General features: G+C 71.4%; 50 protein-coding genes, 5 pseudogenes and 1 riboswitch (1 of these 56 running past the window's edge). Of the genes and pseudogenes, 26 read left to right on the top strand and 29 right to left on the bottom strand.

From position 1 onward, the window contains the following. From LQ326_RS02815 to LQ326_RS02795, 5 genes are all read right to left on the bottom strand, one after another. A protein-coding gene (locus LQ326_RS02815; protein ID WP_234532001.1) for an FAD binding domain-containing protein crosses the window boundary here: on the bottom strand, window positions 1–401 show its beginning. 595 nt of this gene lie to the left of the window's left edge; the window shows 401 of its 996 coding nt (coding positions 1–401); its start codon is at window positions 399–401; its stop codon lies beyond the left edge, outside the window. Continuing rightward, a complete protein-coding gene (locus tag LQ326_RS02810; RefSeq protein WP_234532816.1) occupies window positions 398–928 on the bottom strand; it encodes a (2Fe-2S)-binding protein in 531 nt (176 codons plus the stop codon). Before LQ326_RS02810 ends, LQ326_RS02815 begins: the two co-directional genes overlap by 4 nt. A 145-nt stretch (window positions 929–1073) precedes the next feature. Further along, window positions 1074–3263, bottom strand: a complete 2190-nt coding sequence (locus LQ326_RS02805) for an RICIN domain-containing protein (protein ID WP_234531998.1) — start codon at window positions 3261–3263, stop codon at window positions 1074–1076. A 28-nt stretch (window positions 3264–3291) separates the two neighbouring features. After that, entirely contained in the window at window positions 3292–4653 is a 1362-nt protein-coding gene (locus tag LQ326_RS02800) for a chitinase (protein WP_234531997.1), read from the bottom strand. A gap of 307 nt (window positions 4654–4960) precedes the next feature. Continuing rightward, window positions 4961–6826 (bottom strand): ABC transporter ATP-binding protein, encoded by a 1866-nt coding sequence (locus LQ326_RS02795; protein WP_234532814.1) that lies wholly within the window; start codon window positions 6824–6826, stop codon window positions 4961–4963. Window positions 6827–6991: 165 nt separating this feature from the next. Here LQ326_RS02795 and LQ326_RS02790 point away from each other — a divergent pair, with 165 nt between their 5' ends. Together LQ326_RS02790 and LQ326_RS02785 are read left to right on the top strand one after the other, a co-directional pair. Continuing rightward, on the top strand, window positions 6992–7975 hold the full coding sequence (locus tag LQ326_RS02790) for a lysylphosphatidylglycerol synthase transmembrane domain-containing protein (RefSeq protein ID WP_234531996.1): 984 nt from the start codon (window positions 6992–6994) through the stop codon (window positions 7973–7975). A 31-nt stretch (window positions 7976–8006) separates the two neighbouring features. Continuing rightward, on the top strand, window positions 8007–8771 hold the full coding sequence (locus LQ326_RS02785) for a crotonase/enoyl-CoA hydratase family protein (protein ID WP_234531995.1): 765 nt from the start codon (window positions 8007–8009) through the stop codon (window positions 8769–8771). 352 nt (window positions 8772–9123) lie between these two features. On the opposite strand, the gene LQ326_RS02780 is transcribed toward LQ326_RS02785, so the two are convergent. Further along, entirely contained in the window at window positions 9124–10575 is a 1452-nt protein-coding gene (locus tag LQ326_RS02780; RefSeq protein WP_234531994.1) for an FGGY family carbohydrate kinase, read from the bottom strand. A gap of 139 nt (window positions 10576–10714) precedes the next feature. On the opposite strand from LQ326_RS02780, the gene LQ326_RS02775 reads away from it, so the two are divergent. Continuing rightward, window positions 10715–11806, top strand: a complete 1092-nt coding sequence (locus LQ326_RS02775) for a mechanosensitive ion channel family protein (protein WP_234531992.1) — start codon at window positions 10715–10717, stop codon at window positions 11804–11806. 481 nt (window positions 11807–12287) lie between these two features. Next, window positions 12288–13601 (top strand): hypothetical protein, encoded by a 1314-nt coding sequence (locus tag LQ326_RS02770; protein WP_234531990.1) that lies wholly within the window; start codon window positions 12288–12290, stop codon window positions 13599–13601. 5 nt (window positions 13602–13606) lie between these two features. Here the strand turns inward: LQ326_RS02770 and LQ326_RS02765 are convergent, their stop codons facing one another. Beyond that, window positions 13607–14623: a LysR family transcriptional regulator gene (locus tag LQ326_RS02765; protein ID WP_234531989.1), complete on the bottom strand. Its 1017-nt coding sequence runs from the start codon at window positions 14621–14623 to the stop codon at window positions 13607–13609. 125 nt (window positions 14624–14748) lie between these two features. Between LQ326_RS02765 and LQ326_RS02760 the strand changes: the two genes are divergently transcribed. The 4 genes from LQ326_RS02760 (at window position 14749) to LQ326_RS02745 (ending at window position 20167) form a co-directional block, all read left to right on the top strand. Further along, a complete protein-coding gene (locus tag LQ326_RS02760) occupies window positions 14749–16092 on the top strand; it encodes an acyclic terpene utilization AtuA family protein (RefSeq protein WP_234531988.1) in 1344 nt (447 codons plus the stop codon). Then, on the top strand, window positions 16089–16454 hold the full coding sequence (locus tag LQ326_RS02755) for an AtuA-related protein (protein ID WP_234531987.1): 366 nt from the start codon (window positions 16089–16091) through the stop codon (window positions 16452–16454). Before LQ326_RS02760 ends, LQ326_RS02755 begins: the two co-directional genes overlap by 4 nt. Before the next feature lie 68 nt (window positions 16455–16522). Beyond that, window positions 16523–17350, top strand: a complete 828-nt coding sequence (locus LQ326_RS02750; RefSeq protein WP_234531986.1) for a CE1 family esterase — start codon at window positions 16523–16525, stop codon at window positions 17348–17350. Between the two features lie 600 nt (window positions 17351–17950). After that, window positions 17951–20167, top strand: a complete 2217-nt coding sequence (locus LQ326_RS02745) for an NADP-dependent isocitrate dehydrogenase (RefSeq protein ID WP_234531985.1) — start codon at window positions 17951–17953, stop codon at window positions 20165–20167. 183 nt (window positions 20168–20350) lie between these two features. Here the strand turns inward: LQ326_RS02745 and LQ326_RS02740 are convergent, their stop codons facing one another. Continuing rightward, a complete protein-coding gene (locus LQ326_RS02740) occupies window positions 20351–20875 on the bottom strand; it encodes a hypothetical protein (protein ID WP_234531984.1) in 525 nt (174 codons plus the stop codon). 355 nt (window positions 20876–21230) lie between these two features. Between LQ326_RS02740 and LQ326_RS02735 the strand changes: the two genes are divergently transcribed. After that, a complete protein-coding gene (locus LQ326_RS02735) occupies window positions 21231–22022 on the top strand; it encodes an N-formylglutamate amidohydrolase (protein WP_234531983.1) in 792 nt (263 codons plus the stop codon). Window positions 22023–22275: 253 nt separating this feature from the next. After that, window positions 22276–22468: pseudogene (locus LQ326_RS02730) on the top strand (cytochrome P450); the annotation flags it as partial. Between the two features lie 31 nt (window positions 22469–22499). Here LQ326_RS02730 and LQ326_RS02725 read toward each other — a convergent pair. From LQ326_RS02725 to LQ326_RS02715, 3 genes are read right to left on the bottom strand one after another with little or no spacing between them, the layout of a single operon-like run. Beyond that, on the bottom strand, window positions 22500–22997 hold the full coding sequence (locus LQ326_RS02725; protein ID WP_234531982.1) for a hypothetical protein: 498 nt from the start codon (window positions 22995–22997) through the stop codon (window positions 22500–22502). Further along, on the bottom strand, window positions 22994–23593 hold the full coding sequence (locus LQ326_RS02720) for an RNA polymerase sigma factor (RefSeq protein WP_372496709.1): 600 nt from the start codon (window positions 23591–23593) through the stop codon (window positions 22994–22996). Before LQ326_RS02720 ends, LQ326_RS02725 begins: the two co-directional genes overlap by 4 nt. Window positions 23594–23628: 35 nt before the next feature. Next, window positions 23629–25071, bottom strand: coding sequence for a S8/S53 family peptidase (locus LQ326_RS02715; protein WP_234531981.1), 1443 nt, complete (start codon window positions 25069–25071; stop codon window positions 23629–23631). Window positions 25072–25182: 111 nt separating this feature from the next. On the opposite strand from LQ326_RS02715, the gene LQ326_RS02710 reads away from it, so the two are divergent. Further along, window positions 25183–27786, top strand: a complete 2604-nt coding sequence (locus LQ326_RS02710) for a CHAT domain-containing protein (RefSeq protein ID WP_234531979.1) — start codon at window positions 25183–25185, stop codon at window positions 27784–27786. Window positions 27787–27906: 120 nt separating this feature from the next. On the opposite strand, the gene LQ326_RS02705 is transcribed toward LQ326_RS02710, so the two are convergent. Continuing rightward, window positions 27907–29643, bottom strand: coding sequence for a LuxR family transcriptional regulator AbsR2 (locus tag LQ326_RS02705; protein ID WP_234531977.1), 1737 nt, complete (start codon window positions 29641–29643; stop codon window positions 27907–27909). A 94-nt stretch (window positions 29644–29737) separates the two neighbouring features. On the opposite strand from LQ326_RS02705, the gene absR1 reads away from it, so the two are divergent. After that, window positions 29738–30817 carry a beta-glucuronidase AbsR1 gene (gene absR1 / locus LQ326_RS02700; protein WP_234531975.1) on the top strand — a complete coding sequence of 360 codons (1080 nt, stop codon included), beginning with the start codon at window positions 29738–29740 and terminating at the stop codon, window positions 30815–30817. 182 nt (window positions 30818–30999) lie between these two features. Here the strand turns inward: absR1 and LQ326_RS02695 are convergent, their stop codons facing one another. From LQ326_RS02695 to LQ326_RS47745, 9 genes are all read right to left on the bottom strand, one after another. Beyond that, the gene (locus LQ326_RS02695) at window positions 31000–32409 is read right to left on the bottom strand and encodes an NtaA/DmoA family FMN-dependent monooxygenase (RefSeq protein WP_234531973.1); all 1410 of its coding nucleotides are present in this window, start codon (window positions 32407–32409) and stop codon (window positions 31000–31002) included. A 21-nt stretch (window positions 32410–32430) separates the two neighbouring features. After that, on the bottom strand, window positions 32431–33639 hold the full coding sequence (locus tag LQ326_RS02690) for an LLM class flavin-dependent oxidoreductase (RefSeq protein WP_234531970.1): 1209 nt from the start codon (window positions 33637–33639) through the stop codon (window positions 32431–32433). 66 nt (window positions 33640–33705) lie between these two features. Then, window positions 33706–33801: a putative leader peptide gene (locus LQ326_RS48555; RefSeq protein WP_362746091.1), complete on the bottom strand. Its 96-nt coding sequence runs from the start codon at window positions 33799–33801 to the stop codon at window positions 33706–33708. Between the two features lie 52 nt (window positions 33802–33853). Next, window positions 33854–34201: a hypothetical protein gene (locus tag LQ326_RS48215; RefSeq protein ID WP_308401846.1), complete on the bottom strand. Its 348-nt coding sequence runs from the start codon at window positions 34199–34201 to the stop codon at window positions 33854–33856. 48 nt (window positions 34202–34249) lie between these two features. Beyond that, window positions 34250–35275 carry an ABC transporter substrate-binding protein gene (locus LQ326_RS02680; protein WP_234531969.1) on the bottom strand — a complete coding sequence of 342 codons (1026 nt, stop codon included), beginning with the start codon at window positions 35273–35275 and terminating at the stop codon, window positions 34250–34252. 90 nt (window positions 35276–35365) lie between these two features. Next, entirely contained in the window at window positions 35366–36154 is a 789-nt protein-coding gene (locus LQ326_RS02675) for an amino acid ABC transporter ATP-binding protein (protein WP_234531967.1), read from the bottom strand. Further along, complete coding sequence (locus LQ326_RS02670) at window positions 36151–37131, bottom strand: amino acid ABC transporter permease (protein ID WP_234531966.1); 981 nt, start codon at window positions 37129–37131, stop codon at window positions 36151–36153. The genes LQ326_RS02675 and LQ326_RS02670 overlap by 4 nt, the downstream gene beginning before the upstream one ends. Before the next feature lie 383 nt (window positions 37132–37514). Further along, window positions 37515–37638: riboswitch (SAM riboswitch) on the bottom strand. A 77-nt stretch (window positions 37639–37715) separates the two neighbouring features. Continuing rightward, the gene (locus tag LQ326_RS02665) at window positions 37716–38588 is read right to left on the bottom strand and encodes a glutathione S-transferase C-terminal domain-containing protein (protein ID WP_234531961.1); all 873 of its coding nucleotides are present in this window, start codon (window positions 38586–38588) and stop codon (window positions 37716–37718) included. Window positions 38589–38712: 124 nt separating this feature from the next. Next, window positions 38713–38844, bottom strand: coding sequence for a hypothetical protein (locus LQ326_RS47745; protein ID WP_268206593.1), 132 nt, complete (start codon window positions 38842–38844; stop codon window positions 38713–38715). Between the two features lie 159 nt (window positions 38845–39003). Between LQ326_RS47745 and LQ326_RS02660 the strand changes: the two genes are divergently transcribed. The 6 genes and pseudogenes from LQ326_RS02660 to LQ326_RS02635 all read left to right on the top strand — a co-directional run. Continuing rightward, the gene (locus tag LQ326_RS02660; protein ID WP_234531956.1) at window positions 39004–39255 is read left to right on the top strand and encodes a hypothetical protein; all 252 of its coding nucleotides are present in this window, start codon (window positions 39004–39006) and stop codon (window positions 39253–39255) included. Window positions 39256–39350: 95 nt separating this feature from the next. Next, window positions 39351–40160: a hypothetical protein gene (locus LQ326_RS02655; RefSeq protein WP_234531955.1), complete on the top strand. Its 810-nt coding sequence runs from the start codon at window positions 39351–39353 to the stop codon at window positions 40158–40160. 902 nt (window positions 40161–41062) lie between these two features. Then, window positions 41063–43045, top strand: coding sequence for an alpha-L-fucosidase (locus LQ326_RS02650; RefSeq protein ID WP_234531954.1), 1983 nt, complete (start codon window positions 41063–41065; stop codon window positions 43043–43045). Between the two features lie 186 nt (window positions 43046–43231). Further along, window positions 43232–44188, top strand: a pseudogene (locus tag LQ326_RS02645) (arabinofuranosidase catalytic domain-containing protein); the annotation flags it as partial. 65 nt (window positions 44189–44253) lie between these two features. Continuing rightward, on the top strand, window positions 44254–45144 hold the full coding sequence (locus LQ326_RS02640; RefSeq protein ID WP_234531953.1) for a CE1 family esterase: 891 nt from the start codon (window positions 44254–44256) through the stop codon (window positions 45142–45144). A 55-nt stretch (window positions 45145–45199) separates the two neighbouring features. Next, window positions 45200–46264 (top strand): annotated as a pseudogene (locus LQ326_RS02635) (arabinofuranosidase catalytic domain-containing protein); the annotation flags it as partial. 170 nt (window positions 46265–46434) lie between these two features. Here LQ326_RS02635 and LQ326_RS02630 read toward each other — a convergent pair. Continuing rightward, window positions 46435–46593, bottom strand: coding sequence for a hypothetical protein (locus LQ326_RS02630; RefSeq protein ID WP_234531950.1), 159 nt, complete (start codon window positions 46591–46593; stop codon window positions 46435–46437). Window positions 46594–46882: 289 nt separating this feature from the next. Between LQ326_RS02630 and LQ326_RS02625 the strand changes: the two genes are divergently transcribed. After that, complete coding sequence (locus tag LQ326_RS02625) at window positions 46883–47608, top strand: glutaminyl-peptide cyclotransferase (RefSeq protein ID WP_234531947.1); 726 nt, start codon at window positions 46883–46885, stop codon at window positions 47606–47608. A gap of 593 nt (window positions 47609–48201) precedes the next feature. Here the strand turns inward: LQ326_RS02625 and LQ326_RS02620 are convergent. From LQ326_RS02620 to LQ326_RS02605, 4 genes are all read right to left on the bottom strand, one after another. Further along, window positions 48202–48828 (bottom strand): phosphatase PAP2 family protein, encoded by a 627-nt coding sequence (locus LQ326_RS02620; RefSeq protein WP_234531946.1) that lies wholly within the window; start codon window positions 48826–48828, stop codon window positions 48202–48204. A 106-nt stretch (window positions 48829–48934) separates the two neighbouring features. After that, window positions 48935–49282 carry a hypothetical protein gene (locus tag LQ326_RS02615; RefSeq protein WP_234531945.1) on the bottom strand — a complete coding sequence of 116 codons (348 nt, stop codon included), beginning with the start codon at window positions 49280–49282 and terminating at the stop codon, window positions 48935–48937. A 214-nt stretch (window positions 49283–49496) separates the two neighbouring features. Continuing rightward, complete coding sequence (locus tag LQ326_RS02610) at window positions 49497–49823, bottom strand: metal-sensitive transcriptional regulator (protein ID WP_234531944.1); 327 nt, start codon at window positions 49821–49823, stop codon at window positions 49497–49499. After that, complete coding sequence (locus LQ326_RS02605) at window positions 49820–52627, bottom strand: heavy metal translocating P-type ATPase (RefSeq protein WP_234531943.1); 2808 nt, start codon at window positions 52625–52627, stop codon at window positions 49820–49822. The genes LQ326_RS02610 and LQ326_RS02605 overlap by 4 nt, the downstream gene beginning before the upstream one ends. 209 nt (window positions 52628–52836) lie before the next feature. Between LQ326_RS02605 and LQ326_RS02600 the strand changes: the two genes are divergently transcribed. The 6 genes from LQ326_RS02600 (at window position 52837) to LQ326_RS02575 (ending at window position 55420) form a co-directional block, all read left to right on the top strand. Continuing rightward, window positions 52837–53112, top strand: a complete 276-nt coding sequence (locus LQ326_RS02600; protein WP_234531941.1) for an SHOCT domain-containing protein — start codon at window positions 52837–52839, stop codon at window positions 53110–53112. 51 nt (window positions 53113–53163) lie between these two features. Beyond that, window positions 53164–53445, top strand: a complete 282-nt coding sequence (locus tag LQ326_RS02595) for a DUF2933 domain-containing protein (RefSeq protein WP_234531940.1) — start codon at window positions 53164–53166, stop codon at window positions 53443–53445. Between the two features lie 31 nt (window positions 53446–53476). After that, window positions 53477–53755 (top strand): hypothetical protein, encoded by a 279-nt coding sequence (locus LQ326_RS02590; protein WP_234531939.1) that lies wholly within the window; start codon window positions 53477–53479, stop codon window positions 53753–53755. Continuing rightward, the gene (locus LQ326_RS02585) at window positions 53748–54434 is read left to right on the top strand and encodes a methyltransferase family protein (RefSeq protein ID WP_234531938.1); all 687 of its coding nucleotides are present in this window, start codon (window positions 53748–53750) and stop codon (window positions 54432–54434) included. Before LQ326_RS02590 ends, LQ326_RS02585 begins: the two co-directional genes overlap by 8 nt. Before the next feature lie 6 nt (window positions 54435–54440). Continuing rightward, complete coding sequence (locus tag LQ326_RS02580) at window positions 54441–54722, top strand: hypothetical protein (RefSeq protein WP_234531937.1); 282 nt, start codon at window positions 54441–54443, stop codon at window positions 54720–54722. Window positions 54723–54892: 170 nt separating this feature from the next. Further along, window positions 54893–55420 carry a DUF6448 family protein gene (locus LQ326_RS02575; protein WP_234531936.1) on the top strand — a complete coding sequence of 176 codons (528 nt, stop codon included), beginning with the start codon at window positions 54893–54895 and terminating at the stop codon, window positions 55418–55420. Window positions 55421–55520: 100 nt separating this feature from the next. Here LQ326_RS02575 and pspAA read toward each other — a convergent pair whose 3' ends face one another. Together pspAA and LQ326_RS02565 are read right to left on the bottom strand one after the other, a co-directional pair. After that, on the bottom strand, window positions 55521–55799 hold the full coding sequence (gene pspAA / locus LQ326_RS02570; protein ID WP_234531935.1) for a PspA-associated protein PspAA: 279 nt from the start codon (window positions 55797–55799) through the stop codon (window positions 55521–55523). After that, a complete protein-coding gene (locus LQ326_RS02565) occupies window positions 55796–55969 on the bottom strand; it encodes a hypothetical protein (protein WP_234531934.1) in 174 nt (57 codons plus the stop codon). The genes pspAA and LQ326_RS02565 overlap by 4 nt, the downstream gene beginning before the upstream one ends. A gap of 76 nt (window positions 55970–56045) precedes the next feature. Here LQ326_RS02565 and LQ326_RS02560 point away from each other — a divergent pair. Next, window positions 56046–56597, top strand: a pseudogene (locus LQ326_RS02560) (helix-turn-helix domain-containing protein); the annotation flags it as partial. On the opposite strand, the pseudogene LQ326_RS02555 reads toward LQ326_RS02560, so the two are convergent. After that, window positions 56579–56738: pseudogene (locus LQ326_RS02555) on the bottom strand (IS30 family transposase); the annotation flags it as partial. The pseudogenes LQ326_RS02560 and LQ326_RS02555 overlap by 19 nt on opposite strands.

The following is a 56738-nucleotide window of genomic DNA, read 5'->3' as shown; positions in this document are numbered from 1 at the left end:
GGCTCGCGTTTGTTGCAGGGCTTGCCGGGGTCCTGGAAGTAGCCGCAGCGGGTGCGCTGGAGGAGGTTGCCGCCGGTCGTCGCGACGTTGCGGAGCTGACCGGAGGCGCCGGCGAGCAGGGCCTGGGACAGCACGGGGTAGCGGTCGCGGACCAGGGGGTGGGCGGCGAGGTCGCTGTTGCGGACGGTGGCGCCGACACGCAGGCCGCCGTCGGGCAGCTTTTCCAGCCGGTCCAGCGGCAGCCGGCTGACGTCGATCAGCGCGGTGGGCCGTTCGACGCCGAGCTTCATGAGATCGACGAGGTTGGTGCCGCCGGCCAGGTAGCGGGCGCCGGGGCGGGCGGCGAAGGCCTCGACGGCCTCCTCGGGGGTACGGGCGCGGACGTAGTCGAAGGACCTCACGGGATCACGTCCTCGACCGCCTCGACGATACGGGGGTAGGCCCCGCACCGGCACAGGTTGCCGCTCAGCCGCTCGCGGATCTCGGTCCGGTCCAGCGCGACGGGCCGGCCCGCGGGGGCGGCGGGGTCGGTGACCTGGGAGGGATGTCCGGCGGCGGCCTCGGCGAGCGCGCCGACGGCGGAGCAGATCTGGCCGGGGGTGCAGTAGCCGCACTGGAAGGCGTCCCGGTCGAGGAAGGCCCGTTGCAGCGGGTGGGGGCCCTCGCCGTCCGCGGACAGGCCCTCGATCGTGGTGATCTCGCTGCCGTCGAGGGCGACGGCCAGCAGCAGACAGCTGTTCACCCGGCGGCCGTCGGCCAGCACGGTGCAGGCACCGCACTGGCCGTGGTCGCAGCCCTTCTTGGCGCCGGTCAGGCCGAGGTCCTCGCGGAGCACGTCGAGGAGGACCCGCCGGTGGTCGAGGAGCAGGGTGTGCGGTTTGCCGTTGACCCGGAGGGTGGTTTCGGAGCGCTGGATCTCGCTGCCCATGGCGTGCCTGACTTCCGGACGGGCCGTGCTGCCGTTCAGTCCGGGTATCCAGCTCACGCCGTCCCACACGTGCGGTGGGCGCGGACGGCCGCGGGTGACCCGGCGTGTCCGCCGGGTCACCCGCGCCGAGGCCGGGGCCTGTCTGTCACGGGTACGAGGCGAGGTCCGCCACGTTGGTGGACGAGTTCGAGGGTCCTCCGCTGTTGTTGATGACGTGCGTGATGGTGCCGGTGCCGCCCAGGGAGACCGTCACCATGCTGGTGAACCTGACGCCCGAGGTGGCCGGTGCCTCGATGGCGTGATCGGCGACGACGCTCGGATTGCCGCTGAAGTAGCAGTAGCTGCCGAGACCGTACGCCTGGTGGCTGGTGACCGAGTCGGCGACCTTGTAGGCCGCGTAGCCCTTGGTCGAGCCGTTCGTCCAGGACGACTGGTTCGGCGGGTCGTACGGCATCTCGTTCTGGTAGAAGTACGTCCGGCCGCCGTTGCCGTTCCAGATGGTCTGGTACTTCTGGAAGTGCTCGACGAACAGGCCGTACATGGTGACGTCGTCGCCGCCCACGACCAGTCCGGTGTCGGCAGTGTTGGTGGTCCAGCCGACTCCGCTGCCGTGGTCGGCGCGCCAGATCCACATGTGGTCGCCGATGACGTTGTCGCTGTTGACGACCAGGCTCGTGGTGGCCTTGCCGACGCCCGCGCCGCCGACGCGGAAGTACACGTCGTGCAGCGAGGTGGGGTCGCTCGCGTGCGCGGCGGAGGAACCGCTCGGGCCGACCTCCACCAGGGTGGCGGAGTTGGTGGTGCCGGCGTCGAAGAGCAGGCCCGCGATGTTGACGCCGTCGACGTCGGCGACCTTCATCGCGGTGATGCCGTTGTCCGGGACGAAGGTGGCGAGGCCGAGGCCGAGGACGACGGTGTCGGCGCGGTTGATCTGCAGGGTCTGGTCGAGGTGGTAGACACCCGGGGTGACCAGGAGGTTCTTGCCCGCCGTCAGGGCCGCGTTGATCTGCGAGGCGGTGGCGCCCGGCTTCACCACGTAGAAGCTGTCCAGGGAGAGCGAGGTGCCCGACGGCGTGCCCGAACTCCAACTGGTGCCGGTGGAGTTGGAGCGTGTCGACGGCACGAAGACCTGGTAGGCGCCGGCGCTGTCGACGTACAGGAAGGGCTTCTCCCGGACGACCGGGCTCTGGGCGACCGTGGTGTCGGGCGGGTTGGGGAAGCTGGTGCCCGGGACGCCCTGGCTGCCGACGAAGACCATGTTCCAGTTGGCACCGGTCCAGCTGCCGAGCTGCGAGTTGCGGGTCAGCCACTGCTGCTGGCTGCCGGAGTTGACCTGGCCGTCGATCTTGCTGTCGGCGATCAGGCCGCCGCTGGACCAGCCGCCGTCGTCCAGGGCGAGGTTGCCGCGCAGGTGCATCCGGCGGTAGGCGGAGGCCTGCGAGACCGCCCAGCGGTCCGAGCCGCCGGTCGGGGTGACGGAGAGGTTCTCCGCGCCCCGCCAGAAGTTCTGGGTGGCGTTGCCCTGGAACCAGTCGGCCTCGGCGTGCACCGCGCCGTTGATGTTGACCGCGTCCGGGGTCAGGCCGAGGCCCAGCACCTGGGTGTAGAAGCCGACGTTGACGTCCGCGCTGTAGGTGCCCGGCTTGAACATCACGGCGTAGCGCTGGGAGCCGAACTGGTTCGTCTCCTGCTGCTGGAAGATCGAGTCGAGGCGGCTCTGGATGGCCGACGCCGACATCGACGGGTCGAAGACGACCACGTTCGGTCCGAGGTCGGGGTCGCCGGACGACGGCGGCGTGACGGAGGCGACCTGGAAACGCTGGGCCGCGGTGCCGTTGCAGGTGTACTGGACCAGCTGCACGCTGTCCGCGGTCGAGGCGGCCGGGTCGTCGAGGCACTTGCCGCTGTTGCGGTTGACGAAGTGGTAGGCGCCGCCGCCCTCGTCGACCGGCAGCCACTGCTGGTTGGCCCCGCCGCCGTACGCCCACAGCTGGGCCGGGGCGTTGTCGGCGGTGGAGACGTCGGTGACGTCGACCACCTGGTCGGTGTTGTTGGCGTTGTTGATCCGGACGTAGCCGTCGCTGGTGGCGGTGAGACTCCACTGCTGGGCGGTGGTGTTGTTGCAGGTGTACTGCTGGACGGCGGTGCCGTTCGCGGTGGCGGCGGACCTGGCGTCCAGGCACTTGCCGCTGGCGGCGTCGGTGAGGGTGGCGAAGCCGGTGGGCAGCGCGGTGGTGGCCGCGTGCGCGGACGGGGCGGCGGTCAGCAGGGAGGCCCCGAGAACGGCCAGCACTGCGGCGGTCGTCGGTCTGCGGCGCCGGGGAAGGCGAAGCACTGGATCTCCTAGTCCGAGGTGTCGGGGGTCAGCCGGTGTATCCGGCGAAGACGCGCGTGTAGTCCCAGTCGGACTGGCTCACGCCGGAGCAGCTGTCGGCGGAGCCGCCGGTGCAGGGCCGGTCCCGGTTGGCGGACCAGAAGGTGAGCCGGGCCAGGTGGTGCTGCTGGGCGTAGGCGAGAATGGTGCGGAAGTCGGCCACCGTGACGGTCTCGTTGTCGTCGGTGACGCCGTTCATGGACGAGATGCCCATGTCCCGGTAGGCGGTGTCGTCGCTGTAGCCGTACGCGGACTTCAGCGCGTTCTTGAGGCCCTCGGCCGCCTGCACCGTCAGGTTCCCCATGTTCTGGCCCGCGCCGCCGAAGTCGAACGGCATGATCGCCCAGGCGTCGACGCTCAGCCCGGAGGACGCGGCCCGGTTGATCAGGCTGGTGTCGGGGCCGCTCTGCCCGGTGCCGATGGTGATGTACACCTTCAGGCCGGAGTTGGCGGCCTTCACCGCCTTCAGCGCGTCCACGACCCGCTGCTGCACGGTCCCGTTGCTGTAGGCGTCGGCCTCCAGGTCGATGTCGATGGCCTTGAGGCCGCCGTAGGCGTTGATCACCTTCTGGTAGGCCGCCGCCAGCTCGCTCGCGCTGGAGCAGGAGCTCTCCAGTTTGTTGCCGCTGTAGCCGCCGAAGGACGGGATCACGTCACCGCCGCCCGCACGCACGGTGTTGATCGTCTGCTGGTCGACGCCGCCGGTCAGTGCCCGGCTGCCGTCCCACTGCGGGTTGCAGTAGCCGTTGCTGAGCACGAAGGCGAGCGTGTAGTACTTCACGCCGGTCGCGCCGGTGATCGTGGCCGGGCTCGGCGGGTCGCCCCAGCCGTTGTAGAGGTAGGGTGCCACGGCCATCGGTGAGGACGGGGTGGTGCCGCCGTCGGCCGCGGGCGCGGTCCACTTCTGGTTGGCGCCGCCGCCGCAGCTCCAGATCTGGATCCGGGTGCCGTTGGCGGAGTTGTTGTCGGTGACGTCCATGCACTTGTCCGCCTGGGGATTGACGATGTCGTGCGCGGACGACACGGTCCACTGCTGGTTGGCGCCGCCGGTACACGTCCACAATTGCAGCTTGGCGCCGTCGGCGGCCGAATTGCCGGTCACGTCAAGGCACTTGCCGAGGGCTCGGATGGTGCCGTCGCTGCCGACCGTCCACTGCTGGGCGGCGGTGCCGTTGCAGTCGTAGAGCTGGACGGCCGTGCCGTCGGCGGAGTTGGCGCCGGCGACGTCGAGGCACTTGCCGGCGAGGCCGGTGATGGTGCCGGTGGCGGCCTGTGCGGGGAAGGCGGTGAGCAGGCCTGCGGCGAGCGTCAGCGCGGCCAGGGAGACAGCCGTAGGGAGAGGTCTGGCCATTGTGGGGGTGGCCTTTCACGCGGGGGGATGCGACACGGATGCGGTCGACTCCCGTGCGGTCACCGGGCGTCGAGCACATCCGTGAGGCTTTGTTTAAGGCGTGAAACTAAAGGTCCGGACCAGTCGCGTCAAGAGGTCGCGCGCCAAAGAGGCGCGGGCCGCGTCGATGTGCGGCCGCCGCCGCGCGCGTGCCACCCGCCACATCGGACCCACCGACGGAAACGGCCCGCGGCCCCCGGGCGAGGGCCGCGCGGCTCACACCGGCGGCTCCTCGGCGAGTCTCACCCCGGCGGCACCTGGGCCGGTCTCACACCGACGGCACCTCGGCGAACTGCGTCCGGTACAGCTCCGCGTACCGCCCCTCCGCCGCCAGCAGCGTCTCGTGGGTGCCGCGCTCCACGATCCGCCCCGCCTCGACCACCAGGATCTGGTCGGCGGCCCGGATCGTGGACAACCGGTGGGCGATGACGACGGCCGTACGCCCCTCCAGCGCCTCGGTCAGGGCCTCCTGGACGGCCGCCTCCGAGGTGTTGTCGAGATGGGCGGTGGCCTCGTCGAGGATCACCACGCGCTGGCGGGCCAGCAACAGCCGGGCGATGGTCATCCGCTGCCGTTCGCCGCCGGAGAACCGGTAGCCGCGTTCGCCGACCACCGTGTCCAGGCCGTCGGGCAGCGACCGTACGACCTCGTCCAGCCGGGCCCGGCCGAGGGCGTCCCACAGCTCCTCGTCGGTGGCCGCGGGCCGGGCGAGCAGCAGGTTGGCGCGGACGGTGTCGTGGAAGAGATGGCCGTCCTGGGTGACCATGCCGAGGGTGGCACGCACGGAGCCCGCGGTCAGGTCGCGGACGTCGACGCCGCCGATGCGGACGGCGCCCTCGTCGACGTCGTACAGGCGCGGCAGCAACTGGGCGATGGTGGATTTGCCGGCCCCGGAGGAGCCGACGAGGGCGACGGTCTGGCCGGGTTCCGCGCGGAAGGAGATGCCGTGCAGGACCTCGCTGCCGGCGCGGGTGTCGAGAACCGCGACCTCTTCGAGCGAGGCGAGGGAGACCTGATCGGCGGCCGGGTAGGCGAAGCGGACGTCCTCGAACTCGACGGCCACCGGGCCCTCGGGGACCTCGCGGGCGTCCGGCTTCTCCTCGATCAGGGGCTTGAGGTCGAGCACTTCGAAGACCCGCTCGAAGCTGACCAGCGCGCTCATCACCTCGACGCGGGCCCCGGCGAGCGCGGTGAGCGGGGCGTAGAGGCGGGTCAGCAGCAGGGCGAGGGAGACCACGGCGCCCGGCTCCAGGGTGCCGCGCAGCGCGAACCAGCCGCCGAGGCCGTACACCAGGGCGAGCGCGAGCGAGGAGACCAGGGTCAGCGCGGTCATGAACACCGACTGGGTGGTGGCGGTGCGCACGCCGATGTCGCGGACCCGGGCGGCCCGGGCGGTGAACTCGGCGGACTCCTCCTCCGGTCGGCCGAAGAGTTTGATCAGGGTGGCGCCGGGAGCGGAGAACCGCTCGGTCATGCGGGTGCCCATGTCCGCGTTGAGGGCGGCCGCCTCACGCTGCATACGGGCCATCCGGCCGCCCATCCGGCGGGCGGGCACCACGAACAGTGGCAGCAGCACCAGCGCGAGCAGGGTGATCTGCCAGGACAGGGTGAGCATCACCACGAGCGTGAGCACCAGCGTGACCAGGTTGCTGACCACGCCGGAGAGGGTGCCGGCGAAGGCCCGCTGGGCGCCGATCACGTCGTTGTTGAGACGACTGACCAGCGCTCCCGTACGAGTACGTGTGAAGAACGCGACAGGCATGCGCTGCACATGATCGAACACAGCCGTGCGCAGGTCGAGGATGAGTCCCTCCCCGAGCGTCGACGAGAGCCGCCGCCCGAGCACCCCGAGCGCCGCCTCCACGACCGCGACCAGCGCGATCAGCAGCGACAGCCGTACGACCGCGCCGGTGTCGTGCCCCGACACGATCGCGTCGACGACATGGCCGGCGAGCACCGGGGTGGCGACGGCGAGCAGGGCGGTCACCACCCCGAGCAGGACGAAACGTACTATCCCGGCCCGGTGTGGGCGGGCGAAGGCGGCGATGCGGCGCAGTGTGGCCCGTTCGAACGGGCGCCGCTCCTGCTGGGCGGTCATCACGCTGTGCAGCTGCATCCAGGCGGTGGTCTCCATACTCATGCGGAAGAACGTACGACCTCAAGCCTCGTTGAGGTCAATGCCGGTCCGCCGTCCCCTCGCACGAAGGACCCCACGCGCCCTCACCCGCTTCGCGGCCGTCATCCGGTTTTTCCTCTTCCGCCATCCGCCGTTGGGGCGGCCCGGAGAACCTCTCCCGGTGTGACAGCGGCAAGAATCCCCGACTTCCGTGAGAGCCGTCTCCCCGGGCTCGTCCGCCGCATCCCGGTGCGGCACCTCCTCACCCTGATCCCGCTCGTGCTGGTCGCGGTCATCGCGGTGCGGCACTGGCCGGTCCTGGTCGAGGGCTTCGGCCACCTGCGCGACGCCTCCTGGCCCTGGCTGCTGGCGGCCGGCGGCGCCACCTGCCTGACCTGGGTGGCCGCCGCCTTCACCCGGCAGGGCGCCGTCGTCCAGCCGCTGCCCCGCTGGCGGCTGCTGGCCACCCAGCTCGCGGCGGGCTCTGCCAACCATCTGCTGCCCACGGGTCTCGGCTCGGGCGCGGTCAACCTCCGGTTCATGACCGTGTGCGGGGTGCCGCTCGCCACCTCCTCGGCCGCGCTGGCCCTGTATCTGCTCGCCGAGTCGATCGCCCGGGTGGGCCTGATGACCGTGTTCTTCGTCGCCTTCCCGGACGCGCTGCGGCTCGACGGCCTGCTCCCGGACGGGGACGTGGGTCCGGTCCTGGCCGTCGCCGGCACGCTGGTGGCGGTGGTACTGGCCGCGCTCTTCCTGGTACGGCGAGTGCGCGAGCCGGTGCTCCGCTTCGTGCGCGCCGCGCTGGGCGAGGCCCGCTCGGTGCACACGCGTCCGTCCCGGGCGCTCGCGCTGTGGGGCGGCTCGCTCGCCTTCCCCGCCCTCCAGGCGGCCGGTCTGGTGGCGGTGGGACAGGCGCTCGGCCTCGGCGTGCCGCCCGCGCACATGGCGCTGGCGTACCTGGCGGCCACGGTCGCCGTCGCCCTGATCCCCACGCCGGGCGGCCTGGGCTCGGTGGAGGCGGCGCTGATCGTGGCGCTGGTGGCGGCCGGGGGCCCGGTGGCGGTGGCCACGGCCGTGGTCCTGGCGTACCGGATCATCACCGTGTGGGTGCCGTTGCTGCCGGGAGCGCTGACACTGGGAGCGCTGGTACGGCTCAAGGTCATCTGACGCCGGGTGACCTTCCGACGGAGGGAAACACATGCCGGTCCGCCTGGAACGCAAGGGACCTGTCACCACGGTCGTCCTGTCCCGGCCCGAGGCGCGCAACGCGGTGGACGGGCCGACCGCGGCCGAACTGGTCGCCGCCTTCCGCGAGTTCGAGGCGGACGACGAGGCGCGGGTGGCGGTGCTGTGGGGTGCGGGCGGCACGTTCTGCGCGGGCGCGGACCTCAAGGCGATGGGCGGCGAGCGCGGCAACCGGGTGGCGGCGGTCGGCGACGGCCCGATGGGCCCGACCCGCCTGCGCCTGTCCAAACCGGTGATCGCGGCGATCGCCGGGCACGCCGTGGCCGGGGGCCTGGAGCTGGCCCTGTGGTGCGATCTGCGGGTCGCCGAGGAGGACGCCGTGTTCGGCGTCTTCTGCCGCCGCTGGGGCGTGCCGCTGATCGACGGCGGCACGGTACGGCTCCCCCGGCTGATCGGCGCCGGCCGGGCGATGGACCTGATCCTCACCGGCCGCCCGGTCCCGGCCCCGGAGGCCTACGAGATGGGCCTGGCCAACCGGATCGTCCCCGCCGGCCGCTCCCGCGAGGCGGCCGAGGAACTGGCCGCGTCGATCGCGGGTTTCCCGCAGGCCTGCCTGCGCAGCGACCGCGCCTCGGTACTGGACCAGGAGGGGCTGGCCGAACCGGCGGCGATGGCCGCCGAGATCCGGCACGGCATGGGCGTGCTGGCAGAGGGTCTGGAAGGCGCGGCGCGGTTCACGGCGGGGGCGGGCCGGCACGGCTCCTTCCCGGGCGACTGAGCAGCCCCGCCTGCCCGGCGACTCCCGCCTGGCGGCCCGGCGGCCCGGCGGCCCCTGGCGCCTGTTGCCAAAGTGCCGTCTGCCGCGCGACGCCCGGCACACCCTCTCGCCGCACCGCCCGAAAGCCCGGGTACGCCCGGTACGAGGGCTTCCGGACGGCACTCCCCCAGCCTTCGGCCGGGGGGACACCAGAGCATGCACCGGACGCCGCGCGGCCGCTCTTCGGGCGAGAACGCACCTTCGCAACAGGCCCTGGTCGCCCGCGCCGCCGAGTCCGGTGCCCCGGTCGGCCCCGGCGCCGAGGACCGTCATGTCGTACGGGCGCCGGGCAGGGATCCCGCGGCGGTGACCGTCACCGGGGCGCTCCCGATCCGGCTCCGGCCACCGGTCCGTCGAGCAGGGTGGCGACGGCGGCGCGGAAGACCCCGAGGCGGTCGGCGGCCTCGGCGGCGGAGATGCGCGGCTCGTAGACGGCGACGGGCCTGCCGTCCGGCAGGAAGTCCAGGGGGTCGCTGCCGAGGTGGGCCAGCGCGCCCACGCCGAGCGCGGTGGCGTCGGGCAGCGTGGACACCTCGACGGGGCGTTGCAGCAGGTCGGCCTGGGTCTGCATGAGCAGGGCCGACCGGGTCAGGGGGCCGTCGACGCGAAGGGCGGTCAGCGGGGTGCCGAGGTCGGTCCCGGCGGCCTCGGCGAGTTCCACCACCTGCGCGGCAAGGCCCTCGCACAGGGCCCGCACCAGGTGCCCGGGGCCGGTGTCGAGGCCGAGCCCGGTGAGCGAGCCGCGCAACTCGCCGCGCCACCAGGGGGCGGCGAGGCCGGCCAGCGCGGGCACGAAGGTGACCCCGCCGGTGTCCGGGACGGCGCCGCCCACCCGGTCCAGGTCGGCGGCGCCCGAGATCACGCCGAGGCCGGTGAGCCAGCGGACGGCGGAGGCGACGGTGTGGACCTGGCCGTCCAGGCAGTAACCGGGCTCTCCGGCGAAGCGCCAGGCGACACAGCTGACCAGTCCGGAGGTACTGCGGCGGGGTGTGTCACCGGTGTGCGCGAGCAGGAGGGCCCCGGTGCCGTAGGTGCACTTGGCGGCGCCGGGACCGGTGATGCGCTGGGCGAGGAGGGCGGCCTGCTGGTCCGCGGCGAGACCGGTGAGCGGGATCTTGTCCCCGAACTCCCTTGTGCTGCCCACGAGTTGAGCGTTGTCGACGATCTCGGGGAGGTGTTCGGCGGCCAGCCCGTACAGGTCGAGGGCGCGGGCCGACCACCGCACCCGGTCCAGGTCGAGGAGATGGGTGCGGCCGGCGGTGGCGGCGTCGGTGACGAAGGCACCGGTGAGCCGGTGGACCAGCCAGGCGTCGGTGGTGGTGACGACGCCCTCGGTGGTGAGGTGGCGGCGGATCCACGCCATCTTGGGCGCGGCCCCGCGGGGGTCGGGCGGAAGGCCGGTGAGAGCGCGTAACTCCTCGGCGTGCGCGGCGAGTTCGGTGCAGACCGGCTCGGCCCGGCGGTCCTGGTGAACGATGGCGCCGGTGAGCGGACGCCCGGTGCCGGGATCCCAGGCGAGGACGGTCCCGCCCTGGTTGGCCAGGCCCAGCGCGGTCACCGGTTCGCCGGCCTCGGCGAGCGCCCGGCGGCCGGCGACGAGCACCGAGTCGTACAGCTCGACGGGGTCGGTCTCGACCCGGCCGCCGGGCAGCTGCCGGGGCCCTACCGCGGCGAATCCGGTGCCGATGACGCCCCGTTCGGGACAGATCACCAGGGCCTTCGTGCCGGACGTGCCCTGGTCGACTGCGAGCACCGGACCTGTCATCGAGCCTCCCTGACGATCACTGCGCGACAGCCTGCCCCAGTGGTGAGGGGCAGCACAAGCGCACACGGGTGCGACCGGCACGAACCTCCGCGCGAATACGGCAGGATGAGCGGTTGCACAACCGAATGGGAGGTAACCGGTGAACCGAGCGCTCACCGTCGATGACCTGGTCCTGGCCGGGATCGCCCTCGCGGCGGGCCTGTTGCTGGCCTTTCTGTCCCGTGGCATGCTGCGCTGGCTGGCCGGACACGCGAAGCGGACGCGCTGGAGCGGTGACGACGTCATCGTCGACGCGCTGCGCACGGTGATCCCGTGGGCGGCGCTCGCGGGCGGCGCGGCGGCCGCGGCGGCGGTGCTGCCGTTGACCAAGACGGTTCAGCACCACACCAACCAGTGCCTCAAGGTGCTGCTCATCTTCGCCGTGACGGTGTCGGCGGCGCGGGTGATCGCCGGGCTGGTGCGGTCGGTCACCCAGTCCCGCTCCGGCGTGGCCGGTTCGGCGACGATCTTCGTGAACATCACCCGGGTGCTGGTGCTGGCGATCGGCTTCCTGGTCATGCTCCAGACGCTGGGCATCTCCATAGCGCCCCTGCTCACCGCCCTGGGGGTGGGCGGTCTCGCGGTCGCGCTCGCCCTCCAGGACACCCTGGCCAACCTCTTCGCGGGCGTCCACATCCTCGCTTCCAAGACCGTCCAGCCGGGCGACTACATCCAGCTGAGCAGCGGCGAGGAGGGGTACGTCGTGGACATCAACTGGCGCCAGACGACAGTCCGCCAGCTCTCCAACAACCTGGTGGTCATCCCCAACGGGCAGCTGGCGAAGACCAACATGACCAACTACACGCGTCCCGAGCAGCAGTTGACGGTCCTGGTGCAGGTGGGTGTGGGCTACGACAGCGACCTGGACCAGGTCGAGCGGGTCACGCACGAGGTCATCGCCGAGACCATGTCCGAGATCACGGGGGCGGTCCCGGACCACGAGCCCGCGATCCGCTTCCACACCTTCGGGGACTCACGGATCGGCTTCACGGTGATCCTGGGCGTCGGCGAGTTCAGCGACCAGTTCCGGATCAAGCACGAGTTCATCAAGCGCCTGCACCGCCGCTACCGCGAGGAGGGCATCCGCATTCCGGCCCCGGCCCGCACGGTGGCGCTCCAGCAGGGGGCCGTGGTGATCCCCCAGCAGCGCGTCACGGACGAGCTGCCCGCGGGTCTGCCGCACACCGAGTAGGAGCGTCCTGAGGATCTCGAAATCGCGCCCGGCTTGCCCTGCTCGCAGTGGTTGACGTTCACCAGCGATGCAGGGCGAGCCGGCCGGCCGGAGCAGGATCTCCACCGGTCTCGTCCGGCGCCCGCCCCCCGGTTCGGGTGTCACGGGCGCGCAAGACACCTCTCGATCCGACACGGCGTCACGGTTCGCTTCCCTGGTCCCGTTCCTGGACCGGATACCCGATCTCCAGCGCACCTGACGCCTCCAAGCCGGGACGACTCCGCCCGGCGGAAATCCCCTCTGCGGGTCTGCACGGTCGGACCTGATTGACCACGGGGTTTCCCCGGCCCATCGCGCTCAGCGCCACCGAATGGTGTCGGCAGGGAACCGGCCGTCCGATGAGTGCGCGTGCGGGGTGCCACTCGCGACCGTTCGGGTGCGGGCCTCTCGGTTGAATTGTGATAGCGGCTGAACGTGTTGCCATCTCGTCGATTGATCCGACATGAATTACTTCCGCTTATATTCCGGTAACACTTACGCGAACGACATTCGCGCCCCGCCCGAAGGAGCCCTGATGCGTCCGAGCATCTCTCGTGCCATCCCCATTCTCATGGGAGTCACCCTCGCCCCTTTTGGCGTAGTCACGCCGTCCGCTGTCGCACAAGGCGCCCCACCCGGGCCTGACCTGCTCGGCGTGTCGCAGTCGCCCAATGCGCCCGCCGGCCCGGTGGCCGGCGCTCCCTCCGCCGAGGCAGGCGGAACCCCTCATCCCCCCAGCCTGGCACTGGTCGTGAACGTGCCCAGTTGCAGCGAGAGCGACCTGCAAAGCGCGATCGGCGCTGTCGCCGCAGTGGGCGGCACGGTCAACCTCAAGGCCGGCTGCACCTACACCCTCACCGATGCCACACCGCCCAATGACGACAACGGACTGCCGGTCATCACGAACAACGTCACGATCAACGGAAACGGCGACACCATCACCCGAGCCGCAACCGCCGCCAATTTCCGTTTCTTCGAAATCAACGGCCCCCATGGAAACCTCACTCTGAACATCCTGACCCTCAGCAACGGTCACGCGTCCGGCGGCCTTGGCAACGGCCGGGGCGGCGCCATCTGGCTCGCGGGCCCAGGTTCGGCGGTGACGCTGAACAGCAGCAGACTCACCGGCAACACCGCCGACACCTTCGGCGGGGCCATCGACAACGACAACGGCGCGGTGAGCGTCAACACCAGCACGCTCTCCGGCAACCGGGCGAATAATGCCGGCGGGGGCGTGTTCGTCAGCCCGTTCGGAGGTTCCGGCACGGCGGCCTTCAACGCGAGCAGGATCACCGGCAACCACGCGACCGTCCTGGGTGGCGGGATCGCCGCCGCCGTAGGCACGACGGTGACGGTGAACGTCACCCCGGTCACCGGCAACGACGTCACCGGTACCACTCCGCAGGGCGGCGGCATCGCGGTGGCCGGAACGATGACGGTGAACGCGAGCGGGGTCACGGGCAACACCACCACCGGTACCAACGCCCAGGGCGGCGGCATCTTCAACACCGTCGGTACGGTCCGGATCACCAGCAGCCCGGTCAACGGCAACACCGTCAACGGCACGAACTCCCGGGGCGGCGGCATCTTCAACACGGCCTCCGGCAGGGTGGTTCTCACGAGCAGCCAGGTGACCGGCAACCGGGCCCTGGGAACGGGCGCGGCCGGCGGCGGCGTCTTCAACGCCAGCGGCACGGTGACGCTGATCGCCAGCCGCATCACCGGTAACCAGCCCGACAACTGTGGCAGCCCGAGCACCGTACCCGGCTGCTCCTAGAAGGCTCATGAAGATCTCGGTGAGGGGTCGTCCGGCCGTGGGCCGGGCGACCCCTTGGTCTGTGCAGGAGCGGGGTTGATCGTCCGGGTGCCGTCTGTGCGGGTGAGTCCGAGATCGACAGGGGAGGGTCGCTGCGCGAATGCCTCGGCGACGGCCCGGCGGAAAGCCTGCGCTGCCGGTGGCAGCGGGTTGCGCCCGAGCAGGCAGATCTGTCTGGTGACCGCGGGCTCCGTCAAGGGGCGGACCGTCACTTCCTGGAAGCCGAGGAGTGGCAGCACGGCCTGTGGCATCGCGCTGACTCCGATGCCTGCTGCCACCAGCCCGGCCACGGTCGCTACGCCTCGTGCTGTCACCAGCGCACGTGGAGGTGTGCCGGCAGAAGCAAATCCGAAGTCCGTCAGCACTCGGACACCGGTTCCAGGCTGCAGTGCGACGAATGGTTCACGGCTCAGCTCGGCCCAGGTGACCTCGCGCAGGGCAGTCAGGCGGCTGTCCGGCGGCATGACGGCGACCAGGGAGTCGGTGGCGAGCACCTCGACGTCATAAGGACCGGTGAGCCGTGATGCCTCTTCGGCGTCGCAGACCGCCAGGTCGGCCTTGCCGGTCTCCAGCATGGTCACACCCTCCGCGGCCGGCATGTCGAAGACCGTCACCGAGCGGCCGGGGTGCCCGCGGGTGAACCCCCGCACGGCGGCGGGCAGCACGGTGGCCGCCACGGAGGGAAGCGCGGCGATGGCGACCTCACCGTTCTCACCTGTCAGATAGCCGTTCCACTGCCTCTGCCCGCGCTCCGCGGCCGCCAGGACAGCGCGGGCGACCGTGAGGTAGGCATGGCCGGCGTCGGTGAGCTCGACCGCCCGGGTGGTGCGGGTGAACAGCGTGGCGTTCAGTACGCGCTCCACCAACGCCACCGTCCGCGACACCACTGGCTGACCGATGTGCAGCTCGCGTGCAGCCCGGCTGAAGGAGCGGTGCCGGGCGACAGCATCGATGACAGCCATCTGGGACAACGAGATATCCATGCCTTCAAAGCATAGGTTTATGCGGGATCAATGTCTTCTCGATGCCAAGTGTCCACCCTAGCGTGAGCGAAGCGGGCCAGGGACGACTGGAAGTTCCTGCGCCGGACTCGAGGGAGGTGGATGACATGACTATGGCGGACCGGGCGATCGCCGCGACGCGGATCGCCTGTGGAGCCGGATTCTCCGGTGACCGGTTCGAGCCGGCAGCCGACCTGCTGGACCGCGGTGACTTGGATTACCTGGTGCTCGAATGCCTTGCCGAGCGGACGATGGCGGCCGGCGCGCTTCGCCACCTCAGCGATCCACTGGGCGGTTACGACCCGTTTCTGGAGCGCCGCCTGGCCCCGCTGCTGCCCGCGGTCGCCGAACGCGGCACGAAGGTGGTGACGAACCTCGGTGCGGCCGATCCCGCCGCGGCGGGCAGGGCCGCCGCCCGACTGGCCCGTCGGCTCGAGCTCGACCTGGCCTTCGCCGTGGTGACCGGCGACGAGGTGACAGACGCTCTCGATCCCCGTCTGCCCGCTCAGGAGGACGGACGGCCCCTGGCCGATCACGGCCGGCTGATCTCGGCTCACGCCTACCTCGGAGCGGATGCGGTACGGGCAGCCCTGGACGCCGGCGCCGACGTGGTCATCACCGGACGTGTCGCGGACCCCTCGCTGTTCGTCGGCTGCCTCGCTCATCACCGTGGCTGGGATCTCGGGGACGCCGACCAGGTCGCGCACGGCACCCTGGTCGGGCACCTGCTGGAATGCGCGGGCCAGGTCACCGGGGGGTACTTCGCCGATCCGCCGTTGAGTGAGATTCCCGGTCTCGCTCATCTCGGCTTCCCGGTCGCCGAGGTCACCGATACCGATGCCGTGATCACAAAGCTTCCCGGCACCGGCGGCAGAGTCGATGCCGCGACGGTCGCCGAGCAGCTCGGTTACGAGATCGGTGACCCGGCCCGCTACCTCACCCCCGACGTGCACGCCGACTTCAGCGCCGTCACCGTGACGGATCTCGGTGGTGACCGGGTCCGCGTCAGCGGGTCCAGAGGCCGTCCGGCGCCGGCGGACCTGAAGGTCAGTGTCGGTTTCCAGGGCGGTTTCCGATGCGAGGCGGAGATCGACTACGCGGGGACCGGCGCCCGGCGGCGCGCCGAACTGGCCGCTGCGGTCGTGCGCGAGCGGACGCAGGGTCTCTTCCGCCACCTCCATGAGGAACTGCTGGGGGTGGACCCCATCGCGCAGCACGACGGTGCGACCCTGCCGGGGTCGGGCCGGTGCAGGCTGTCTCTGGTCGCGCAGGCCGATGACGCCGCAACGGCCGCACGGCTCGGTGAGGAAGTCACCGCGCTCTACACCAACGGTCCCGCCGGCGGAGGCGGAGTCCGGGTGACCACGGAGCCCGTCCTCGGCGTCCTGTCCAGCACCGTGAGCCGGAAGGCCGCCGCTGCATCGATCGACCTGCTGAGGAGTGGCGCATGACGGCGGCGACCGTTCCCACCGTCATCCTGCGCCTGCTGGCCCACGCCCGCACCGGAGACAAGGGCCGCACGCTGACCGTGGCCGTCGTCGCCCGGCACGCAGCCGACTACCCCGCTCTGCGCGACCACCTGACGCCGGCAGTCGTGCGCGAGCGCCTCAAAGGCCGCGTCACCGGCGCCGTCCGCCGCTATGAGATGCCCAGCACCGCGACCCTGCTGTTCCTGTGCGAACGCGATCCCACAGACACGGTCACCACGTCGCTTCACCGCGACCGGCACGGCAAGACGCTCTCCGGCGACCTGCTGGATCTTCCCGTCCCCCTCACCCAGACCGACCGGAACCAACACTCGGAAGCACCATGACCTCACTCCCCGGCCGTCACCTGCGCGAAGCACGGGAAACGCTGCAGGTAAACGGACAGGCACGCACGATGACAGTCCTCGGCCAGACGGCGGACCGTCCGGCACCCGTCGTTCTCCTGCTGCACGGATCCAACCAGACAGGGGCGAAACTGCGCGCCTTCACCGGCCGTGCCTTCGATCGCCTCGCCGCTGACCACGGAGCCGTTGTCGCCTACCTCGACGGGTACAAGCACCACTGGAACGACGCCCGGATCTCCAACCGGTTCGCAGCCCGCACCGAGGGATACGACGACGTCGCCTTCACACGCACCGCCATCGACCGGCTCGTGAGTCGTTACGGCGGCGATCCGTCCCGTGTCCACGCCATCGGATTCTCCAACGGCGGCCAGATGGTGATCCGGCTCATCCACGAGGTACCGGACCTGCTGGCCGGAGCCGCAGTCATCTCCGCGACACAGCCTGCGGAGAACAACTTCGCCCCCGACGACCCTCAGGACAAGCCCCTGCCGGTCATGCTCGTGCACGGCACCAAGGACCCGCTCGTGCCCTTCGAGGGTGGCATGGCGAGCATGTGGGGCTTCAAACCCCGGGGCCTTGGGCTGTCGGCGGCACAGACCGCGCGCTACTACGCGCAGCGCAACAAGATCACTACAGCACCTGTCGCGGAGAGCATCGCCCCTGCCGGCCGCGAAACCAAGACGTCCGTGGAAGCGGTCCACTACCGCCGGCCCGGGCACGCCCCCGTCACCCTCTACACCGTCAACGGCGGCGGCCACACCATCCCCGGAACCCGTAAGGCCCCGTTCGTCATGGGACGAACCGACATGACCTTCGACACTGTCGCGGCGGCGGCCGACTTCTTCCACCTCTCCGCCGGCGCCGAGCGCCCCGCCTGAACCCGACGCCCGAGGAGCCGACGTGAAGATCTTTCTGACCGGTGCCGGCTACCTCCGTGGTGCACTCACCGAACACTTGATCAACGCCGGACACCACGTGGACGCGCCGGCCCGCCTCGTATCCGAACCACGTGTGGTGGGCGGCCCACGGCCGGACGACCCCTCGCCAAGATCTTCATGAGCCTTCCAGGGCACGAATCGGCTCCTGATCAAGCCGGGTGGACGGGGTCGCCGAGGGTCTCCGGGCCCGGGCCGGCGTGTCGTCCCCGGTCCTCGCGTCGCCGCTTTTCTCCCCCGCGGAGAAGGGACGCGCGAGGGCCGGGGACCCCGGGGCCGGTACGGTGACCGCGCCGAGCCGGGCGGCCGGGGCCGTCCGTCCGGTGCGATGTCCCAGGGCCCGCCCCTTTCGCTCGTACGCGCCGGACGGCCGGTCCGGCCTCCGGTCGATGGCGGCCCGTTCGTCATGACCACCCTTTTGGCCGATCCGGTTGCCCGCCGTACGACAAACGGTCTGCCGAGTCACGAACCCCTGTCGAGCCCGGGCCGATCACGAGATATCTTGATGTCGAGCAATGTTGCAGACGTGGAGCGGAGCACCCGGTGACTGACTCGACCATCATCTACACCTACACAGACGAGGCCCCGGCCCTGGCGACGCATTCGTTCCTGCCGGTGGTCCAGGCGTACGCCTCGCAGGCCGGTGTCGCCGTGGACACCCGCGACATCTCGCTGGCCGGACGCATCATCGCCCACTTCCCGGAGTACCTGAACGAGGACCAGCGCGTCCCCGACGCGCTGGCCGAGCTGGGCGACCTCGCCAAGACGCCCGAGGCCAACATCGTCAAGCTGCCGAACATCTCGGCGTCGATCCCGCAGCTGAAGGCCGCCGTCGCCGAGCTCCAGGGCAAGGGCTACGCGCTGCCGGACTACCCGGACGACCCGAAGACCGACGACGAGCGCGAGATCCGCGCCCGCTACGACAAGGTGAAGGGTTCCGCCGTGAACCCGGTCCTGCGCGAGGGCAACTCGGACCGCCGCGCCCCCGCCTCGGTCAAGAACTACGCCAGGAACCACCCGCACCGCATGGGCGCCTGGTCCGCCGAGTCCAAGACCAACGTGGCGACCATGGGCGAGAACGACTTCTGCTCCACCGAGAAGTCCGCGGTGATCTCCGAGGCCGGCGCGCTCAGGATCGAGCTGGTCGCCGAGGACGGCACCACCACTGTCCTCAGGGAGTCCGTACCGGTCCTCGCGGACGAGGTCGTCGACGCCTCCGTGCTGCACGTCGCGCAGCTCAACGACTTCCTGGCCGCGCAGATCGCCCGTGCCAAGCAGGAGGGCGTCCTGTTCTCCGTGCACCTGAAGGCCACGATGATGAAGGTCTCCGACCCGGTCATCTTCGGCCACGTGGTGCGCGCCTTCTTCCCGAAGACGTTCGCGAAGTACGGCGAGACGCTCAAGGCGGCCGGCCTCTCCCCGAACGACGGTCTGGGCGGCATCCTCAAGGGCCTGGAGAACCTGCCCGAGGGCGCCGAGATCAAGGCCTCCTTCGACGCCGAGATCGCCGAGGGCCCGGCCCTCGCGATGGTCGACTCGGACAAGGGCATCACCAACCTGCACGTGCCCTCCGACGTCATCGTCGACGCCTCGATGCCGGCCATGATCCGCACCTCCGGCCACATGTGGGGCCCGGACGGCCAGGAGGCCGACACCCTCGCGGTCATCCCGGACTCCTCCTACGCCGGTGTCTACCAGGCCGTGATCGACGACTGCCGGGCCAACGGCGCCTTCGACCCGTCCACGATGGGCTCGGTCCCGAACGTGGGCCTGATGGCGCAGAAGGCCGAGGAGTACGGCTCCCACGACAAGACCTTCGAGATCGCCACCGCCGGCACGGTCCGCCTGGTCGACGCGGCCGGCGACGTCGTGCTCGAACAGCCGGTCGCCGCCGGTGACATCTTCCGTGCCTGCCAGACCAAGGACGCGCCGATCAGGGACTGGGTGAAGCTGGCCGTCACCCGCGCCCGCGCCACCGGTGACCCGGCCGTCTTCTGGCTGGACGAGGGCCGCGCGCACGACGCGCAGCTGATCGCCAAGGTCGAGCAGTACCTCCAGGAGCACGACACCGAGGGCCTGGACATCCGGATCCTCTCCCCCGTCGAGGCCACCAAGCTGTCCGTGGAGCGCATCCGCCGCGGCGAGGACACCATCTCCGTCACCGGCAACGTGCTCCGTGACTACCTGACCGACCTGTTCCCGATCCTGGAGCTGGGCACCAGCGCCAAGATGCTGTCGGTCGTCCCGCTGATGGCGGGCGGCGGCCTGTTCGAGACGGGCGCCGGCGGCTCCGCGCCCAAGCACGTCCAGCAGCTGGTCAAGGAGAACTACCTGCGCTGGGACTCCCTCGGTGAGTTCTTCGCGCTCGTCCCCTCCTTCGAGCAGTACGCCGACTTCACCGGCAACACTCGCGCCAAGGTCCTCGCCGACACCCTCGACCGGGCCACGGCCACCTTCCTGAACGAGGACAAGTCCCCGACCCGTCGCGTCGGCGGCATCGACAACCGCGGCAGCCACTTCTACCTGTCCCTCTACTGGGCGCAGGAGCTCGCCAAGCAGACCGACGACGCCGAGCTCGCCAAGGCGTTCGCGTCGCTCGCCGAGACGCTCGGCGCCAACGAGCAGAAGATCGTCGAAGAGCTGCTCGCCGTCCAGGGCTCCCCGGCCGACCTCGGCGGCTACTACCAGCCCGAGAAGGCCAAGGCGGACGCGGTCATGCGCCCGTCGGCCACCTGGAACGCGGCCCTCGCGGCCCTCTAGGCTCCAGCGGCGTCGCAGGCCGCCTCGCGCTGTCTCCGTCCCGGCAGGCCTCCCGCCCGCCGGGACGGAGCCATGTCAGGACCTGCCACCCCGGCCGCGACGGCACCGGCTCCGCCCGGCGGGAGCCGGCAGGGGCCGGCCACCTCCGAGAGAGGTGACCGGCCCCCGAGCCGGCGGACGGGATCAGCTCAGGCCCAGGTTCGACAGCGCGGTCGTCCAGTCCGTGACGATCGCGTCCTGCGCGTCGGCCAGGGTGACGGTGCCGGCGCAGACGGCCTTCTTGAGCTTGTTCTCGACGGTGTCCTTGTTGGCCGCGGTCTTGGTGCCGTACTCCGGCTCGGGCCAGAGGTTGAGCTCGCTCTTGGGGGCACCGCCGAGTTCGAGGGGGACGAAGTGGTCCTCCTCGTAGTCCGAGGTGCTGGTGTCCGTGTAGCCGTACTCGACGATCTGCGTCTTCTTCAGCGCGGTGGTGTAGGAGCTGGACGGCCGGACGGTCGCGGTCCATCCGGAGACGCAGATGGTGGAGCCGATGGTGGACTGGGTGACGTCCGGGTTGAAGTCGCCGGGCTGGCAGCTGGGGTCGGGGAGGGGGAGGTAGGCCTGGCTGCAGCTCTGCGCGTGCGCGGTGCCGGCCGCGACCGTGAGGCCGGCCGCGGCGAGGGCGAGGGAGGACAGGGCGGTGACCACGGAGCGGGATATTCGGGGCATGGGGGATCTCCCGGAGCGGTGCCCGGCAGGAGTTCCGGGCGGTCGTGAGCATGACAGCACCGGGATCATCTATGCGGGTAGACTTCTTTACCGGTCACGAAGATCCCTTTGTTGAATGTTTGAACAGCACGGGAGCGGCGCAGAGCAAGTCATGGACCGCCCTTGGTTGCCGTCGCCGCTCCCGCGACGCGGTGACGGCCCACCCCAGGGCCCGGTGACGGCCCGCCCCCATGGACGTGGCGGTCGCCCCCCACCGCCCCCGGACCTGACCCTGCGCGTCGGCGCCGCCCGCGCCGCGTGACGTACTCGAACCCGATCCCGCGCCCTGCCACTGACCACACCCGGGAGCCCGCCCGTGTCCCAGCCGTCGTACGACCTCCTGCCCGGCGCCGCCGAGTCGCCGGTGATCCTGCATGTGCCGCACTCCGCGCGGGCGGTTCCGGCCGCGGTACGCGCCGGGATCGTGCTCGACGACGCCGCGCTGGAGCGGGAGCTGGACCACATCACGGACGCGCACACGGCCGAACTGGCCGAGGCGGCGGCGAATCTCGCCGGGGTGGCCCCCTGGCGGTTCGTCAACCGGCTGTCGCGGCTGGTGGTGGACCCGGAACGGTTCCCGGACGAGCGGGAGGAGATGCTCGCCGTCGGGATGGGGGCCGTGTACACGCGGACCACGCACCGGGGGGTGCTGCGGAACGAGCCGTTCGATCCCGGGCCGTTGGTCGAGCGGTACTTCCGGCCGTACGCGCGGGCGATGACGGAGGCCGTCGCCGGGCGGCTGGCAGCGACCGGGCGGGCCGTGGTGATCGACGTGCACTCCTATCCGAGCCGGGCGCTGCCCTACGAACTGCACGGGGCGGGGCCGCGGCCGCCGGTGTGCCTGGGCACGGACGCCTTCCACACGCCGGCCCGGCTGACGCAGGCGGCCCGGGAGGCCTTCGCGGGGTGCGGGGAGACGGGGCTGGACAGCCCGTTCGGCGGAACCTATGTGCCGCTGGAGTTCTACGGGACGGACGCGCGGGTCGACGCGCTGATGGTGGAGATCCGGCGGGACCTGTACATGGCCGAGCCCGGCGGTCCGGCGGGCACGGGAGCGGACCGGCTCGCCGCCGCCCTCGCCGCGCTCGTGGACGCCGCCGGCCGTTGACCCTCCGGCCGGAGCACTTTCGAAAGGACAGGGGGCGCGGGCCGTACGACCGCCGGGACATGCCCACGGAGTTCTCCACGCGCGTGACCCCGCAGACCACGTGGACGGCCGCGCCCGCGGCGGCGGGGCCCCTGCGGGCGGTCCACGAGGCCCTGCCGGGGAAGCCCTGCCACCGGTCCAGGAAGCCGCGCCGCCGATGCGGGAAGCCCCGCCACCGGTCCAGGAAGCCGCCGCCCATACGGGAGGCTGCGCCCCCGACCCGCACCTCGCGTTCGGCAACGGCCCGCACCGCCGCACAGGCACGGTCCTGGCCCGGCTGCGGACCGGCCTCCTGGTCGATGCCCTCCTCGACCGCCTGCCGGGACCGCGAGCCGCGGTCCCGGCCGAGGGCGTGGAGTGGCCCGCCGGACGATGATCCGGCGCCACGGGCGCTGCCGGTCAGCTGGTGCGGGTGGCTCCGTCAGGACGCGGCCCGGTTCAGGCCCGCAGCCACTCCGTCACGATCACGTCGGCGCCTGTGCTCAGGCGCAGTGCGAAGGGGCCGGTGGGCGGGGTGGTGTCGGCGAACCGGCCCATGGGGTCGACGGTGAGCGGGCGGGCCGAAGCCGGGCCGTCGAGCACCTCGATGCGGGCGGACTGCGGGGGCAGCAGCTGGCCGAGCAGTCCGTCGCCGGTGACCTCGACGTCCACGGTCAGCTCACCCGCCTGGAAGGTCAGCATCCGGGGCGGGTCCTGGACTCCTCTGACGGGGATCGCGTCGGTCAGGGAGTCGAAGGTCAGCTCGGCGACCCGGGCGTCCAGGTCGTGCAGCAGATAGGCGTCCATGGCCAGTTGGAGCAGCCCGGCCGGAAGCGGGTCGAGGACGGCGGCCGCGCGGCGCAGTTCCTCCTCCAGGAGGTCCGCGTCGAAGTCGACGGCGGCGCTGTCGGCGCTCTCGTCGAGGCCCTGGTCGGGCGGGAAGTCGTCGTCGCTCACATCGCACCCCTCGCGTCGAGCCGGGCCCGCAGCCGGCGCAGACAGCGCTGGCGCAGCGGGCCGATGCTGCCCACGGCGATGCCCAGCGCGACGGACACCTCGACATAGCTGGGCGGCGGCGAGGCCATCAGCACGCGCAGCAACTGCCGGCACCGGTCGCCGAGTTCCTCGAACTCCTGCCACAGCAGACGGATCCGCCGGGCCTCGTCCGCCTGGTCCTCCGCGTCGATCAGGGACTGCTCGGGCGTACGGTCCTCGCTGGCCCGGTCGAGAACCTGCGGATCGTCGGTCGGCAGCAGCCGGGTCAGGTTCCGGATCACCTTCAGGCACTCGTTGCGTGCCGTGCTGGCCAGCCAGGAGCCCGCCTTGTCGGGCTCCCGGATGCGGCCCAGGTGCTGGGCGAACCGGAACCACACGGTCTGGTACACCTCGTGCCCGTCGGCGTCGGAGAGCCGGTGCGCGCGCACCACGGACCACACCAGCGGGCTCAGCCCTTCCACGAGCGCCTTCCAGGCCGCCGCGTCGCCGTCGACGGCCGCCTGGACCAGCGCGCCGACCTCTGCTCGGTCCACGGTCCCACCCCTCGTGTACGGCAAGTCATCGTACGCCGTGGAGGGGAGTGTTCCGGACCTCAGGCCGTGGCGGTCAGCCGCACGACCGGGACCGGCTGCCAGCTCGCCGGGCGGAGCACCGGTACCGGGGTGCCGCGCACCTCGGCGTACTCCGTGATGTTCTGCAGGAGTTGGCTGCGTGCCGTGCGCGGGTCGGTCTCCTTGTGCGTGGTCATCCGGTCGGCTACGAGGCCGGCGGCGATGGGGGTGGCGAACGATGTTCCGCTCCACTGTGCGAACCCTTCGAACATCACTTGGTCGGGCTTGCCGGGGCCGGTCGTCCCGGCGTCGGTCAACACGCCGGTGTGGCGCGGGTACTGGCAGGTGCAGGCGTAGGTGAAACCGAACCGGCAGGCGTCGTAGGTGGTGTGCTGGTACACGTACGGCACGGGTGCGTCGAAGCCGGCCAGGGCGCCGACGAGTTGCTCGCCGGGGGCGTAGACCTTGACCCAGCCGCCGTGGTTGGTGAAGCAGGCACCGTGCTCGCCGTCGCTGCGCAGCGCGCCGACCGAGAGGACCGCGTTCTCGTAGCCGGGCAGGTCGGCGCAGGCGGCGGGCCAGAAGTGGGTGGCGCTGCCGTTGTTGCCGGCGGCCGCGACGAGCAGGGTGTGCTGGTCGCGCAGGGCGTCCATGAAGGCCTCGACGGCGAGCAGCCCGTCGGCGCTGCCGTTCGAGGTGCCGGCGGAGAGGCTGATGATGTCCGGCCAGCCGTGCTGGTCGACGGCCTCGAAGAGCTTGCCGCCGAACTCGGACTCCAGGATGGCGCCCGCGTCGTTGAGGGTGTTGGTGACGGTGATGTCGGTGTTGGGGGCGAGGGCGGCGATGAGCCCGGCGATGAACGTGCCGTGGCCGACGTACTGCTGGAGGACTCCGTCGGTGTCGGTCTCGGTGAGCTGCGGGTCGCCCTGGACGCGGTCGAGGAGCGGGTAGGAGCGGTAGTCGTGCACCAGCCCGGTGTCCATCACCAGGACGCTGACGGCGGTGTCCGGGTCGTAGCTCCCCGCCACGGCCTGCGGGTTGGGGGTCTGGGTGAGCAGGGCGGGGAGCGGTTCGCAGGGGTTGCAGGAGTTGGCGTTGCCCGTGGTGGACACCACGTGGTTGCGGCTGACCAGGCGGCGGCCCGAGCGGCCCTCCGCCTCCCGGAGGGCGCGCAGCGCGTGGCTGACGGCGCGGTCGCCGGTGCGGTCCCCGTGGTTCGGGTCGCCGACCTGGATGCGGGTGACGCCGGTGCGGTTGGTCTCCGGACCCGCCCTGCGCACCCCGTCGGCGACCAGGCCGGTGGTGGCGGTGAAGTGGGCGCGCACGGTGTCCTCTACGACCCGGGCCTCCTCGCCGTCCCGGGCGAGGACCACCCCCTTCTCGTACAGGAACTCGGCTGCGTCGTCCGGCCCCATCGCCAGCGGTACGTCCGGCATGGAACGCTGGATCTGCTCGAACTGCTCATGGAATCGCTGAGGTGCCATGGCCTGTCCCTCCCCCGGAAACGGCGTTCTTCAGTCAGAGTCGTGCGGTCGCCGCTTGATACAGCGTCAAACCTGTGGGGCATGTATGCCCAGGCCAGTACCATCCGAGGGGTGACTGCGCGAAGCGATTCGGTTACGGAACTGCTGCCGATGGTGTTCGCCGCCCCCGGCGCGGCCCTGGCACGGGCGGAGCAGGTGCTGCGGTCCGATCCGCCGCCGCTGGACGCGTCCGTCGCCCACCAGGTCATCGGCATCTGGCAGCGGGATTTCGGGGACCTCGCGCTCGCCCTGGACCACCTGCGCAAGGCCCGGGACTGCGCGGCCCGCGCGGACTCGGCGGAGCGGGAGGCGGACGTCCTCGGCACCCTCGGGGTCGCCCTGGTGCACGCCGGGCGCACGCGGCAGGGGCTGACCGTGCTGGAGCGCGGGGTGGCCCGGGGCAGCGGGCACACCAGGGCGCGGGTGCTGTACCGGCGGGCGTACGCCTGGTGGGTGCTGGGCCGGCACAAGGAGGCCCTGGAGGACCTGCGGCGGGCGATACCGGTGCTGCGGCAGGCCGGTGACGTCATCTGGACCGCGCGGGCGCTGAGCGTGCGGGCCACCGTGCATCTGGCGGTGGGCGCGGTGGAGCGGGCGGACGCGGACTTCACGGCGGCGGAACTGCTGTGGGAGACGACGGGCCAGGAGCACGACAAGGCGGTCGCCGTGGAGAACCGGGGCCTGGCCGCCTACCGCTCCGGCGACATCCCCGCGGCGCTGCGGCTGCTGGCCGAGGCCAAGGAGCGGTACGACGAGCTGGGCACGCCCTCGTTCATGCTGTACATCGCGCGCTGCGACGTGCTGATGGCGGCCGGACTGGCCCCGGAGGCGCTGGCCGAGGCGGACGCGGCGATCGCGACCCTGGACCGGATCGGCGGGCAGTCCACCCGCAAGGCCGAACTGCTGCTGACCGCCGCCCGGTCCGCGCTGTCGACCGGGGACGCGCAGACCGCGGTCGCCCGTGCCGCGGTCGCCGTACGGCTGTTCTCGGGGCAGCGGCGCGGCTGGTGGGAGACGCATGCCCGGCTGGTGCTGATCGAGGCGCGGGTGGCGGGCGGGGCCGCGTCCGGGCGGCTGGTGCAGGACGCGGTGGCGGTCGCCGACCAGCTGGCGTCCTTCGGCGCGCCGGCCGCGCCGGAGGCCTCGCTGCTCGCGGGGCGGATCGCGCTGGCGCTGGGCTGGACTGCGGACGCGGAACGGCATCTCGCGGTGGCCGCGCGCGGCAGGCACGTCGGGCCGCCGCTGGCCCGGATGACCGGCTGGGCCGCCCAGGCGCTCCGCGCGCGGGCGGCCGGTTCGGGCCGGGGCGTCCTGGAGGCCTGCCGGCGCGGCCTCGACGTCCTCGACGACCACCGGATGACCCTGGGCGCCTCGGAGCTGCGGGCCCGGGCCACCGCGCAGGGCGCCGAACTGGCCGCGCTGGCCCAGCAGGCGAGCCTCGCGCACGGCGGGCCGCGCCGCCTCCTGGAGTGGAGCGAGCGCTGGCGCGCCACGGTCCTGTCCACTCCCCCGACCCGGCCGCCCGCCGACCCGGTCCTGCTCGCCTCGCTCACCGCGTTCCGGGAGATCGCCTCCCGTGCGGAGGAGGCCCGCCGGGAGGGCCGTCCGGTGCCCGCCCTGGAACGTGAACAGCGGCGCCTGGAACGGGAGATCCGGGCCCGCACCCATCACGCCCGCGGTGACGCCCCCGGCGGCGGCGACCGCTTCGACCCGGCCCGCCTCCTGGACCGGCTCGGTGACGCCCGGCTGGTCGAACTCGCCGTGCTGGACGGCCGGGTGCACATCCTGCTGTGCGGTCAGGGCCGGGTGCGGCGTTTCGTGGGCGGCCCGCTGGCGGAGGCGGTCGTCGAGGCGCAGCACGTCCAGGCGGGGCTGCGACGGCTCGCGCACCCGGGCTCGGAGGCGCGGCTGCCGGTGGTGGAGGCCGCCGGGAAGCGGCTGGAGGAGCTGCTGCTGGGCCCGGCGGCGGACCAGCTCGGCTCCGGGCCGGTGGTGATCGTCCCGCCGGGCGCCCTGCACCAGGTGCCCTGGGCCCTGCTCCCCGCCCTGCGGGAGCGGGTGCTCAGCGTGTCGCCGTCGGCGTCGAGCTGGCTGCGGGCGCGGGAGACCGAGCCGCCGCCGGGCGGCCGCCATGTGCTGGTCCGGGGGCCCGGGTTGGCGACCGGGGGCGCGGAGGTGCCAGAGGTGGCGGGCCAGTACGCGGCTGCGCGGATCCTGGAGCACGACGAGGCCCAGGTCCCCCGTGTCCTGGAGGAGTTGGACGGGGCGGCGCTGGCCCACATCGCCGCGCACGGCACGTTCCGCGCGGACAGCCCGCTCTTCTCCTCGCTTCGGATGGCCGACGGCCCGCTGATCGTGCACGACTTCGAGCGCCTGGCCCGCAGCCCCTACCGGATCATCCTCTCCAGCTGCGACACGGCCCGGCTCGCCTCGGTCGGCGCCGATGAACTCCTCGGCCTGGTCGCGGCGTTGCTGCCGCTGGGCACGGCCGGGGTGGTGGCGAGCAGCGCGCCCGTCAACGACGCGGCGGTGGTCCCGCTGATGCTGGCCCTGCACAAGGGGCTGGGCGCCGGGCTGTCACTGGCGGAGGCGCTGCGCGACGCCCGGGCCGCCCTGCCGGGCGACGCGCTCCACCAGGCGACAGGATGGGCGTTCGCCGCGTTCGGGGCGGCCTGAGCCGCAAGGGTGCCAGGGCCGCGACAGGCAACGCACGCCCCGTCGCGACGCCCGGCACGCTCCCCCCACTCGCCGCACCGGGCGCCGCTCCTTGACGGCAGACGTTGCCTGCCGGCGGCGCTAGGCCGACTGCCGGTCCGGCTGCTCCACCAGCCACGGCAGCGCCGCGCGGTCGCTCGCGCCGAGGCGGGTGTAGGCGCTGTAGAGGTGGTTGCCCACCGTCCGTACGGACAGGGTCAGTCGCTCGGCGATCTGCCGGTTGCTGAGGCCGGTCGCGGCGAGCGTGACGATCTGGCGCTGGCGGGCGGTGAGTTCGCCGAGCACCAGGGCGGACAGGGCCGGGGTGCGGGCGCCCTGGCAGCGGCGGGCGAGGGCCACCGCGCGGGTGCGGGACGTCCGGGCGGCGCGCGGGTCGCGGTGGGCACGGGCGGCCTGCGCGTGGGCCTCCGCCGCGAACAGCAGCAGGCCGCGCTCCGCCAGCGCCCCGGCCGCCCGGTCCAGGGCTGGTCCGTCACGGCGGGCGAGGGCCCGCGCGTGCCGTGCGAGCACCCCGTCCAGCCGCCCCACGGCTGCCGCGGCCCCCGCGGGCTCCCCGAGTCGTACGGTGCCGTAGTGCGCGAGACCCCCGTCCCCGCGCACTACGGCACCCTCCCCCCACTCGGCGGCGGCACGGGCGAGTTCGGTACGGCAGGAGGCATCGCCCGGCGCCGCCCGCAGTCCCTCCCTCGCCCACGCCGCCGCCTCTCGCAGCTCCCCCCGAAGCCACGAGTACCGGGCACGCACGGCCGCGTACCCGGCCGGTACGGGCAGGCCCCCCGCCGCCAGCCACTCCCCCACCGGGGCCGGCGCCTCCCGTACGTCCAACTGCTCTATGAGTTCTTCCAGTTGTCCCTGTTCGTCCTTCAGGGCGGGCTCGCACTGGTCCGGGGTGCGGGCCAGCCGGCGGGCCCGCAGCCGGCCCGCCGAGGCGCGCAGCGCGGGGCCGTGCAGGGGGTGGGCGAGACGGGCCCTGCCCCGGTCGTCGACGTGGATCAGGCCCTCGGTCTCCAGCCGTTCGAGGACGGCGAGGTCGAGCCCCTCGTCGAAGTGCGGTGGCAACGGCTCGGCGAAGGCGAGGCGTTCGAGGGTACCGCGCTCTGCCGGGTCGCGCCGGTCCAGCAGGGGTGCGATGCGGTCGCGTACGGTCGCGGTGAGCGGCAGCGGGCCGCGCCAGGCCCACTCCCCGGTGTCCGGGACCCGGGTCAGCGGGCCGGACTCGCGCAGCGCGCCGAGCAGATCGCGCAGCAGCCGCAGATCCCCCTGGCACACCCGGTGCAGCCGGCGCACGGTGAGCGGTTCCAGGCGGGCGCCGGCGAGCAGCGCGGCCGTCTCGTCGTACGGCAGTGGTTCCAGGGCGAGGCGGGTGAGGAGTTCGCCGGTCCACAGCCGGGCGATCGCGCCGGGGACGGATGCCTGGTCGGCGGCGGCCACCACGAGCCGGGTACGGCCGTGCACGGCGAGCTGGTGGACGACGGCGGCCGAGGCCTCGTCAAGGAGATGGGCGTCGTCGACGACCAGGAGCCGCACCCCGGACAGGTGCCGCAGGGCGCCGGGCAGCGAGACCCGGTCGGGGAGCAGGTGCGCGAACGCGGCGAACGGGAGGGCGCTGGTCTCGGGGGTGCCGGTCACCCGGGCGCAGTCGGTGCCCCGCACGGCCTCGGTGATCAGCCGGGTCTTGCCGATGCCGGCCGGGCCGGTCACCACCACACCCTGGCGTCCGGCCGCCGACGACCGCCTGACCAGCTCCAGCTCGTCCTCCCGGCCGGTGAAGGGCCAGGGCGGTTCGAGGGTCCGCGCATCCTGTTCGTAACTCGTCACGTGAGTATGAGTCGCGTTACTCAGCTCTGATACAGGGGGACTTGAGTAGCTCCCGACTCAGGCGCCCGGCAGGGCCGGACGGCAGTCTGGGCGCATGACCCGACGCTACTGCTCGCTTCCGCGGCAGCCGGTCCCGGCGTTCGCGCCGGGACTGGCCGCCGAGCGGCTCAGCGCGCTGGTCGGCGGGCGGCGGATGTGGGTCAACGGCACGGTTCTGCACTACTACTTCTTCGACGCCGACACCGACGCCTCGGTGATCCCGGTCCCGGGGACCGGGGAGCTGCGCCGGGTGCCGTGGGCCGGCGCCAAGGAGCAGCGGGACGTGCTGCGCGAGTGCTTCCGGGAGTGGCAGGGCCTCGGTATCGGGGTGACGTTCGCCGAGGTCTTCGACCGGTGCGAGGCGGAGCTGCGGATCGGTTTCCAGCTGGGGGACGGATCCTGGTCGGCGGTGGGCCGGGACGCGCTCTCGGTGGGCGCGGGCGAGCGCACCATGAACCTGGGCTGGGACCTGACCGAGCCCGGCGGGCGCTGGACGGCCCTGCACGAGATCGGGCACGCGCTCGGGATGCGGCACGAGCACCAGAGCCCGTTCGCGGGCGTGCACTGGGACGACGAGGCGGTCTACGCCGACCTCGCCGGACCGCCGAACCACTGGAGCCGGGACAAGACGTACGTCAACGTCCTGCACAGGCTGGACCCCGCCGAGGCCAACGGCTCGGTGTGGGACCCGCAGTCCGTGATGCAGTACCCCATCGGCCCGGGGCTGATCCTGGAGCCGGAGCAGTACCACAACGGTCTCTATCCGCCGGGGTCGCTGTCCCCGGCCGACAAGGAGTTCGTGCTCCGCTGGTACCCGCCCGCCGATCCGCCGGCCGTGCTGGTGCCGTTCCGTTCGGCGCCGCTCAGTCTGGGTCCGGGCGGACAGGCCGACTTCGCCGTGGAGCCGCCGGAGACCCGCGTCTACAGCGTGGGCACCTTCGGAGAGAGCGACTGCGTCGTCGTGGTCTTCGAGGAGCGCGACGGGGAACCGCGCTACCTCGCCGGCCACGACGACGGAGGCACCCCGCACAACACCGGGATCAGGGTGCGGCTCGTCAAGGGCCGCCGCTACTTCGTCCGCGTCCGTCTCCATTCCACGTGGGGGTCGGGGGAGACAGCGGTCATGTGCTGGTGACACCGGCACACACCGCGACGCGGAGGTCGGACCACTGTCCGGCACCGGGGGAAGCGGTCGCGGCACGTAACCTTCGGGGGAGGGATACGTGCCGCGGCCACACCGGAAACGCTGCGGGCGCCCGATTGGGGGCGCGAGCTACGCCGTGGTCGGCGCGGTGTCCGCCGGCTTCGGGCTCGCCGTCACGACGCCGCCCGCTCGTCCCTGGGCTCGTCGATGGGGGTCCCCCCGGTCGAGCGAAGCCGAGACTGGGGGAGGGCGAGGCCGAGGTGGTCGCGCAGGGTGGTGCCCTCGTACTCGGTGCGGAAGACGCCCTGCTCCTGGAGGAGCGGTACGACCGTGTCGGCGAAGGTGTCGAGGCCGCCGGGGGTGATGTGCGGGACCAGGATGAAGCCGTCGGAGACGTCCGCCTGCACGAAGTCGTTGATGGTGCGGGCGACGGTGGCCGGGGAGCCGACGAAGGTCTGCCGGTTGCCGGTGTTGATCACGAGATCGCGGATGGACCACTTGTTGGCCTCGGCGAGTTCGCGCCACTCGCGGGCGACGGCGATCGGGTCACGGTACATCCGGACCTGGGCGCGCCCCCGGGAGATGTGCTCCTCGCTCACCAGCGGGTCCACGTCGGGCAGCGGGCCCTCCGGGTCGTACGACGACAGGTCCCGGTTCCAGACGAACTCCAGGTGCTTGAGGGCCGTCGCGCCGCTGACCTGCTGGCGGCGCACCTGGTGGGCGAGTTCCTCGGCGTCCGCGTCGGTGTCGCCGAGGACGAAGCTGGCGGCGGGCAGGATCAGCAGGTCGCCGGGGCGGCGGCCGTACTTGGCGAGGCGGGACTTCACGTCGGTGTAGAAGGCCTGGCCGGCGTCGAGGGTGGCGTACCGGCTGAAGATCGCGTCGGCACTGGACGCGGCGAACTCGCGGCCCTCGTCGGACTCGCCGGCCTGGAAGATCACCGGGCGGCCCTGCGGGGAGCGGGGCACGTTGAACTGGCCGTGGATGTCGAACTGGGGGCCCTTGTGCACGAAGGAGCCGGCCTTCGCGTCGCGCAGGAAGGTGCCGGTGGCCTGGTCGGCGAGGATCTCGTCGCCGTGCCAGGAGTCGAGGAGTTCGTTCGTCGTGGCGAGGAACTCCTTGGCGCGCGAGTAGCGCTCCTCCTGCGGCAGGAAGCCGCCGCGCCGGAAGTTCTCGCCGGTGAAGGCGTCCCAGGAGGTGACCACGTTCCAGGCGGCCCGGCCGCCGGAGAGGTGGTCGAGGCTGGCGAACTGGCGGGCCACCTCGTAGGGCTCGTTGAAGGTGGAGTTGATGGTGCCGGTCAGGCCGAGGTGGTCGGTGACGGCGGCCAGTGCGGCGAGGACCGTGAAGGTGTCGGGGCGGCCGACCACGTCCAGGTCGTATATCCTGCCGCCCTGTTCGCGCAGCCTGAGGCCCTCGGCGAGGAACAGGAAGTCGAACTTGGCGCGTTCGGCGGTCCTCGCGAAGTGGGTGAAGGAGCTGAACTCGATGTGGCTGCCGGCGGCCGGGTCGCTCCACACGGTGGTGTTGTTGACGCCGGGGAAGTGCGCGGCCAGATGGATCTGCTTCTGCGGCTTGCTCATGTCGGGTGCGGTCCTTCCGGCTCAGGCGGCGGCGTAGCGGTTGGCGGGGCGGGCGAGCCCGAGCAGGCCGCGCAGGGTGCCGGCCTCGTAGGCGGTGCGGAAGCGGCCGCGGCGCTGGAGTTCGGGCACCAGGTCCGCGGTGATGCGCGGCAGGTCGTGGCCGAGTACGGCGGGCCGCAGCCGGAAGCCGGTGAGGCCCGCGGCGGCGAACTCCTCCAGCAGATCGGCGAGTTCGGCCGCCGTCCCGGTGAAGATCCGGGCGTCGCTGGTGTAGGCGCCGCCGTCGAGGGCGTCGAGGCGTTCCTTGCGGGCGGTGGCCGCGGCCGGGTCGTCGTCGAGGAAGACCACGAGGTCGCCGAAGACGTGCAGGGTGTCGCCCGCGCGTCCGGCCGCCTCCTGTTCGGCGCGGATCTCGGCGACGATCGCGCGGGCGTCGGCGCCGTCCCGCGGGGTGACGTAGCCGACGTCGGCCTGGCGGGCGATCAGCCGGTAGGGGACGGTCTGGTGGCCGAGGGCGGTGACGAGCGGCTGGCCCTGCGGGGGACGCGGGGTGATGGAGGGGCCCTTGACGCTGAAGTGACGGCCCTCGAAGTCGATGTAGTGCAGCTTGTCCCGGTCGATGAAGCGGCCGGTGGCGGCGTCCCGGATCTCGGCGTCGTCCTCCCAGCTGTCCCAGAGCCTGCGTACCACCTCGATGTAGTCGGCGGCCTCGTCGAAGTGTTCGGTGAGCCGCTCCTGCCCGGCCGGGGACCGCAGTTCCGCGAGGTCGATCGGCGGGAAGGTGCGGCGGCCGAAGTGGTCCGCCTCGTACGGACGGGCGGAGATCTGCACGCGCAGCCCGGCGCGGCCGGTGCTGACGTAGTCCAGGGTGGCGATCGCCTTGGAGATGTGGAACGGCTCGGTGTGGGTGGCGATCACCGTCGGCACCAGGCCGATGTGGTGGGACAGGGGCGCGATCCGGGACGCGATCAGGACGGCGTCCAGGCGGCCGCGGACCTGGTCGGTGCGGCCGTCCGGCTCGCCGTAGTCAGAGGACTGCAGGCCCAGGCCGTCCTCGATGGTGACGAAGTCGATGAGACCGCGCTCGGCCTCGGCGACCAGGTCCGCCCAGTAGCCGGCGGTGAACAGTTCGCGGGGGCGGGCGACCGGCTCGCGCCAGGAGGCGGGGTGCCAGCCGGTGCCGTCCAGGGCGACGGCGAGGTGCAGAGGGGAAGCGGGAGATGAGGACACAGTGGTGCCTTCCTGAAGGTCCGTACGAGGGCGCGCCGGAGAAAAGGGCGCGGCGGGGACAGCAGGTCAGGAACAACAGAGCGCGCCGGCCACGCGCTGGAGGTCGATGTGCGGCCGGGAGTGCAGGACGGTACGCCGGCTGGGGCTGAGCACAGGTGTCATGTCCCGCACCTCCCGGCCTGCTCCGCGTGCGTCGCGTACACCTCGTCGTGACTCACAACAGACCGGCCTTCGTGGTTGTTCCCGGTCCGCGCGGCAGCAGGGTGCGGCCGCGCAGCCGCTCGGTGAAGCCGGTGGGCTCGTCCGGCCGGACCGCGTTCGCGCAGCTCGGGGCCGCGTGCGGGAATGCTGTGCCGCCGCGCTCGCGGACGCCGGCGGCGACCGCGCGGACGAGGCGGGTGGCCGGGCCCCGGCGCCGCGGCCGGTGCGGACGGCGCTGCTCTCCGGCCGGCCGGGCAGTGCCTCCCGGACCGGCGAAGGCCGGCCGGACGGCGTTGCCGGGCGGGGACGGATCGGGTGCGGGCGGGACCCCGCCTCCGTGGCGGCCGGTCTGGAGGGTCACGGAGATGCGGTCCTTTCTCGCTCTACCGGATTGCTTTCTGATAGGCCGTCAGGAGTTGTCGAGCGGCAGTCCGGGCGGGTTGACCTCGGACTTGGCCACGGCTTCGTCGGAGAGGTCGTAGGCCTTGAGCCACTGGGCGTACTGGCCGTGCTCGATCAGGTGGTTGATCGCGTCGGCGAGGGGCTTGGCGAGTCCGCTGTCCTTCTTCGCGGTGGCCGCGATCAGGCCCTGCAGGCTCGCGCCGGCACCGGAGTAGGTGCCCGCCGTGCGCGTCGCGTTCGGCGTGCCTGCGGTCTGCCTGTTGTGGTAGGCGAAGCCGGGGTTGGGGCCGAAGGAGGCGTCGATCCTGCCGCTGTTCAGGGCGAGGTAGGTGCTGGGGCTGTCCTGGAAGTACTTGACGGTGAGCTTCTTGCCCTCCTTGGCGAGCTTCGCCTTCCACTCCAGGAGGATCTTCTCCTGGTTGGTGCCGGAACCGACCGCGACCGTCTTGCCCGCGAGGGTCTCGTAGTCGCCGTCGAAGTTCCAGGTGCTCTTCTTTCGCACGAGGAAGGCGAGGTTGTCCTGCCGGTAGGACGCGAACTCGTACTTCTTCTTGCGCTCCTCGGTGTCCGTGACGTTGGAGAAGGCCACGTCGACCTTGCCGCTGTCGATGCCGACGAAGAGGTTCTCCCAGGTGGAGTTCCGGACCTCGGGACTGAGTCCGAGGACCGCGGCGACCAGACGGCCGAGGTCGGGCTCCGAGCCGGTCAGGGTCTTCTGGTCGCTGCCCACGAAGGCCAGCGGCGGGAAGCCGGCGGGCAGGGCGCCGATGCCGATCTTCAGCGTGCCGCTCTTCCTGACGGCGGCGGGCAGTTCGGCACTGATGGAGGGGACCTCGGAGACCTTGACGGTGGTCCGGGTGGCGGCGCCGTTGGAGACCTGGCCGACGACGACCGCGCCGGACCTGGCACTGCCGGTGGTGGTGGCCGCGTCGCTGTCGCCACCGCAGGCGGCGAGCCCGGTGGCGAGCAGGGCGACGGCGGTCGCCGCGGTGGTGCCTCTGATCAGGCTGCGTCGGGTGAAGTGGGAAGACATGGCCGTTCCTTGTCGGTGCCGGTGATGAGGGTGAGGGCGTGGGGGGAAGTCGGGAGGCGCGGGGCACGGCCAGAGGCCGGAGAACCTGCCTCAGAGGACCTTGCTGAGGAAGTCCCTGGTCCGTTCGTGCCGTGGCTTGTCGAGGACCTCGGAGGGCGGGCCCTGTTCGACGACCTTTCCGCCGTCGATGAAGACGACCCGGTCGGCGATCTCGCGGGCGAAACCGATCTCGTGGGTGACGATGACAAGCGTGGTGCCGCTGGTGGCCAGGTCCTTGATGACGGCGAGGACTTCCCCGACGAGTTCGGGGTCCAGGGCGGAGGTGGGCTCGTCGAAGAGGATCACGCCGGGGCGCAGGGCGAGGGCTCGGGCGATGGCGACCCGCTGCTGCTGGCCGCCGGACAGCTGACGGGGGTAGGCGCCGACGCGTTCGCCGAGGCCGACACGTCCGAGGAGTTCCTTGGCCAGTGCCTGGGCTTCGGGCCTGGTCAGCTTTCCGGTGGCGACGGGGGCCGCGGCCACGTTGTCCAGCGCGGTCAGGTGCGGGAAGAGGTTGAAGTTCTGGAAGACGAAGCCGATCCGGCCGCGCTGGGCCAGGATGGCGCGCTCGCTCAGTTCCTTCAGCCTCCCGCCCTGCCGCTTCACCCCGATCAGTTCGTCGTTGACGCTGACGTAGCCGATCTCGGGTTTCTCCAGGTGGTTGATGACCCTGAGGAGCGTGGACTTGCCGGAGCCGGACGGGCCGAGGACGACCGTGACCTCGCCGGGGCGGATGGTCAGGTCGACGCCGTCCAGGACGCGGTGGGCGCCGTACCACTTGTGGACGTCGTGGATCTCCAGGGCGGCGGGGGCCGTCTCCAGGGTGTCGGCGGTGCTCATACGGCGGCCTCCCGGCGGACGCGGTCGCGCAGGTCGCCGAGGCCGGCCCGGAGCTTCTGCAACGGCGTCGGCGGCAGGCCGCGGGTGGCGCCCCGGGCGTAGTACCGCTCGACGTAGAACTGGATCACGGAGACGACGCTGGTCAGGATCAGGTACCAGACGGTGACCACCAGCAGCAGCGGCACGATGTCGCCGGGGTAGGTGGAGCCCATGCTCTGCGCGGTGCCGAAGAGGTCGAGCAGCGAGACGTAGAAGACCAGCGAGGTGCTCTTGATCAGGCCGATGAGCTGGTTGACGTAGTTCGGGATGATCGACCTGAGCGCCTGCGGGAACACTATCTTCCGGAACTGGTAGCCCCTGGGCAGCCCGAGCGCGGCGGCCGCCTCGTGCTGCCCCTGGTCCACGGAGAGGATGCCGCCGCGGACCACCTCGGCCGCGTAGGCCGCCTCGTTGAGGCTGAGGCCGATGACGGCGATGGCCATGTCGGTGGCGAGCTTCGACTCGTCGAAGGAGAAGAAGGCCGGACCGAACGGGACGCCGACGCTCAACGTCTGGTACAGGGCACTGAAGTTGTAGAGGAAGAGCAGCACCACGATGAGCGGGGTGGAGCGCAGCGCCCAGACGTAGGTCCAGCTGACCGCGCGCAGCACCGGGCTCCTCGAGAGCCGGGCCAGTGCCAGCAGGATGCCGCCGATCAGGCCCAGTACCGCGCTGCAGGCGGTGACTTCGAGGGTGATCAGCAGGCCGTCGAGAATGGTCGGCCGCAGGAACCAGTAGGCCCAGCGGTCCCACTGGTAGAAGGGGTTGGTCACCAGTCCGTGCACGAACTGGGCGACCAGGACGAGGACGACGGCGGTGGCGATCCAGCGTCCCGGCCGGCGCAGCGGCACGACGCGCTGGGCGGTGAGGGACTTCGGCGGTTCGTCGGCGGCGGTCGGCGCCTCGGGGGCGAGGGTGGCGCCTGGGGGTTCACTCATGGCGGGCTCCGGCGGAGTCGGACACCACGTGCCCACGGCGGGGGCCGCGCACCGGTCCGTGTTCGGGCACGGCAGGGTGCGCGGCGGCGCGCGGGCACGGGGCTGGGCGGACGGCGGCACACCGGACGGCCGGTGTTCCGACGGGGACGCTGGGGTGCGGGGCTGCGGGGGCTGGGCGAGAAGGCCTGGTCAGACCCGACAGCGGGCACGGCCCGGTGCGGTGCACGCGCTACACAGGGCGCTGTTGACACGGAGCAGGTCGACGGCGCGGTCGGCGACGAGCGGGCTCGGGTACGGGTGTACGCAGCCCTCGGCGCGGCGCTGGGCCGTCCTGGAGGCTGCGTACATGTCCGTCACCTGTCGTGTTCTGTCGGCCCCGGGGGGCCTCGCGCTTACCGAATCGTCGCTTGCCGAAACGTCGTCGGTCCGGTCGTCACCTGGGGCACCCCACCGCGATGCGAGGGTTGCCGGTCAGCAAGCCAGGGCTTGACGCTGACGCTCTTGACCGTTCTGGTCCGCAAGTAACGCAGTTGCCCGAACGGATGTCAACGCCTGTCCGACTGGCGGGACGGTTCGGGCCGCTCTCACCTGCGCGGAACGCCGGGAGCATCCGCGACGTGGCCTGCCCGGTCCAGGATCTGGACGGCCGCGCCGGCGGCCTCCAGGCCCTGGCAACGGCCGTGATGGCGGCGGGCGATGCCGTCGAGGTCGAGGTGGGCGCCGAAGGCCTGGTGGGCGGCCAGCCGGCGGGCGTAGGCCCACAGCACCGGGTGGCCGGCGACGGCGTGCACCGCGGCGGCGTCCAGGTGGTTGCGGTGCACGGTGTCGAGTTGTACCAGTGCCATCCACAACTCGATGTCCGCGGCCGTGAGTTGCCCGCCGACCAGGAACTCCACCCCGGTCAGCCGGCGCTCCAGATCGGCCAGGGCGGCGAGCAGCACCTCCAGCGCCCCCGGGTCGCCGCCCTCGCGGCCGGCCCGTTGTGCGGCCTGCTCGATGTCCTCGGCGCACAGCCGCTCCACGGCCTCGATCTCGGCCCCGGAACCGCACGGGTAGAGCCGGGCGACGCCGTCGCCGAAGTGCCGGTCCAGGTCGCGCAGGATGTCCCGGCTGTGGGTGCTGACGATACGGCCGGACCAGTCGTCGCTGAACACCGGCGCGAGCGCCGGGCCCGAGTAGTGGTGGGCGCTGGCCTCGTACAGCGGGCGCAGCGCGGTGTGGCTGCCGTCGGGACAGTCCGGGACGGCGGGCAGGAAGGTGACCGGACAACAGTCGTCAAGGGCGAGCAGGCTGTGGCCGACGGCGATGCGCAGGCCGTCCGGACAGGCGGTGGACAGGTGCAGCCGGTAGCGGCGCGGCACCGCGTAGTGGCCGCTGCGGGCGTCGCGCCCGATGCGGCCCCGGAAGGCGGGGGTGGTGCGGACGGACGGAAGGGCGGCGAGCGGAGTGATGGACATGCGTCTCCCCGGGGGCGGGCGGGCGCGCGGACGTACACGCGGCGCGGGCGGTTCGTCGGTGGGTTCTCGGTGCGGCTCGGTGAGTCCTGGCGGGCGCCCGGCGCATGCGGCCGGGACCGGGCGCTCAGCCTCTGCGGCCGGTGGCGCCGCAGGTCCGCAGCAGGTCGATGTGGCGGCGGGAGGTGAGCAGGGGGGCCGTCCAGGGCGCGGGGCTCTCGCGGCGCGGTCCGCCGGTGAGCGTGCGCAGGCGACCCATCTTTCCCTACCTTTTCACTAGGATTCCCCCTGGAGTGTCGATCCGCCCGTGCCCCGCGTCAAGGGGGCGTCCACGCCCGGGACGTCCGGCCCCGAGTTGCCGCCGGCCGGCAGGCGCGGTGCGCTGGTGACTCAGGCCGAGTGACAGGAGCCGGAACCGATGACCGAGCCCCCGGGTCCCGGGCCGGTGCCGGGCGCCGTGCCCGAGACCTTCGCGTTCCGCTGCGGCCGGTGCGGTCACGGCTGGGAGGCCACCTTCCAGGCGGTGTTCTTCACCGACCCGGTCGCCGACCCGGATCTGCAGAGCACCCTGGAGTACGTCGACGAGGCCGGCCGGGCGGTGCGGTCGCCGCTCACGGACGCGGTGTGCCCGCGCTGCGGCAGCCGGCGGGTACGGATCGCGGCGGCCTGATCCCGGCCTCACCCGAATGGCACGTGCGAGTGGTCGGCACTCCTGGCCGGTGGTGGCGTGGAGGGACGTACCGCGTTCCCGAGGAGGCAGTCGCGATGACCCGTCCGTCCCGACCCGCGCGTGTTCTCGCCACGGCCCTGGCGGCGGGGACCCTGTCCGCCACGGCGGCCTGCTCGGACAGCAGCGGCTCCCCCGAGGCCGCGACCGTCTCCCCCGCTGTCGAGCGCTCCCCCGACGCCTCCCCCACCCCGGCCCTCACCGGTGCCGGGGCACAGGCCGCGCTGATCACACCGGCCGACATCGAGGACGACTGGCAACTGGCCGGCGACGCCGCCACCTGGCGCGACCAGATGCTGGTCGGCAAGGTCGACGTCGCTCAGTTCCTCAACGCCAGGTCCGCTGCCGCCGACTGCCAGCGACTGCTGGACAGCCTCTACTCCGACACCCTGCTGGGCCGCGCCACCGGCGCCTCCGGGCTGCGCGGCTTCACCGCGGACGACTCCCGGCTGCTGTACCAGGTGGGGGACTACGGCCAGGCCGCCATGGACGCCACGATCAACTGGCTGAAGGGCCTGCCGGAGAAGTGCAACCAGTTCACGGCCACCGCCTCGGACGGCAGCAAGCGGACCGTGCAGGTCGTCGAGTACAAGGAACCGCCCAAGGTGGCCGACGCGCTGGCGGCGCTCACGGTCACCGTCCAGGGCACCTCGAACGGGCAGCCCACCACGACCACCCTGGACGTCGCGGCGATGCGCGTCGGCGCCTCCGGGGCGGCGGTCACCAACGGCGGCCTGTCCGGCGTCGACCACGACAGCACCGCCCTGGCCGTGCAGAACGGTGCCCAGCGCCTCCAGGAGGTACTGGCAGGCAAGACCCCGGCCCCGCTGCCGAGCCAGTTCGACTAGGCGCGGTCCGGCGGACCAGGTCGCGGGACGGCACCGATGACCGTCGACCGCGGGAGGCAGTCGCCTCGCCCAGGCCCGATGGCCGATCCGCCACCGACGGCGAGCACCGAGTCACCTCCTGGTCACCTCCTACGGACCGGCCCCGCGCGACCGCCTTCTCGGTGACCTCGACGGGGGTGCGCGCGGCGGCCTCCGCGAAGGTGCCGCGGCCGCCGCTCCCAGCAGGTCGCGCATCCGCGCCGCCTGGTCCGTCCGATGCGGGCAAGAAGGACGACCGGCAGTCTCCATGACACCGCTTCGGCATGACACCGGCCGGGCAGGTGGCTCAAATGAGGCGCCGGCCGAACCGACCACGGGGGTGGCGCCGCTGGCGCTCCATCAGATGTCCGATGAATCGCGGCAGCAGGTATTGACGATCGCTACGAGACTCCTATCATCCTGAGTGTCCGAAGACCCGAGCATTGTTCGATATCACGAACACGCAAGGGGAGTCGGCCTTTCGTGGCACCGGTTCCGCCACCCCGCACGGCCGCGCCACGCAATCGCGACAGGCACCACGTACCACGGCACCCGCACTGCCCGTACCAGTCCCTGACCGCTTGGAGTTCGGCATGCCCTCCACACCCCCACGCTTTTGCCGAGCAGCGCTCCCCCGCTCTCGGGCCGAGGGCCGTCACGCCCGTTTCGGCTCTTCAGGAAGCCACTGACGCCCGGCGGACTCCAGTACGACGGATGAATGGGCATGGGACGGCCGGGCCCCCCGGAGCGATCCGTCCTGAGGGGATCGCCCGCGCCCGGCCGCTCCTCCCCCGTTCGCGTCCCAGGCGGCACCCCGGCTGACGCATGCCGGGAGACAGCCGTCGCGTCAGGTCTCTCCCAACTCACCGAAGAGGTGACCCACCGTGTCTTCTTCCGGAATCAGCCGCCGCAGTCTGCTCATCCTGAGCGGTCTCACCGGGGCGGCCACCGCAGGCCTGCTGCCCAGTGGTACGGCCAACGCCACCAATGGTCCGAGCAATTACACTGCGAGCTGGGCGTCGGTCGACCAGCACCCGCCCGCGCCCGAATGGTTCCAGGACGCCAAGTTCGGCATCTACTACCACTGGGGCGCCTACAGCGTCCCGGCCTACGGCAGCGAGTGGTACCCACGCCTGATGTACAAGGCGGGCGACGGCTGCAACACCCACCACAAGGCGACCTACGGCGACCCCTCCGCATGGCCGTACCACAACTTCATCCTGGGCGCCCGGGACAAGGCCGGCAACTTCGTCCAGTTCGCTCCCGAGCTCAAATCGGCCGGCGGCAACTTCGACCCCGACGAGTGGGCGCAGCTGTTCGCCGACGCCGGAGCCAAGTTCGCCGGGCCGGTCGCCGAGCACCACGACGGGTTCTCCCAGTGGAACAGCTCCGTCAACGAGTGGAACTCGGTCGCCAAGGGGCCCGGACTCGACATGCTGCGGCTGCACGCCGACGCCATCCGCAAAAAGGGCCTCAAGCTGTGGGTGTCCCTGCACCACGCCTACAACTTCCTGGGCTACTTCGACAGCGTGCCCGCGCAGTCGGACGCCAGCCTGAAGAAGCTCTACGGCCAGCTCGACGGGGCGACGGAGCAGCAACTGTGGCTCGACAAGCTCAAGGAGGTCATCGACGGGTACCAACCCGACATCCTCTACCAGGACTTCGACCTCAACAACATCGACGAGTCGAAGCGGCTGGACTTCCTCGCCCACTACTACAACCAGGCCGTCTCCTGGAACAGGGACGTCGTCGCCACCTACAAGGACGGCCTCAACAACCGGGGTGAGGTCTACGACTTCGAGCGGGGCGGGCCGGCCGACATCCAGACCCCCTACTGGCTGACCGACGACTCCGTGTCGAGTTCGAGCTGGTGCTACACCACCGGCATCGGTTACTACTCGCTCAAGGCCCTGCTGCACGCCCTGCTCGACCGCGTCAGCAAGAACGGCACCATGGTGCTGAACATCGCCCCGATGGCCGACGGCACCATCCCGGCCGGCCAGAAGTCCATCCTCCAGGGCTTCGGCGACTACCTCAGGCGCTTCGGTGAATCGGTCTACGCCACGCGGGCCTGGGTGGCCTACGGCGAAGGCCCCACCAAGATGGGCGGCGGTTCCTTCACCACACCGGTGGAGGGGAAGAACACCGACATCCGCTTCACCCGCAGCAAGGACAACACCGTCCTCTACGCCACGGTCCTCGGCTGGCCCGGCAGCACCCTGAACGTCACCACACTGACGTCGAGCCGGATCGACCTGTCCACGCTGAAATCGGTCCAGCTGCTCGACTCGACGGCCGGCGCCTACGTCAACCTCCCCAACCGCACCCAGGACGGCTCGGGACTGCACATCTCCATGCCGTCGGCCACCGCACCCTTCGACGCCCCCGCCTACGTGGTCAAGCTGACCTTCTCGGGACAGCTCCCACCCCTGAACGCGGGTGCACTGCCCACCAGTTGGGTGAAGATCGGCAATGTCACCACCGGCCTGGCCCTGGACAGCGGCGGCAACGTCGCCTCCGGGTCGGTGCTGAAGCAGTGGACCTACAGCGACGGGTCCACCAACCTGCAGTGGCAGTTGGTGGACCTCGGCAACGGATACCACCGCATCGTGAACCGGACCAACGGCATGGTGGCCGACAGCGCCGGCGACACGACCGTCGGCGCCTCCGCCCGGCAGAACGCCTGGAACGGCGGCAACAGCCAGCAGTGGAAGATCAGCGGTGTCGGCAACGGGCGCTACACCATCGCCAACCGCGGCACGGGAACGTACCTGGACTCCGGCGGCGACACCAGCAACGGCTCGACCGTCAAGCTCTGGTCCGCCGGCAGCAGCACCAACCTCCAGTGGACCGTCACCGCGGTCTGACCCCGCCGCACCACCCTCCCCGACGGAAACACAGCGACCAGGAGTGAACCCATGCCCCCTGCACCCCACCTCTTGCCGCGCCGCCCGTCCGCCGCGCGGCGTCCGATGGCGGCCGCTGCCGCGTGCGTGGCGGCGGTCCTGACCCTGCTGCTGGCCGCACTGACGTGGCCGGTGCCGGCGTCGGCGGCCGGTGCCGGGCCCTGCGACCTCTACGCCTCGGGCGGCACGCCCTGCGTCGCGGCCCACAGCACGGTGCGCGCCCTCTACTCGGCGTACAACGGCGCCCTGTACCAGGTCAGGCGTTCCTCGGACAACGCGACCAAGGACATCGGCGTCACGACGGCGGGCGGGCCTGCCAACGCCGCGGCCCAGGACTCCTTCTGCGCCGGCACCACATGCGTCATCACCTGGGTCTACGACCAGTCCGGGCACGGCAACAAGCTCGGCTACCAGGGTCCGGGCGGGATCGGCGGCTCCGACACCGCCGCGAAGGCGACGAGCGAATCGCTCAGTGTCGCGGGCGGCAAGGCCTACTCGCTGTACATCAACCCCGGCAACAGCTACTGGCGCGACGGCCACCTGACCGGCGTGCCCACCGGCAGCACACCCGAGGGCATGTACATGGTCACCAGCGGCACACATGTCAACAACGGCTGCTGCTTCGACTACGGCAACAGCGAGACCACCCGCAAGGCCGACGGCCCGGGAGCCATGGACGCGATCAACTTCAGCACCTCGTGCTGGTTCGGGGGCTGCTCGGGCTCCGGTCCCTGGGTCCAGGCCGACCTCGAATGGGGTCTGTTCCCCGGCGGCAGCAGCTCCTGGAACCCCAACCAGCGTGCCTTCACCGGCAAGTTCGTCACCGCGACCCTGAAGAACAACGGAACCACGCGGTTCGCGATGAAGGGCGCCAACGCACAGTCCGGAAACCTGGCCACGCTCTACGACGGCTCCCTGCCCAACGGATACAACCCGATGAAGAAGCAGGGGGCGATCATCCTCGGCAGCGGCGGGGACTGCTGCAACGGCAACACCAACCTCAGCGCCGGCACGTTCTACGAGGGCGCCATCGTCGCGGGCTACCCCTCCGACGCGACCGAGAACGCCGTACAGGCGAACGTCGTGGCCGCCGGCTACCGCTGACACCTACCGGCACGACGACACCATACGAAGGAGTGCTGATGTCAAGATCCCGATTATGGCCTGTCATGGTCACGGCACTGCTGGCGCTCGCCATGGGGAGCACCGCCATGCACAGCGCCGTACGCCCCGCAGCGCCGCCCGTGGCCGGCAAGGCCGCCGTGGCGACGGCCGGTTGTGGCAAGGCACCCGGCCTGACCAGCGGCACACACACGATCCAGAGCAGCGGCAAGACCCGCAGTTACATCCTTTCGGTCCCGGACAACTACGACAGCAGCCACCCCTACCGGCTGGTCTTCGGGTTCCACTGGCTGGGCGGCACCGCCACCGACGTGGCCACGGGCCGCACGGTGGAGACGGGAACCTGGGCCTACTACGGACTGCAGCGACTGGCGAACAACAGCACCATCTTCGTCGCGCCCCAGGGACTGAACAACGGCTGGGCCAACAGCGGCGGCGAGGACGTCACCCTCGTCGACAACATGATCAGCCAGATCGAGGGATCCCTCTGCGTCGACACCTCCCGGCTCTTCGCCGTGGGCTTCAGCTACGGCGCCGCCATGAGCTACTCGCTGGCCTGCTCCCGGGCGACGGTCTTCCGCGCGGTGGCGGTCCAGTCCGGCGGACAGCTCAGCGGCTGCAGCGGCGGCACCCAGCCCATCGCCTACCTCGGCATACACGGCGTCCGGGACGGCGTCCTCAACATCTCGGGCGGACGGACACTGCGCGACCGCTTCGTCAGGAACAACGGCTGCGCCTCCCAGAACCCGCCCGAACCGGCCCAGGGCAGCCTGACGCACCGCATCACCTCCTACTCCGGCTGCTCGGCCGGACACCCCGTCGAATGGGCCGCGTTCGACGAGGGACACATCGCCGCACCGCAGGACGGCGCCGGCGGAGACAGCGGCTCCAGGACCTGGGTCCCCGCGGAAGTGTGGAAGTTCTTCACCCAGTTCTAGCCGCCGACCGCACGAGCCCATCGTCATCGCCCCCCACAACCAGAGGAGTTCCTCCATGGCAATCCGAAAGTGGTTGCGTCCCTCCCGGCGCTCCCTCCTGTCCACAGGAGCCGCAGCGGCGCTCGGCGTCGGAATCCTCACCGGCACGGCCCCGGCCTCCCAGGCCGCCGGCTCGCTGCCCTGCGACATCTACGCCTCCGGCGGCACCCCCTGCGTGGCCGCCCACAGCACGACCCGCGCCCTGTACTCCGCCTACAACGGCCCGCTGTACCAGGTGCGCCGCGCCTCCGACAACGCCACCCGCGACATCGGCGTCCTCAGCGCGGGCGGAGTCGCCAACGCCGCGGCGCAGGACTCCTTCTGCTCCGGCACGTCCTGTGTCATCACGGCCATCTACGACCAGTCCGGACGCAACAACCGCCTCACCCAGGCGCCCCCCGGCGGCTTCTCCGGCCCGGCCGCGGGCGGCTACGACAACCTCGCGAACGCGACCGCGGCACCGATCACGGTCGCCGGCCACAAGGCCTACGGCGTCTACGTCGCCCCCGGCACCGGCTACCGCAACAACAGCACCAACGGCGTCGCCAAGGGCGACCAGGCGGAAGGCATGTACGCCGTCCTCGACGGCACCCACTACAACGGCGGCTGTTGCTTCGACTACGGCAACGCCGAGACCAACAGCCGCGACAACGGCAACGGCACCATGGAGGCCATCTACTTCGGCAACATCAAGGTCTGGGGCTACGGCACCGGCAACGGCCCCTGGATCATGGCCGACCTCGAGAACGGCCTCTTCTCCGGGGTCAACGCCGGCTACAACGCCAACGACCCCTCGATCAGCAACCGTTACCTCACCGCCATCGTCAAGGGCCAGCCCAACCACTGGGCCATCCGCGGCGGCAACGCCCAGTCCGGCTCCCTGTCCACCTTCTACAACGGCACACGCCCCAACGTCTCCGGCTACAACCCCATGAAGAAGGAGGGCGCCATCATCCTCGGCATCGGCGGCGACAACAGCCACGGAGCCGCGGGCACCTTCTACGAAGGCGTCATGACCAGCGGCTACCCCTCCGACGCCACCGAGAACGCCGTACAGACCAACATCACCGCAGCCGGCTACGGGAAGTAACACCGAAGGCGCGCTGACGCGGTACGAGCTGGGGCGGTGCAGGCCGCCCCAGCGGCCGCGTCCGACGATCCGTCACCAGCGGGGTCCACGCGCTCGACGGCTGAGGCCGTCGCCGCGGCCGAAGCCGCCGGAGCGGAGCCTGCCCTCCGTACAGCCACGGCTCATCCGCACAGCGTCTCGTCATGCTCGGCGGCGAGGTGCCCGGCGACGGCCTCGGTGATGTCGCCGAGGCCGTCGAGCTGCTCGGGAGTGAGCAGCTCGGCGAAGCAGTGCCGCACCGCCGCGAGGTGGATCGGGGCGGCGGCCCCAATGGCGGCCACCCGAGGCACCCCCAAGCCTTCCGGCCCCGCCCGGCCTCCGACTGCGCGGACGAGGCTGAACACGACATTCCCCACCCCCGGCCGCGCCGCCTTCTCCGCGCTCCCAAAGTAGAATCGGCCAACCGTGACCGGATTGCCCGTTTTACACCCCGGGAATCGTCCTGCCGCTCTGCCCTGGAGGGTTCTGTTGCCCCTTGCTGGACCGCGACGGTCAGTCCTGCGGGGGCTGACGGTCAGTGCATGCCTCATCGTGTTCTCCGGGCTGATCGGTGTGCCCTCGGCTGACCCCATGGCAGCGCCTGCCGGTCCAATGGAACTGGAAGCGAAGGTGATTCAGGTACTGCCGCATGACGTCGGCACCTTCACCGAGGGCCTGGAGGTTCTGGACGGCTCGCTGTACGAAAGCTCCGGAATATACCGGCAGTCCTGGGTACAGGAGGCAGATCTGTCCTCGGGCCGGGTGAGCCGACGCGTGGCGCTGCCCGCCTCATGGTTCGGCGAAGGACTGGCCCTGGTCGACGGAGGGCTGTGGCATCTGACGTGGCGTGAGCATACGGCCGTGTTCAGGGACGGCCGGACCCTGGGCGAGCTGCGCCGGGTGACTTACGACGGTGAGGGCTGGGGTCTGTGCCACGATCGAGCACGGGATCGGCTGATGATGAGTGACGGCAGCGCAACCCTGTCGCTGCGCGACCCACAGTCCTTTGAGCTGCTGGGCCGGATCACGGTCCACGACAGTGACGGGCCCGTAAGCGGGTTGAACGAGCTCGAGTGCACCGGCACGGACGTGTGGGCCAATGTCTGGCCCACCGAGGAGATCGCCCGCATCGATCCCAGCACAGGGCGCGTGACGGCGACCCTGCACATCGGCGCCCTCCCGGATCTTCCGCCTGCTGCTCGGCGTCCCGGCAACGTGAACGGCATCGCCGTGGATCCTTCCACGCACGACTTGCTCATCACTGGGAAGTACTGGCCGCACGTGTACCGCGTCCGCACACAGCGTGCCGAACGATAAGGCGACTCGGCCGCCTGCCTCAGTGGGTGTTGTCCTTCCCGGCTCGAGGACGGCGATTTCGCTGGTCGGGCATGAGGTCGGTGATTCCGCGGGAGTGGTGACCTGTCGTTTCGCCGCCTCCCGGGAGGTCACGGATGCCGTCGGTCGTCGGACTGCTGGAACTGCACGATCTCGCCGCTCGCCGACGAGTCGACCAGCTGGTGAGGAGGCCGACCGCATCCAGGCCGAACTCGCCCTGGCCGAGCAGGAATGGCAGAAGTGGGCGATCACCCGCGGACGGGCCGATGCGGTCCTGGCTCCGGACGGCGGCAGCGGCTCCGCGTCCCGCCCCGGCCGGGCACGCGAAGAACACCGATCGGCTCGGCCGCGTGCTCGCCACGGGACGCGAGCAGGCGCGCGGACTGACCGCCTCGTCGGGATAGGCCAGGACAGACATGGTTGGCCTTCTGCTCAGACTGCACGCGAGGCCCGGACTCCCGACAGCGCACTCAGCGGCTCCGACCAACCAGAAGCCACTACACGTGTGTAAAACTTAGACTGGGCAGCGCGATGTGTTCACCTCTGCAGGGAACTGGCGCTCGGAGTGCCTCCGCTCACCGAGCAGCGGCCGGGTGGGCTGCGAGCAGGGGGTGGAGTGCGCCTCCGGTGCGCAGGCGGGCGACCAGCGGGCGGATCAGGCCGCGCAGGACCAAGCCGGCAACGAGGGCGACGGGCGCAGCGACGACCATGGCACCGAGGACGTCGTGCGGGTAGTGGTCACCGACGTAGACACGAGTGAAGCCCTCCAGGATCGCGCAGATCGCGGCGACGGCGGCGAGCCGGCGGTCGAGGAGGAAAAGAGCCGCGGCGGTGGCGGCCGCGGCGGTGGTGTGACCGCTGGGGAAGGCGTAATCGGTGGTCGCTGGACAGCTGTTGACGTAGAAGTCGTGCGGCAAGGCGCGGCAGGGGCGGGGCTCCGCGACCAGCTTCTTGATGACCTCGGCGACGGCGAAGGCGGCCACCACCACCACCGGGGCGGCCAGGGCCGCGGCCATGGCCGCATCATCACGGCGACGGGCCCGCCACCAGCCGATCACCATCAGGACCGCGAAGACAGCGAGGCCGAGGTTGGTCGCCAGGGCGACCGGGGCGTTGAGCCAAGGTGTGTCACGGGCGAAGTCGGTGACCGACGTGAAGAGCGAGCCGTCAATGCGCGAGCCGTCGAGGGCAAGGGGCGCCATGGCATGAAGGGTCATCAGGCGGGGACTTTCGGACAGGCGGATACCGCAATAACACCAAGCCGCGGATGGGTGAACGACACCCTAACATCTACACGCGCGTAAAAATTCAGAAGGTCCGGTGGTGTGCGCGGGCCTCGATGCGGTCCCGCGGACGAGGACGCGTGCCCGCGACCGCGCCCGTCGTACGGCCCCTGTCGGACGACGACGCTCCCCAGGCGGCCACGCGCCTGAGGTGGGCGGTGAACGGCTCGGACGGCTCAAGGGCGGAGGCCGGGATCTCCGGGTGTGAGAAGATCCTGTGCCGCTTGAGCAGCAGGGCGTGCCACACAAAGAGCAGCACGACCAGGCCGGGGGCGATCACCACCTGGGCGTTGAACAGGCACAGCAGGATGGACACCCGGTCGGTCAGCTTGTCGGTGAACCAGATGCCGGCCCCGCCGAGCAGTTGGGCCACGTCCAGGTTTGCGGGTCATGGCTTCGCAGCCCTCCTGGTCCCGCTTCAGGACAGTGCCGGTGAACACCGCCAGGAACGTCAGCAGGAACAGCGCCGCACCTATGACCCCAGTTGCCCTTTGGGTCCTCGATCACTGGCCCGTCAGGCCCGCGCCTTCGTGCACCCCATGGACGGGGCCGTAGCCCCTGGAATGTGTCTGGTGGTCCAGCAGCCTTTACACGCGCAGTGCGCGACGCAAGGTGTCGCTGAGCTCTGTGTACTTCTCCTCGGCCTGGGCGGGGTCGGTGCGGGCGGCGTTGGTGACGCAGCCGCGTACGTGGTCGTCGAGGAGGCCGAGGGCGACTTCCTGAAGGGCTCGGGTGGCGGCGGTGATCTGGGTGAGGACGTCGATGCAGTAGCGGTCGTCGGTGACCATGCGGGAGATGCCGCGGACCTGGCCTTCGATCTTGTTCAGGCGGGCCAGGTGGTCGGCTTTGTGGTCGGTGTATCCGGGCGGCTGGGTGTGCTGGGCGTGGGCGCGGCGTGGGGTGGTGGAGGTCATCGGGGTTCGTCTCCCTCACGCGTGCCGTCGGCGGTGGTGGGGGCGGTGTAGGGGTCCGGGTCGGCGTCGAAGGTGGCGGCGCAGTGGGCGGAGCAGAAGGAGTAGGTGCCGTTTTCGGTGTGCCGGTGCTCGGCGGCGGTCTTCCTGTCCACCCGCATGCCGCAGACCGGGTCCGTGACCGTGCCGTCGTCCTCGCCTTGCCATGCGGGGTGGTGCTCGGGGCGCGCCGGTGTTGGTGTGTCGCCGGCCGGGGCGCGGTCGGCGGCGGACTCGGCCCGGGGCCGATCGGGGCCTGGCCGGGCCTCGGGCAGCGGCTGGGAGTGCCAGCGGCGCAGCCGGGAGGCGTTGGTGACGACCGACAGGGAGCTGAGCGCCATGGCCGCGGCGGCGATGATCGGGCTGAGCCGGATACCCCACAGCGGGTAGAGAGCGCCGGCGGCGAGGGGGACGCCGACTGCGTTGTAGACGAGGGCGAAGAACAGGTTCTGCCGGATGTTGCGCATCGTGGCCCGCGAGAGGCGGATCGCGGTGACGACACCGCCGAGGGAGCCGGAGATGAGGGTGATGTCGGCTGCTTCGATGGCCACGTCGGTGCCGGTGCCGATGGCCAGTCCCACATCGGCGGCGGCCAGGGCGGGGGCGTCGTTGATGCCGTCGCCGACCATGCCGACGGTGCGGCCCTCACCCTGCAGACGGCGGATCTCGTCGGCCTTGTGCTCGGGCAGCACGTCGGCCAGCACCCGGCCGATGCCGACCTGTGCGGCGATGGCTGCGGCGGTGCGGGCGTTGTCCCCGGTGAGCATGACGACGTCGACACCCAGGTGTTGCAGAGCCGCGATGGCGGCGGCGGAGTCGTCCTTGACGGTGTCGGCGACGGCCAGCACGCCGGCGGGCCGTCCGTCGACCGCGGCCAGGACGGGTGTCTTGCCCTCGGCGGAGAGGTCGGCCGCGACGGGGGTGAGCGCCGTGGTGTCGATGCCGACGTCGCCCAGCAGCCGGGCGGTGCCGACCAGGACGGCTCGTCCGTCGACCGTGGCCTGGACGCCCTTGCCGGTGACCGAGTCGAAGCCCGTCGCGGCGGGCGGGCGGATGCCGCGGTCACGGACACCGGCGACGACGGCCTGCGCGAGCGGGTGCTCGCTGTCGGCCTCGGCCGCGGCCACCAGACGCAGCAGTTCTGATTCGTCGAACTCCTCGGCGGTGCGGACGTCGGTCAGGACGGGCTTGCCCGCGGTGACGGTGCCGGTCTTGTCCAGCACGACGGTGTCCAGCTTGTGCGCGGTCTCCAGGGCTTCGGCGGAGCGGATCAGGATGCCGGCCTGGGCACCCTTGCCCGTGCCGACCATCACCGACAGCGGCGTGGCCAGACCCAGCGCGCACGGGCAGGCGATGATCAGCACCGCGACCGCCGAGACCAGCGCCAGGGTCAGCGCAGGCGACGGGCCCAGGGCGAACCAGATGGCGAAGGTGCCGACCGCGATGGCGATGACCGCGGGCACGAAGTACGCCGACACCGCATCCGCGAGCCGCTGGATGGGGGCCTTTGACGCCTGGGCCTGCTGCACCAGGCGGATGATCTGGGCGAGCATCGTGTCCGCGCCGACCTTGGCCGCCCCGACACGCAAGCTGCCGGTGCCGTTGACGGTGGCGCCGATGACCGTGTCGCCGGCGTGCTTGGTGACGGGCATCGGCTCTCCGGTGACCATGGACTCGTCGACCGCGGACGAGCCGGAGAGGACCTCGGCGTCCACGGGGATCTTCTCGCCCGGCCGGATGACGAGTTCGTCGCCGACCACCACGTCCTCGACGGGGATCTCGCGCTCGGTTCCGTCCCGTACGACGCGGGCGGTGCGGGCCTGCAGGCCCAGCAGGGCGCGGATGGCCTCGCCGGTGCCGGCCTTCGCCCGGGCCTCCAGCAGCCGGCCGAGCAGGATCAGGGTCAGGATGACGCCGACGGCCTCGAAGTAGACCTCACGCACCTCTTCTGGCAGCAGGAAGGGGGCGAGGGTGACCAGCAGGCTGTAGCCGTAAGCGGCACTTGTACCGAGGGTGATCAGGGAGTTCATGTCGGCCGCGCGGTGGCGCAGGGTCAGCCAGCCCGTCACATGGATCGGCCGGCCGGTGTAGAACATCACCGGCGTGATCAGCGCCAGCTGCAGCCAGTGGTTCAGCATCCAGCCGGGCACCCAGGTGGCACCGAACAGTTCGTGCGCCATCACCGCGAACAGCACCGGCGCGGTGAGCACCGCTCCCAGCAGCAGCCGGCGGGTGAGGTCTTTGATCTCCGCCTGCCGCTCGGCGGCGTCCGCGGCCTCCGATTCCGCGGCCGTCCGCTCCTCACCCGTCGACGGCCCACCGGGCGCAGGAGGAGCAGGAGGCGGTGGGGCCGTGGCTCCGTGGCTGCCCGGGGCGGGCGGCGCGGAGCCTTCCGCGGGTTCGACCAGCAACGTGCCGTGGATCATGTTCATGCCGCAGGCGAAGCCGAAGGAGCCCGGGCGGTCCGGGTTCAGCCGCACGGTGGTGCGGGTGTGGGCGGGCAGGCCCGCGCTGGCCTTCAGGTCGGGGAAGACCACACGGGAGGTGCACTCGCCGGCCTCCTGCCGGTCGAAGACCAGCTCCACCGGCGTGCCCTGGCGGACCTTGATCAGGTCGGGGCTGTAGCCGCCCCGCACCGTCACCTCCGCCCGCTGCACACCGCCCTCCAGGCGGGCGGCGCCGACGCGGCGCGGACCGAAGAAGTACCACCCCAGCGCGGCGATCAGCACAGCCGAGGCCAGGACAACAACGACTTCGAGGGCACCCATGGGCGGCTCGCCTCCCTTGCCGATTCCCCTCCTCCAGCCTGCGCCCGACTACCCCTACCTGGTAGGGGCGGGTCGGCCCACTGGCCTGGGACCATCCGGCCCCAGACCGCCACGCCCAGCGGCGGGACGATGGAGGAGAAGGCAAGAAGTCGCTGGGTGCGCTTCCGCATCCGGCCACGGGTACAAGGCCGAAGCAGGGGTGATTGGCGATGATGTTCTGGTACGACCACCACGTCAGCGGCTGGGGCTGGTTCGCAATGTCGGCCGGCATGATCCTGTTCTGGGCACTGATCATCACCCTCGCGGTGCTGCTCTTCCGCGCCCTGAACCGGCCCCAGGAACACCCTCACACCCACACCCACACCCCGGCCACGCCCTCGGCCGAGGACATCCTTCACGAGCGGCTGGCTCGCGGGGAGATCGACGAGGACGACTACCGGCGCCGCCTGAGCGCACTGCGCGCCGGGCCCGTCACCAAACCCTGAAACCGCCGGCCGCACCACTTGCGGCCATGCCCTCCGCCGAGGAGGCCGGTCATGAACAAGCGCAACTACGGGCTGTACGCGCTCGCCGCCGCGATCGTCGTCGCCGCCATCCTGATCGTCGGCGCGCCGCTGCAGAACCTGATCTGGCTCGCCCTCGTCGTCGCCTGCCCGCTGATGATGTTCTTCATGATGCGCGGCATGCACGGTCAGGACATGCATGGCGGCAACGATCAGCAGCACGACGACCGGGACGAGGATCCTTCCCCAAGCTCTTCGGGCAGGGGAGACCCCATGCGCAAGCACGACCATCCCACCGGGTCCAGCCGGCTCTGAGCGTCCCGGGCCCGGGCGGGAGGTGAGTGCTATGGCCGCCGTGATCGCCGCACTGATCGGCCTGCTGGTCCTGGGCGCCCTCGTCTACGACATCACCCGGCTGTTCGGCAGCCAGGAGCCCCCTCGGCCACCGCTGGCCCGTCTGCGGGGCCGGCGCGCTGCTCTGGAGGCCGCGGAGCTGAGAGTGGTGGGCCTGCACTTGCACCACCGCGTCGACCAAGCCGCCTACCAGCAGCGCATGAGCAGCCTCGCCCATGGGCGGCGCACCCCCGCCCGCCCCGCCTCCGCCATGGGAGGCCGCCATGGATGACGCCGCATACGGCCTGTGGCCGCTGGTCGTCCTCAGCACCCTGCTCTTCATCGCGTTCGCCGCCGGCTTCTTCCGCCCCAAGACGAAGCGGGACTGGCGCGCGATGGGCGCCTACAGCGCCTTCCTCGTCGCGCTGTTCACCGAGATGTACGGCATCCCGCTGACCGTCTACCTGCTGGGCAGCTGGCTCGGCTCCCGCTTCCCGCTGCTGAAGAACACCCACGCCGGCGGGCACCTGTGGAACGACCTGACCGGCTGGTCGGGCGATCCGCACCTGAGCCCGTTCCACCTGGCCGGCTACGTCGCCATCGGCACCGGATTCTGGCTGATCGCCGCCGCCTGGAGGCGCCTGCACGAAGCCGTCCAGCACGACCACCTGGCCACCACCGGCCCCTACGCATGGGTGCGGCACCCGCAGTACGACGGCTTCCTCCTCGTCATGATCGGGTTCCTTCTGCAGTGGCCGACCATCCCCACCCTGATCATGTTCCCGATCCTGGTGTACGTGTACGCCCGGCTGGCCCGCAGCGAGGAACGCGAAGTCGCCGCCCACTTCGGCGAACAGTGGACCGCCTATGCCGAACGCGACTCCCGCGTTCTGGCCGAAGCTGCGCCACCGGCCGTCCGGCGCCCGCCGGGCAGTACCCGCGGCCCGCACCGGCCCGCCGCCCGGAGGTGAGCCGTGATGACAGCACTGACCTGGGTCCTGATCATCGTCGGCCTCCTGATCGTCACCGCGTGCGGATTCCGCGTGCACCGCGTGGGCGGCCCGTCGCGAGAGGTGACCACCGCTCTGCCGGTGGCCGCTGTGCTCGCCCTCCCCGGACTCCTGACCGACGAGGCGCCCGCCGCTGCCTGGGGCCTGTGGGGCGCCACCAGCATCGCCGCAGCACTGACCTGGGCCGTCGCCGACACCCTGCGCGACATCCCCAACCGGACAGCGGGCAAGGCCCGAAGGACGTCATGACCAGCAATCCCACCGCCCCCGAAGGCAGTGACGAGCAGACCGTCTCAACCACCGCGAACGAGGGCCGCTACGACGGCTCCCGGCGTCCGCTGCCCGATCGGGGTGTACCTCTCCCGGCCCGCGCCCGGCGGGTCGATGACGGCAGTACGTTGCGAAAGAGGTGATCGGCGATGCCACCGCACTGTGATTCTCTCGACGGTCCCGTCGTCACGGCCGCGCGCAAAGCCCTGGAAGAAAGGGATATCGACGAGATCCTGCCCTACGTGCCGGAAGAAGGGGAACCAGAAGTCCGTGAGGCGTTCGGTCTCACCGACAAGGTGCGGACGCTCGGCCAGGAGGCACGAGAAGTGGCCGACCGGTGGTTCTTCGAGACGGTCGTCCGCGTACACCGCTCCGGAGAAGGCGCTCCCTTCACGGGGCTGAAGCCGGCCGGGCTCGATGTCGGACCGGTCATCCCGGCTGCTGAGCGCGCCCTCGACGCCGGCTCCGCGGACGAACTGACAGGGGTACTGTGCGAGATCATCCGTGAGCAGGTGGAAGAGCGTCACGGCCGCGCCATGGCGCTCAAGGAGCATGCCCCTGAGGGGGTGGCTGCCGCCCGCGCATATCTGGAAGCCGGTCTCGGCCTGCAGGTGTGGGCCCACCACCTGTACAAACAGGCGATCGCCGTCCCGCACCCACCAACCCGGCGCTCCTGAGCAACCGCAGCAGGCGCTGTTCCGGCGCCTGCTCCGGGATGTCGGGGGCGCGCCGGCGTGGAGCCGTGCGTCCGCAGGCGAAGTGGCTGCGCATCGCCTCTCAGCCCGGGATCAGACCCTCTTCGGACAGTAGCTCCCGTACCTGCGTGAGGCCGGTGTCCTCATCGGGCAGTACCAGATCGGACGGCGTGATCTCCTCGTCCGGCAGCGGCGTTCCCAGGCTGCGCACCGCATCGAGCAGGGCCGACAGGGCAGTGGCGAACGCCGTCTCGTCGCCCGCCTCGGCGGCCGATTGAAGGCCGGTGTCCAGTTCGTTGAGCCGGTCCATGTGCTCGGCTGCGATCTCGTACTGGCCTTCACCGAGAATGCGCATGATCATGATGTCGTCTCCTGGTCCGGCGACTTCTGCGGGGCGTCGGAGCCCTCCACAGCCGCCGGGGCCGACGCCGTCGGCAGTTGTGCTTTCATCCTGGCCAGCTCCGCTTCCACGTCACTGCCCGCGGTCACACGCTCGAACTCGGCCTGGATGTCGTCACGCCTGGCCGGCATACCTGACTTCGGCTCGTCAGGGTGAACTCTTTCGGAGTGCTTGATAGGGCCGGCGCGGCGGCCGTATCCGTGGTGTGTGAGGTATGCGGACGGGGGCGGACTGACTCCTGCAGGACGTCAGCACCGGGAGACTGTACGGATGCAGGCGGCTGAGCTGTTCGAGCGGAAGATCAAGCCGCCGGAGGTGGCGCGGCGCCTGCGGGTGAGCCCGAAGTCGGCTTACCAGTGGCACCGGTTGTGGCGGGAAGGCGGTGGGAAGGCGCCGGCGTCACGTGGCCCGAGCGGGTCACGATGCCGTCTGTCCCCGCGCTGTCTGGAGAAGCTGGCCGCATACCTCGACGAGGGACCGGCCGCGCATGGCTGGGTGGAGGACCAGGCGTGGACCGCGGCGAGGGTTGCCACGCTGATCGGCAGGAAGTTCCACGTCTCCTACAGCGTCTCGGGTGCCACGAGGCTGATGCACCGGCTCGGCTTCAGCCCGCAGGTGCCTGCACGGCCGGTCGCCGAGCGCGACGAGCAGGCCGTCACCGCCTGGAAGGAGGCGACCTGGGCCGAGGTAAAAGAGCCCGGGCGGCCGGCGAATTCGAGGGGTCGTTGCAACACTGCTGGTCACGTGCCTGTGGTCAGAAGCTTAGCGAGGCGCTCGGCTGGGGTTTGCCAGCCGAGCGTTTTGCGTGGACGGCTGTTCATCTCGGTGGCGACGGCCGCCAGGTGCTCGGGGGTGTGGACGCTCAGGTCGGTGCGCTTGGGGAAGTATTGCCGGAGCAGT

Source organism: Streptomyces shenzhenensis, from assembly GCF_021462265.1.
Lineage (GTDB): Bacteria > Actinomycetota > Actinomycetes > Streptomycetales > Streptomycetaceae > Streptomyces > Streptomyces shenzhenensis.
This window is presented reverse-complemented; position numbering and strand designations above follow the sequence as displayed.

Coding starts and splice junctions, on each gene's coding strand:
- LQ326_RS02565 (WP_234531934.1), bottom strand. CDS start 55,969: ATGCCGGCCAGGCGTGACGACATCCAGGCCGAGTTCGAGCGTGTGACC.
- LQ326_RS02780 (WP_234531994.1), bottom strand. CDS start 10,575: ATGACAGGTCCGGTGCTCGCAGTCGACCAGGGCACGTCCGGCACGAAG.
- LQ326_RS02675 (WP_234531967.1), bottom strand. CDS start 36,154: ATGAGCACCGCCGACACCCTGGAGACGGCCCCCGCCGCCCTGGAGATC.
- LQ326_RS48555 (WP_362746091.1), bottom strand. CDS start 33,801: ATGACACCTGTGCTCAGCCCCAGCCGGCGTACCGTCCTGCACTCCCGG.
- LQ326_RS02750 (WP_234531986.1), top strand. CDS start 16,523: ATGACAGTCCTCGGCCAGACGGCGGACCGTCCGGCACCCGTCGTTCTC.
- LQ326_RS47745 (WP_268206593.1), bottom strand. CDS start 38,844: ATGGGTCGCCTGCGCACGCTCACCGGCGGACCGCGCCGCGAGAGCCCC.
- LQ326_RS02800 (WP_234531997.1), bottom strand. CDS start 4,653: ATGGCCAGACCTCTCCCTACGGCTGTCTCCCTGGCCGCGCTGACGCTC.
- LQ326_RS02575 (WP_234531936.1), top strand. CDS start 54,893: ATGCCACCGCACTGTGATTCTCTCGACGGTCCCGTCGTCACGGCCGCG.
- absR1 (WP_234531975.1), top strand. CDS start 29,738: ATGACCCGACGCTACTGCTCGCTTCCGCGGCAGCCGGTCCCGGCGTTC.
- LQ326_RS02680 (WP_234531969.1), bottom strand. CDS start 35,275: ATGTCTTCCCACTTCACCCGACGCAGCCTGATCAGAGGCACCACCGCG.
- LQ326_RS02695 (WP_234531973.1), bottom strand. CDS start 32,409: ATGAGCAAGCCGCAGAAGCAGATCCATCTGGCCGCGCACTTCCCCGGC.
- LQ326_RS02785 (WP_234531995.1), top strand. CDS start 8,007: ATGCCGGTCCGCCTGGAACGCAAGGGACCTGTCACCACGGTCGTCCTG.
- LQ326_RS02755 (WP_234531987.1), top strand. CDS start 16,089: ATGACGGCGGCGACCGTTCCCACCGTCATCCTGCGCCTGCTGGCCCAC.
- LQ326_RS02760 (WP_234531988.1), top strand. CDS start 14,749: ATGACTATGGCGGACCGGGCGATCGCCGCGACGCGGATCGCCTGTGGA.
- LQ326_RS02765 (WP_234531989.1), bottom strand. CDS start 14,623: ATGGATATCTCGTTGTCCCAGATGGCTGTCATCGATGCTGTCGCCCGG.
- LQ326_RS02655 (WP_234531955.1), top strand. CDS start 39,351: ATGACCCGTCCGTCCCGACCCGCGCGTGTTCTCGCCACGGCCCTGGCG.
- LQ326_RS02640 (WP_234531953.1), top strand. CDS start 44,254: ATGGTCACGGCACTGCTGGCGCTCGCCATGGGGAGCACCGCCATGCAC.
- LQ326_RS02770 (WP_234531990.1), top strand. CDS start 12,288: ATGAATTACTTCCGCTTATATTCCGGTAACACTTACGCGAACGACATT.
- pspAA (WP_234531935.1), bottom strand. CDS start 55,799: ATGATCATGCGCATTCTCGGTGAAGGCCAGTACGAGATCGCAGCCGAG.
- LQ326_RS02605 (WP_234531943.1), bottom strand. CDS start 52,627: ATGGGTGCCCTCGAAGTCGTTGTTGTCCTGGCCTCGGCTGTGCTGATC.
- LQ326_RS02670 (WP_234531966.1), bottom strand. CDS start 37,131: ATGAGTGAACCCCCAGGCGCCACCCTCGCCCCCGAGGCGCCGACCGCC.
- LQ326_RS02620 (WP_234531946.1), bottom strand. CDS start 48,828: ATGGCGCCCCTTGCCCTCGACGGCTCGCGCATTGACGGCTCGCTCTTC.
- LQ326_RS02600 (WP_234531941.1), top strand. CDS start 52,837: ATGATGTTCTGGTACGACCACCACGTCAGCGGCTGGGGCTGGTTCGCA.
- LQ326_RS02580 (WP_234531937.1), top strand. CDS start 54,441: ATGACAGCACTGACCTGGGTCCTGATCATCGTCGGCCTCCTGATCGTC.
- LQ326_RS02740 (WP_234531984.1), bottom strand. CDS start 20,875: ATGCCCCGAATATCCCGCTCCGTGGTCACCGCCCTGTCCTCCCTCGCC.
- LQ326_RS02610 (WP_234531944.1), bottom strand. CDS start 49,823: ATGACCTCCACCACCCCACGCCGCGCCCACGCCCAGCACACCCAGCCG.
- LQ326_RS02795 (WP_234532814.1), bottom strand. CDS start 6,826: ATGGAGACCACCGCCTGGATGCAGCTGCACAGCGTGATGACCGCCCAG.
- LQ326_RS02810 (WP_234532816.1), bottom strand. CDS start 928: ATGGGCAGCGAGATCCAGCGCTCCGAAACCACCCTCCGGGTCAACGGC.
- LQ326_RS02595 (WP_234531940.1), top strand. CDS start 53,164: ATGAACAAGCGCAACTACGGGCTGTACGCGCTCGCCGCCGCGATCGTC.
- LQ326_RS02585 (WP_234531938.1), top strand. CDS start 53,748: ATGGATGACGCCGCATACGGCCTGTGGCCGCTGGTCGTCCTCAGCACC.
- LQ326_RS02660 (WP_234531956.1), top strand. CDS start 39,004: ATGACCGAGCCCCCGGGTCCCGGGCCGGTGCCGGGCGCCGTGCCCGAG.
- LQ326_RS02625 (WP_234531947.1), top strand. CDS start 46,883: ATGGCAGCGCCTGCCGGTCCAATGGAACTGGAAGCGAAGGTGATTCAG.
- LQ326_RS02590 (WP_234531939.1), top strand. CDS start 53,477: ATGGCCGCCGTGATCGCCGCACTGATCGGCCTGCTGGTCCTGGGCGCC.
- LQ326_RS02665 (WP_234531961.1), bottom strand. CDS start 38,588: ATGTCCATCACTCCGCTCGCCGCCCTTCCGTCCGTCCGCACCACCCCC.
- LQ326_RS02715 (WP_234531981.1), bottom strand. CDS start 25,071: ATGGCACCTCAGCGATTCCATGAGCAGTTCGAGCAGATCCAGCGTTCC.